The sequence below is a fragment of the Paenibacillus pabuli genome (genome assembly GCF_039831995.1).
GTDB classification, from domain to species: Bacteria; Bacillota; Bacilli; order Paenibacillales; family Paenibacillaceae; genus Paenibacillus; species Paenibacillus pabuli_C.
In genome coordinates this window covers 633,865-691,535 of sequence record NZ_JBDOIO010000004.1, presented here as the reverse complement: position 1 = coordinate 691,535, position 57,671 = coordinate 633,865, and the positions used below count along the sequence as shown (strand labels likewise).

At 48.3% G+C, this 57,671-nt stretch carries 54 protein-coding genes (1 of these 54 running past the window's edge); 10 read left to right on the top strand and 44 right to left on the bottom strand.

The window, feature by feature from the left end:
• Positions 1-107: 107 nt before the first annotated feature.
• The 11 genes from ABGV42_RS22710 to ABGV42_RS22660 form a co-directional block, all read right to left on the bottom strand.
• Positions 108-350, bottom strand: a complete 243-nt coding sequence (locus ABGV42_RS22710; protein WP_347383793.1) for a DUF3977 family protein — start codon at positions 348-350, stop codon at positions 108-110.
• A gap of 29 nt (positions 351-379) precedes the next feature.
• Complete coding sequence (locus tag ABGV42_RS22705) at positions 380-787, bottom strand: NUDIX hydrolase (RefSeq protein ID WP_347383792.1); 408 nt, start codon at positions 785-787, stop codon at positions 380-382.
• 17 nt (positions 788-804) lie between these two features.
• Positions 805-1,746: a GNAT family N-acetyltransferase gene (locus ABGV42_RS22700; protein ID WP_347383791.1), complete on the bottom strand. Its 942-nt coding sequence runs from the start codon at positions 1,744-1,746 to the stop codon at positions 805-807.
• A gap of 19 nt (positions 1,747-1,765) precedes the next feature.
• Entirely contained in the window at positions 1,766-2,245 is a 480-nt protein-coding gene (locus ABGV42_RS22695) for a GNAT family N-acetyltransferase (RefSeq protein WP_347383790.1), read from the bottom strand.
• 12 nt (positions 2,246-2,257) lie between these two features.
• A complete protein-coding gene (locus ABGV42_RS22690) occupies positions 2,258-2,743 on the bottom strand; it encodes a DinB family protein (protein ID WP_347383789.1) in 486 nt (161 codons plus the stop codon).
• A gap of 53 nt (positions 2,744-2,796) precedes the next feature.
• Complete coding sequence (locus ABGV42_RS22685) at positions 2,797-3,126, bottom strand: low molecular weight protein tyrosine phosphatase family protein (RefSeq protein ID WP_347384464.1); 330 nt, start codon at positions 3,124-3,126, stop codon at positions 2,797-2,799.
• Between the two features lie 166 nt (positions 3,127-3,292).
• Entirely contained in the window at positions 3,293-3,736 is a 444-nt protein-coding gene (locus tag ABGV42_RS22680; RefSeq protein ID WP_347383788.1) for a GNAT family N-acetyltransferase, read from the bottom strand.
• A 60-nt stretch (positions 3,737-3,796) separates the two neighbouring features.
• Complete coding sequence (locus ABGV42_RS22675; RefSeq protein ID WP_347384463.1) at positions 3,797-4,225, bottom strand: GNAT family N-acetyltransferase; 429 nt, start codon at positions 4,223-4,225, stop codon at positions 3,797-3,799.
• Positions 4,226-4,388: 163 nt separating this feature from the next.
• Positions 4,389-5,612 carry an amidohydrolase family protein gene (locus tag ABGV42_RS22670; RefSeq protein WP_347383787.1) on the bottom strand — a complete coding sequence of 408 codons (1,224 nt, stop codon included), beginning with the start codon at positions 5,610-5,612 and terminating at the stop codon, positions 4,389-4,391.
• Between the two features lie 381 nt (positions 5,613-5,993).
• Complete coding sequence (locus tag ABGV42_RS22665) at positions 5,994-6,548, bottom strand: methylated-DNA--[protein]-cysteine S-methyltransferase (protein WP_347383786.1); 555 nt, start codon at positions 6,546-6,548, stop codon at positions 5,994-5,996.
• Positions 6,549-6,613: 65 nt separating this feature from the next.
• The gene (locus tag ABGV42_RS22660; protein ID WP_347383785.1) at positions 6,614-7,318 is read right to left on the bottom strand and encodes a DNA alkylation repair protein; all 705 of its coding nucleotides are present in this window, start codon (positions 7,316-7,318) and stop codon (positions 6,614-6,616) included.
• Positions 7,319-7,510: 192 nt separating this feature from the next.
• Between ABGV42_RS22660 and mgtE the strand changes: the two genes are divergently transcribed.
• Positions 7,511-8,887 carry a magnesium transporter gene (gene mgtE, locus ABGV42_RS22655; RefSeq protein ID WP_347383784.1) on the top strand — a complete coding sequence of 459 codons (1,377 nt, stop codon included), beginning with the start codon at positions 7,511-7,513 and terminating at the stop codon, positions 8,885-8,887.
• Positions 8,888-9,006: 119 nt separating this feature from the next.
• Here the strand turns inward: mgtE and mmsB are convergent, their stop codons facing one another.
• The 6 genes from mmsB to ABGV42_RS22625 form a co-directional block, all read right to left on the bottom strand.
• Positions 9,007-10,170 (bottom strand): multiple monosaccharide ABC transporter permease, encoded by a 1,164-nt coding sequence (gene mmsB / locus ABGV42_RS22650; RefSeq protein ID WP_095359718.1) that lies wholly within the window; start codon positions 10,168-10,170, stop codon positions 9,007-9,009.
• Positions 10,154-11,704 (bottom strand): multiple monosaccharide ABC transporter ATP-binding protein, encoded by a 1,551-nt coding sequence (mmsA, locus tag ABGV42_RS22645; RefSeq protein ID WP_347383783.1) that lies wholly within the window; start codon positions 11,702-11,704, stop codon positions 10,154-10,156. Before mmsA ends, mmsB begins: the two co-directional genes overlap by 17 nt.
• Positions 11,705-11,725: 21 nt before the next feature.
• A complete protein-coding gene (gene chvE, locus ABGV42_RS22640) occupies positions 11,726-12,811 on the bottom strand; it encodes a multiple monosaccharide ABC transporter substrate-binding protein (RefSeq protein ID WP_347383782.1) in 1,086 nt (361 codons plus the stop codon).
• Positions 12,812-13,108: 297 nt separating this feature from the next.
• Positions 13,109-14,428: a response regulator transcription factor gene (locus tag ABGV42_RS22635; RefSeq protein WP_431523669.1), complete on the bottom strand. Its 1,320-nt coding sequence runs from the start codon at positions 14,426-14,428 to the stop codon at positions 13,109-13,111.
• Positions 14,425-16,317 (bottom strand): cache domain-containing sensor histidine kinase, encoded by a 1,893-nt coding sequence (locus tag ABGV42_RS22630; protein ID WP_347383781.1) that lies wholly within the window; start codon positions 16,315-16,317, stop codon positions 14,425-14,427. The genes ABGV42_RS22635 and ABGV42_RS22630 overlap by 4 nt, the downstream gene beginning before the upstream one ends.
• 52 nt (positions 16,318-16,369) lie before the next feature.
• Complete coding sequence (locus tag ABGV42_RS22625; protein WP_347383780.1) at positions 16,370-17,377, bottom strand: substrate-binding domain-containing protein; 1,008 nt, start codon at positions 17,375-17,377, stop codon at positions 16,370-16,372.
• A gap of 208 nt (positions 17,378-17,585) precedes the next feature.
• Here ABGV42_RS22625 and ABGV42_RS22620 point away from each other — a divergent pair, with 208 nt between their 5' ends.
• From ABGV42_RS22620 to ABGV42_RS22610, 3 genes are all read left to right on the top strand, one after another.
• A complete protein-coding gene (locus tag ABGV42_RS22620) occupies positions 17,586-18,167 on the top strand; it encodes a LysE family translocator (RefSeq protein WP_347383779.1) in 582 nt (193 codons plus the stop codon).
• Between the two features lie 18 nt (positions 18,168-18,185).
• Positions 18,186-18,962 carry an AraC family transcriptional regulator gene (locus tag ABGV42_RS22615; protein WP_347383778.1) on the top strand — a complete coding sequence of 259 codons (777 nt, stop codon included), beginning with the start codon at positions 18,186-18,188 and terminating at the stop codon, positions 18,960-18,962.
• 114 nt (positions 18,963-19,076) lie between these two features.
• Positions 19,077-19,745, top strand: a complete 669-nt coding sequence (locus ABGV42_RS22610) for a phosphatase PAP2 family protein (RefSeq protein ID WP_347383777.1) — start codon at positions 19,077-19,079, stop codon at positions 19,743-19,745.
• 70 nt (positions 19,746-19,815) lie between these two features.
• Here ABGV42_RS22610 and ABGV42_RS22605 read toward each other — a convergent pair whose 3' ends face one another.
• The 4 genes from ABGV42_RS22605 to ABGV42_RS22590 form a co-directional block, all read right to left on the bottom strand.
• Positions 19,816-20,928, bottom strand: coding sequence for a Ger(x)C family spore germination protein (locus ABGV42_RS22605; protein ID WP_347383776.1), 1,113 nt, complete (start codon positions 20,926-20,928; stop codon positions 19,816-19,818).
• Between the two features lie 4 nt (positions 20,929-20,932).
• Positions 20,933-22,432 (bottom strand): spore germination protein, encoded by a 1,500-nt coding sequence (locus ABGV42_RS22600; protein ID WP_347383775.1) that lies wholly within the window; start codon positions 22,430-22,432, stop codon positions 20,933-20,935.
• Positions 22,429-23,571 carry a GerAB/ArcD/ProY family transporter gene (locus ABGV42_RS22595; protein ID WP_347383774.1) on the bottom strand — a complete coding sequence of 381 codons (1,143 nt, stop codon included), beginning with the start codon at positions 23,569-23,571 and terminating at the stop codon, positions 22,429-22,431. The genes ABGV42_RS22600 and ABGV42_RS22595 overlap by 4 nt, the downstream gene beginning before the upstream one ends.
• A 189-nt stretch (positions 23,572-23,760) precedes the next feature.
• On the bottom strand, positions 23,761-25,194 hold the full coding sequence (locus tag ABGV42_RS22590; RefSeq protein WP_347383773.1) for a glycoside hydrolase family 1 protein: 1,434 nt from the start codon (positions 25,192-25,194) through the stop codon (positions 23,761-23,763).
• Between the two features lie 90 nt (positions 25,195-25,284).
• Between ABGV42_RS22590 and ABGV42_RS22585 the strand changes: the two genes are divergently transcribed.
• From ABGV42_RS22585 to ABGV42_RS22575, 3 genes are all read left to right on the top strand, one after another.
• Positions 25,285-26,229 (top strand): helix-turn-helix transcriptional regulator, encoded by a 945-nt coding sequence (locus ABGV42_RS22585; RefSeq protein WP_347383772.1) that lies wholly within the window; start codon positions 25,285-25,287, stop codon positions 26,227-26,229.
• A gap of 73 nt (positions 26,230-26,302) precedes the next feature.
• Positions 26,303-27,118, top strand: a complete 816-nt coding sequence (locus ABGV42_RS22580; protein WP_347383771.1) for a class I SAM-dependent methyltransferase — start codon at positions 26,303-26,305, stop codon at positions 27,116-27,118.
• A 62-nt stretch (positions 27,119-27,180) separates the two neighbouring features.
• A complete protein-coding gene (locus ABGV42_RS22575; protein WP_347383770.1) occupies positions 27,181-27,810 on the top strand; it encodes an SMI1/KNR4 family protein in 630 nt (209 codons plus the stop codon).
• A gap of 62 nt (positions 27,811-27,872) precedes the next feature.
• On the opposite strand, the gene ABGV42_RS22570 is transcribed toward ABGV42_RS22575, so the two are convergent.
• From ABGV42_RS22570 to ABGV42_RS22560, 3 genes are all read right to left on the bottom strand, one after another.
• The gene (locus tag ABGV42_RS22570) at positions 27,873-28,667 is read right to left on the bottom strand and encodes a hypothetical protein (protein WP_347383769.1); all 795 of its coding nucleotides are present in this window, start codon (positions 28,665-28,667) and stop codon (positions 27,873-27,875) included.
• 91 nt (positions 28,668-28,758) lie between these two features.
• Positions 28,759-29,175, bottom strand: a complete 417-nt coding sequence (locus ABGV42_RS22565; RefSeq protein ID WP_347383768.1) for a hypothetical protein — start codon at positions 29,173-29,175, stop codon at positions 28,759-28,761.
• A 278-nt stretch (positions 29,176-29,453) separates the two neighbouring features.
• On the bottom strand, positions 29,454-30,734 hold the full coding sequence (locus ABGV42_RS22560; RefSeq protein ID WP_347383767.1) for an XRE family transcriptional regulator: 1,281 nt from the start codon (positions 30,732-30,734) through the stop codon (positions 29,454-29,456).
• 200 nt (positions 30,735-30,934) lie between these two features.
• On the opposite strand from ABGV42_RS22560, the gene fabV reads away from it, so the two are divergent.
• On the top strand, positions 30,935-32,125 hold the full coding sequence (fabV, locus tag ABGV42_RS22555; protein ID WP_347383766.1) for an enoyl-ACP reductase FabV: 1,191 nt from the start codon (positions 30,935-30,937) through the stop codon (positions 32,123-32,125).
• A gap of 159 nt (positions 32,126-32,284) precedes the next feature.
• Here the strand turns inward: fabV and ABGV42_RS22550 are convergent, their stop codons facing one another.
• The 3 genes from ABGV42_RS22550 to ABGV42_RS22540 all read right to left on the bottom strand — a co-directional run bounded on the left by ABGV42_RS22550 (position 32,285) and on the right by ABGV42_RS22540 (position 34,619).
• Positions 32,285-33,532, bottom strand: a complete 1,248-nt coding sequence (locus ABGV42_RS22550) for a DNA glycosylase AlkZ-like family protein (RefSeq protein ID WP_347383765.1) — start codon at positions 33,530-33,532, stop codon at positions 32,285-32,287.
• 121 nt (positions 33,533-33,653) lie between these two features.
• Positions 33,654-33,887, bottom strand: a complete 234-nt coding sequence (locus tag ABGV42_RS22545) for a hypothetical protein (RefSeq protein WP_347383764.1) — start codon at positions 33,885-33,887, stop codon at positions 33,654-33,656.
• A gap of 135 nt (positions 33,888-34,022) precedes the next feature.
• Complete coding sequence (locus ABGV42_RS22540; protein ID WP_347383763.1) at positions 34,023-34,619, bottom strand: restriction endonuclease; 597 nt, start codon at positions 34,617-34,619, stop codon at positions 34,023-34,025.
• Between the two features lie 258 nt (positions 34,620-34,877).
• Here ABGV42_RS22540 and ABGV42_RS22535 point away from each other — a divergent pair, with 258 nt between their 5' ends.
• On the top strand, positions 34,878-36,149 hold the full coding sequence (locus ABGV42_RS22535; protein ID WP_347383762.1) for a hypothetical protein: 1,272 nt from the start codon (positions 34,878-34,880) through the stop codon (positions 36,147-36,149).
• Between the two features lie 81 nt (positions 36,150-36,230).
• On the opposite strand, the gene msrA is transcribed toward ABGV42_RS22535, so the two are convergent.
• The 6 genes from msrA to ABGV42_RS22505 all read right to left on the bottom strand — a co-directional run bounded on the left by msrA (position 36,231) and on the right by ABGV42_RS22505 (position 42,235).
• Positions 36,231-36,746, bottom strand: coding sequence for a peptide-methionine (S)-S-oxide reductase MsrA (gene msrA, locus ABGV42_RS22530; protein WP_347383761.1), 516 nt, complete (start codon positions 36,744-36,746; stop codon positions 36,231-36,233).
• 203 nt (positions 36,747-36,949) lie between these two features.
• Positions 36,950-37,207, bottom strand: a complete 258-nt coding sequence (locus ABGV42_RS22525) for a GlsB/YeaQ/YmgE family stress response membrane protein (protein WP_347383760.1) — start codon at positions 37,205-37,207, stop codon at positions 36,950-36,952.
• Positions 37,208-37,489: 282 nt separating this feature from the next.
• Positions 37,490-38,797, bottom strand: a complete 1,308-nt coding sequence (locus ABGV42_RS22520; RefSeq protein WP_347383759.1) for an AAA family ATPase — start codon at positions 38,795-38,797, stop codon at positions 37,490-37,492.
• Complete coding sequence (locus ABGV42_RS22515; RefSeq protein WP_347383758.1) at positions 38,797-40,260, bottom strand: RtcB family protein; 1,464 nt, start codon at positions 40,258-40,260, stop codon at positions 38,797-38,799. The genes ABGV42_RS22520 and ABGV42_RS22515 overlap by 1 nt, the downstream gene beginning before the upstream one ends.
• A gap of 547 nt (positions 40,261-40,807) precedes the next feature.
• On the bottom strand, positions 40,808-41,626 hold the full coding sequence (locus tag ABGV42_RS22510) for a TerC family protein (protein WP_347383757.1): 819 nt from the start codon (positions 41,624-41,626) through the stop codon (positions 40,808-40,810).
• A gap of 294 nt (positions 41,627-41,920) precedes the next feature.
• Positions 41,921-42,235: a DUF3817 domain-containing protein gene (locus tag ABGV42_RS22505; RefSeq protein ID WP_170948165.1), complete on the bottom strand. Its 315-nt coding sequence runs from the start codon at positions 42,233-42,235 to the stop codon at positions 41,921-41,923.
• Between the two features lie 231 nt (positions 42,236-42,466).
• Between ABGV42_RS22505 and ABGV42_RS22500 the strand changes: the two genes are divergently transcribed.
• The gene (locus ABGV42_RS22500; RefSeq protein ID WP_347383756.1) at positions 42,467-43,561 is read left to right on the top strand and encodes a glycosyltransferase family 4 protein; all 1,095 of its coding nucleotides are present in this window, start codon (positions 42,467-42,469) and stop codon (positions 43,559-43,561) included.
• 53 nt (positions 43,562-43,614) lie between these two features.
• Here ABGV42_RS22500 and ABGV42_RS22495 read toward each other — a convergent pair whose 3' ends face one another.
• The 11 genes from ABGV42_RS22495 to ABGV42_RS22445 form a co-directional block, all read right to left on the bottom strand.
• Positions 43,615-43,977 (bottom strand): DNA-binding protein, encoded by a 363-nt coding sequence (locus ABGV42_RS22495; RefSeq protein WP_347383755.1) that lies wholly within the window; start codon positions 43,975-43,977, stop codon positions 43,615-43,617.
• A 56-nt stretch (positions 43,978-44,033) separates the two neighbouring features.
• Positions 44,034-44,999, bottom strand: a complete 966-nt coding sequence (locus ABGV42_RS22490; protein ID WP_347383754.1) for a helix-turn-helix transcriptional regulator — start codon at positions 44,997-44,999, stop codon at positions 44,034-44,036.
• 276 nt (positions 45,000-45,275) lie between these two features.
• The gene (locus ABGV42_RS22485; protein ID WP_347383753.1) at positions 45,276-45,797 is read right to left on the bottom strand and encodes a hypothetical protein; all 522 of its coding nucleotides are present in this window, start codon (positions 45,795-45,797) and stop codon (positions 45,276-45,278) included.
• 176 nt (positions 45,798-45,973) lie between these two features.
• Entirely contained in the window at positions 45,974-46,609 is a 636-nt protein-coding gene (locus ABGV42_RS22480; protein ID WP_347383752.1) for a 50S ribosomal protein L25, read from the bottom strand.
• Between the two features lie 285 nt (positions 46,610-46,894).
• On the bottom strand, positions 46,895-49,771 hold the full coding sequence (pulA, locus tag ABGV42_RS22475; protein ID WP_347383751.1) for a type I pullulanase: 2,877 nt from the start codon (positions 49,769-49,771) through the stop codon (positions 46,895-46,897).
• Between the two features lie 292 nt (positions 49,772-50,063).
• The gene (gene pulA / locus ABGV42_RS22470; protein WP_347383750.1) at positions 50,064-52,124 is read right to left on the bottom strand and encodes a type I pullulanase; all 2,061 of its coding nucleotides are present in this window, start codon (positions 52,122-52,124) and stop codon (positions 50,064-50,066) included.
• A 173-nt stretch (positions 52,125-52,297) separates the two neighbouring features.
• Positions 52,298-53,809 carry an extracellular solute-binding protein gene (locus tag ABGV42_RS22465; RefSeq protein WP_347383749.1) on the bottom strand — a complete coding sequence of 504 codons (1,512 nt, stop codon included), beginning with the start codon at positions 53,807-53,809 and terminating at the stop codon, positions 52,298-52,300.
• Between the two features lie 94 nt (positions 53,810-53,903).
• Positions 53,904-55,007 (bottom strand): glycoside hydrolase family 88/105 protein, encoded by a 1,104-nt coding sequence (locus ABGV42_RS22460; protein WP_347383748.1) that lies wholly within the window; start codon positions 55,005-55,007, stop codon positions 53,904-53,906.
• A 22-nt stretch (positions 55,008-55,029) separates the two neighbouring features.
• The gene (locus ABGV42_RS22455; RefSeq protein WP_347383747.1) at positions 55,030-56,529 is read right to left on the bottom strand and encodes an extracellular solute-binding protein; all 1,500 of its coding nucleotides are present in this window, start codon (positions 56,527-56,529) and stop codon (positions 55,030-55,032) included.
• Between the two features lie 77 nt (positions 56,530-56,606).
• Positions 56,607-57,479: a carbohydrate ABC transporter permease gene (locus ABGV42_RS22450; RefSeq protein ID WP_095289558.1), complete on the bottom strand. Its 873-nt coding sequence runs from the start codon at positions 57,477-57,479 to the stop codon at positions 56,607-56,609.
• 44 nt (positions 57,480-57,523) lie between these two features.
• Positions 57,524-57,671: the final stretch of an ABC transporter permease gene (locus ABGV42_RS22445; RefSeq protein WP_347383746.1), read on the bottom strand. It continues 806 nt past the right edge of the window; only the last 148 of its 954 coding nucleotides appear in the window; its start codon lies off the right edge, out of view; it ends in the stop codon at positions 57,524-57,526.

Here is a 57,671-nt window from a genome sequence, read left to right as displayed (position 1 = left end):
TACGATCTGGTCCATTATATAATTCACAGCATCTTCGAAATGATCTGCAATTGCGTTGTTATGGCCCATGCCCATTTATCAGATTTAGGCTTCCTGTGCAGGGTTTTTCAATTAATATCCAAAAAACCTAGAATGATTTTTACTTTCTTCTCATTTTTATTCACGAATTTAATCCCCTCTTTTGTATCTATAATCAGTACCTTTTTTCCAATCCATACTCTAATGTACACTGATCTAAGACTGAAAGGTTTTGTAAATCCTTTCACTTCAATTTCCGTCCCGTCTTCGTGTTCGAACTCCGTTCTGATGAACCAACGGTTTCCATATCCGATCTCTCTGAACTTTTTCATAGCATGCTCCTTTTCCAAAGCCTCTCATCTTAAAATTCAATATAAAAAGGCTGCATTTCAGGGCTTAAACAATATTCGATTCGCTGTCTGAAATTCTTCCACGTGACTAACGTTAAAGCTTCCTCCACCGGGAAATACTTGGTCTCTAAGCTTTCGTTTGATATGGTCAATTGACCTCCGATTGGCTTTGCCAGAAATAACGTATTAACAATGGATTCCTCCACATTTTGAAATACGCAGCAGAACCGGGTGATCTCGATATCAATCTCCGCCTCTTCCTTCGTCTCCCTTATGGCTGCAATGTGTAATGATTCCCCGACCTCTACCTGTCCGCCTGGCATATCCCATCCTCTTCTGGGACCTTTAATAAGTAATATCTCATTCTGATCATTGATCACAATTGCAGCTGCAGAAACAATATGTTTAGGTGGGTTCATCTTTACAAGACCTCTCTCTAATTTGATTCCGCAGGAATAATCATTTGTTGTACTTCTTGTACTCCTGGAACAAACCCGAGGTTATAATAAACGGATTCCGCATCGTTGCCTTCCATGACATACAACCGTAGGATTGGGTATTTCCCTTTGAGGATTGTCAAGGCTCTCTGCAGCATGCGTGTAGCAATCCCTCTTCCTCTGTGCGATGGGATAACACCAATACTGTATACGGCTGCCTCCGTGTCCTGTAAACAAAGCCGGCAATTGGCGACAAGCTCTCCCGTGTTTTGGTCATACACAAGCGTAGACGCTTCCGTGAGGATCTCATTGGACAGAGCGGGATCTTCATCAGGTATGAACTGTTCATACGAAGACTGATTTCTTCTTAATGCTTCAAAACCACCCACAAAGCTTGCGAAGTCGCAATGAGCTATTTCACTTTCGTTTGTAAATCGCTTGGTACCAGTTTCATCTTCGGTAATTTGAGGACTCTTGATGATTAGATCCGGGTCCCAAGTCACGTCGAATGGTTCAGTGGGACGCTGCATCCAGCGGCATCTGAACTCCACCGGCCAAAATCCGGCTTTTGCAAATAAATGAACCTGGTCCGGAAGAATTTCAAAGGCTTTAATAGGCTGAGTTCGATCAGACCAGCTGACTAATATCTTTTTCAGAAGCTTCAGTACCTCAAAAAAATGATTGAACGGCGGAATGAAAAATAAATGATAAATATTATTGGGTGCCATCCTTACCCCACCAATTTTCGATTCTCCCTGGTAAATCCAATACGCATTATTTCGGTTAGTACTGAAACGTTCTTCTCTGAAAAATCCAATAAAGCGCATATTGTAATAGACCGAGCAAAATATTCCCCACTCTTCGGGGTCAGCCTTACGAATAGAATATTCGCTGGATAAATCATACATTTCTATGTTTTCAGCCCAATCAGCTACCTGCATACGTCATACCTCCCCTATATTATGCTTCAAATTCTTGTATCCTTCTTCCATCTTGCACTCGATCTGAGAAGTTTCCTTGCGTGTACTCGTGTATAACCTTATTCCAAAATTGCTGTGCGGGCACGTTACTTTCGAGCTGACAAACTTCCCACTGTCCCTTATGCGTATCAAATATTTGTTTAGCTACCGCCTTGCCTATGCCTGCTTTTCTGTATTTCTTCATAATAAAAAACTCCGCAATCGAGAAGTAATTTCGCTCCTCTGATTCGATGATTCTGACTAACACAAAACCGATATAATTATCCTCTTGTTTAATAACATATGGAAATCTTTGATCCACTTCGATCCAATAGTCTTCCAAATAAGGACAGGGCTTAAATAGACCATCATCTTCTACATCACAATGGACAAATTCAGAGAAATCATAAATATAAAACTGCATCAGGTTTTGTATGACATCCTTATATTCTTTAGACGCTTGAATGAATTCGTAATTCATTTTGTTACCCCTTTATTTCAGCTGTGAGTTTAGTTTCTTAAAGCTATCAATCTGTTTCTTATGATGCTTATCATGTGAGATGAATGCCCTTACATACTTTTTAATACTAAACTTCTTCTTGTCTCCATCCTTGTACTCACGTGTGTATTCTTCTTCTCGAAGTCCAGTAATAGCATGAATAATGTTCATTCTCTTTTCTACAAATTCTTCGAGAATGGCCTTTTTGGATGTTGTCTTTGAGTATTCGATCGCATTCGCGTTAAATTCATCAAAATTCAGATGCCTTACGGTTAACGGTTCGTCTTGTTTGATTTTATAGATAGCTTCATTATAGAAATATTGATCCCACAGCATCATATGCGTGATAACGTCTTTCAAAGTCCATTTGCCTTCAGCTATTGGCGTATTCCATACCTGCTCAGATAGATTGTCTAACTCGATCACATAAGAAGTAAACGACTTAAATTCCTCAATCATTTCATCCGTAGTTTTAGCCATAGTCACATCGCTCCTAAAAATGAATTTTACTTCTCTACAATGAATTCATTACGCTATTCAGGAACTTCCAGATACTCTGACACTCTCGATTTCAAAATTTCTATTAAATCTTCATCCATAAACCTATAATCATCGGGTATATCCAAGTTGATAAGTGTTTTATTTTCCAATGTGTTTGTAAACTTCTCTCTAAGTCTTCTGATATGTTTTTTCTCCATTACAAAAATCATATCTGACCATCCGATATGTCCTTCAGTAACTTTAACTCTTGCACCTTGCTCGGTTCCTGCTGATCTCACTTCATATCCATTGTACCCATCAAAGATATTCTCAGCAGTTAAACTACGCCATTTATTTCGACTACAAATAAAAAGTAATTTAATGTCTTGTCACCTTTTTCTTATTCTTTGATTGTGTTGTCTTTGGTTCTTCAGAATGATATGTTATTTACTCAGCCATGCCAAGAGTACCCGGAATAGCGCCCTCATCGTTTTCCCATATTATTAATAACGCTTATTCACTCGTAATAGTTATTACATTCCCAAAAATCTACAGCTTTTTCTTCAGAAAGTACTGAACTATTCCCTCTGGATATTCATCAATGACTCCAAACACTTCATAGCCCATCTTCTGATAGAATTCTGGAGCCTGATAAGAAAACGTACTCGTATGAGCAAGTTTGCAACCCATACTGGAGGCTATGCTTTCCGCTTGTAAGATGAGAGACTTCCCATTCCCGTGATTTCTATATTCCTCGTCGATCCAAAAGTTATCAATATACAAGGTATCGCAGTATGTAGCACAGAAGATTCCACCTATGGCTTTGCCGTTCTTATCCCGCAAAAATAGATTAATGTTTTCTCCTGGCTTCTTTAATAACCCATTCGTCTCTCTTACATTGTAGTTATACAGATGTTCACAAATGGCTTTGTAGTCTTCCTCATGGTCTTCATATACGATCTGCAATTCAACATCTTGCTTTGGGCTATTCATCGAGCTATAACCTCATTTCGTTGGATTGGACTTCTTTGCTCACTTACACGGATCCTTCATCTACAGATATTTCTTAAATGCTTTGCTTGATTCTCCATCGTATCCTAATTTTTCATAAAAATGATGTGCCTCGCTTCTGGCTGCTCCACTGGTTAGAAACACTTTTACACAATTTTTCTGTATGCAAAGTTGTTCGATATACTTCATCAGTTCTGAACCATATCCCTTGCTCTGGACATGCTCTGTAACAATGACGCGTTCGACCACTCCAAACGGTCTATTTTCCACCAAGGCATCCAGACAAATATGTAAGTGCGCTGTACCAATGACCTTTTGATCCATTTCACACACGAGCAAGAAACTGTTGGGGTTATTTTTGATCTCCTCAATCCGTTCTCCCAACACATTTGTATCCAAGTTGTTCGGCAATAATTCTCTATACAACGATTCAATAGCCTGAGCATCTCTTGGCTCTGCTTCCCTGATCATCACGTTCACGCTCCTTATCTCCCACTTGGAAAACTAAATCCATCATAACCCAAATCATGGTATATGCGAATAAATTATTCCTCTCCCCTTAGAGTTGTATCTTCTTTTAACATCACAAAAAAACCACGGTTTCCCGCGGCTTCACATGATTTCTGCACTTCCCTTATACAGTTCCACTCACCATTTGTCCCTTGTACCATACCGCCTGCCGGGCAGATTTACGGGCAACGGCTTCCGCCGAGCAGCTTGCCTGAACCAGTACAAAGCTCGCCGCATCGCCTACTTTAGGCCAGACTTGATTCCCTTCCGAATCCAGCGGTGTAACTCCACCCGTGATGAATCCAAGAGACTGGGACAACGAACGTTCATCATTGTATCCATACAATTCGGCGAAGCGCCCTGCTTTCTCCAGTTGATCCCCACTGCCAAAAGGTGACCAATGATCGGTCAGGCTGTCTGTGGCCAGCTTCACGTTGACCCCCACGCGCTGCAGCATCGGAAGGGGCATAACCATTTTGCCGATGGGTACCGTTGAAGCCACGCTCATGCCGAGAGAGGCCATACGCTTCGCCATATCCTCCGCCTCCTGCTGCTCCGCTTGAGCGAACCAAAATGCATGACTCACCGTGACCTTCCCTTGAAGTCCTGCCTCTTCCGTCAGGTCAGCGAGTCGCTGCAGCGTTTGCTTGCCCGGCTCATTGCGATCATGCAGATGGATATCGATCCCCGCCTGATGCTGCACAGCCAGATCTACCATGGCATGCAGCGATTTCTCAATATGCTCGTCCACCGTATGAGGATCAAGTCCACCCACAATTGTAGCCCCTTCTTGCATGGCTTGGCGCATTAACTCCACCGAATTGGAGCGAAGCAGCCCATGCTGCGGAAATGCCACAATCTCCGAGGAGATTTTGTCTGAAAAGGATTCCAGTGCCTGTCTGGTCGCCTCAAGCCGTTTCAACCCGCTGACGGGCTCAATGTTGCAATGGCTTCGCACATGGGTAGACCCATACCCCTGAATCAGATTCAGGATACTCTCCGCTTGACGTTTCGCATCAGGCAGCAACTTGGGCAGCAGCACCTTTTCTTCTTCAATCCGTTCGAAAATGCTGGATATGCGCCTTACGGCTTGCCAAGGTCCATCGTAATACGTTTTATCCAGGTGAATATGTGCTTCTTCGAACGAAGGCAGCAGCAGCTGTCCCTTACCATCATATTGAGGCAGATCCGTCTGAAGCTCAGTGCCCTCATCCTTAATATCGGTGATCATTCCGTCCTCCACCCGGAGATGAGCCCTTTTCGTCTGAGTTCCCGTTACCTGTCCCTCTTCCATAATATACCCCCGCTCCAACGTTACGTTAGTCAACCAATACGCCTGATTTAACATGTCATCCCTCTTTCCACGAAGTGTGCCGTGCATGGTATCGATCATCTGTGCTCTATGGTACCATAGGGGTGAACGAGGCAAAAATATGTAAAACGTTGGTCTTCCATACGAGGATCGTTTGGATCTGACTAGCGGAAAGGTGTGCACTCAACATGAGCAAATGGCTTCATATCCTTGTAAGTGCAATTGCAATCACGCTTTTCATGATGCTGTATTATACGGTAACAGGGACGTCCCTTTCAGAAGTGCATTGGGGTTCGTACACGGTGATCCTCCTACTTATTCTAGTTTTTCCACAGACGCTCGGAACGATAATCAGAGAACGCAAAAACAGGCACAACTAAGTGCCTGCACCTTATCCATCGACAAAACCACCGCTCTTCAAAAATGAAACCGCTCATGCCCGCCATCCGTCACGCCTTCAATCCGCTCTAAGTCTAGCAGTCTGCGCTTCAACTCCAGACCTCCACGAAATCCGGTCAGCTTGCGGTTGGCACCGATGATGCGGTGACATGGCAGCAGAAGTGGAATGGGATTGGCTCCATTCGCTGCCCCAACCGCACGAACCGCGGTAGGTCTGCCAATTGCAGCCGCAATATCGCCATATGTGCGAACTTCACCATAAGGGACACGTCCCAGCTCTTTCCACACCTGCTGCTGGAACGTTGTCCCGATCAGATCAAGCGGAATTTCATCCGTATAACGGATCTGCTCCCCTGCAAAATAAGATTGCAGCCAATCCACCATGCCTGTTCGCTGTAAGGCCTCCTCATCTTCTACCAGCTCCACTCCTGGCGCAATCCGGTTCATCCAGCTGCTCCAGTCCTCCAACGTTTCATTCGGCATGACAATACGGCATATGCCCTGTTCCGTAGCGATCAACACCCACGGACTTCCGTCCAGCTCCAAGGTCGCCCACATGATCTTTTTTCGCATGTGTCCACTGTCCTCCCCATTGAGTATTTCATTTCGTTTCTTTCTATATAAAGAAGACTCCTCTGCTAAACACGAACAGATCTCTTCGTTTTCCGTTTCATGCTGCGAATCATCTGCTTGGTCTCCGGATCAACGCGATAGGACTCCGTTATTTTCTGCAGAGCTTTATTGTAGGTAAAATCATCCAACGTATTGTTCTTCAAATAACGCATCGTCACTTCCGGCTGTTTCACATAGGCCATGGATATTGCCCAGGCTACCGCCATTTTCACATAGTACGCTTCATGCTTAATCTGATCTAATGAGACTAGAACACGGTCGATATAGGTCTCGTCCAGATAAAAGTTCAACAGCATGACCACGCCAAAACGTATCTCGTATTCCTGATCCGATTTCAGATAAGGCTGCAGGAAATTCCACACGGATTCCGCATGTCCCCTCGTATATTTCAATCCGGCGCAGAAGCTGTCACATATCGACCAGTTATCGATCTTGGGGACAAATGCGGCGACATGCTCCAGCCATTCATCCAGATCAGTCTGGACATGACCAATAACCATCGCTTGCAGCATCACTTCTTCGAAGTATTCATCGTCTGCCGTTTCCAGATACGCACGCCAGTCCCCTGCAGCGAGCTTTTTCGCCATCTTTCGTATCGCAGGCAATCGAACTCCCATCAGATTTGTAATATTGGGAATCAATGCAGCCGAGAATTTTTGGTACTCTGGTTCGGCCAGACTGAGCAGCTGTGTTCTGATCTCTGTTTCCACTAGTGCAAGCCCTCCTCATCAGTTACTTGTACATCCAGTATATCTCCGCAGCGCCCATTTGTAAGCCCGGTACGAATGGTTGAGCAAGATTTCAATAGCCACCTACATGGCCTCACTCATCGAATTCGCTGTTTACCTCCCTTTCATTGCGTTTAAAAATACGGAGCCCCGCCTCTAGAAAGGAGTCTGGATATGAACAAAAACGGACCTCAGCCCTCTAAAGACGTTTCAATCGAAGAAATCACAGAACTGCTGGTTCAATATGTACAAGCCCAAGACCTCCCCGAATTTTATAAAGCGATAAAAGAACTGCATCCCTACGATCTTACTCTCGTCTACAAAAGGTTTCCCGAACAGGAAACGAAGCGATTTCTGCTCCTGTTCAAGCCGGATGTTCTCGCCGATATGGCTGAGTCACTCCCGCTTCACGAACAGGTTAAACTGTTCGAACAGCTTGGGCCGGAACGTACGCTGGAGGTCATGCAGCAGATGGACAAGAGTGATCTGATCCGGTTCATGCATGATTTGCCTGCCAAGCGCAGGGAACAGCTGTTATCGAACATGCATCTCGACCATTCGGCCATTATCCGTTCCGTACTGAACTATCCGCCCGAGACAGCTGGCCGGATCATGACCGACCGTTACCGTACTCTTCTGGCCCATGAGACCGCGAAGGAAGCGATAAGGGAGTCCCAGGGCACTCCGCCTATTCCCGCAACGAGCTATCTGTACGTTACGGATGATGAAGGCAAACTCGTTGGAGTCGTCAGTCACCGATCCCTGCTTCAAGCGGGTGACAAGACTCGGGTAGAGGAGCTGATGACGAAGCGCGTCATTTATGCGACCGTGGACATGGACCAGGAAGAAGCTGCTCAGCTGCTGCAGCGTTATGAATTTATCGCCTTACCCGTCGTCGATGAGAATCACAGACTGTGTGGCGTAATTCAGATGGATGATGTCATTGATATCATCATGCATGAAGCCAGTGAAGACCTTGCCAAAATGGGTGGTGGCGGCAAGGATATTGATTTTGATACCAAACCGCTCGTGGCGGTCAAGCGCAGGCTCCCCTGGCTCATCCTGTTGCTATTCATCGGACTCATCTCAGGCAGCATCGTGGACTTCTTCGAGGATACACTGAATCAGGTAGTCGCACTCGCATTTTTCATGCCCATGATCGCCGGTATGACCGGGAACACGGGAACGCAGTCCCTGGCTGTCGTCGTACGCGGTCTCATTGGGCGCAAGCTCGACAAGTCCACCGTACTGGCGTTGATTGGCCGGGAAATCAAGGTGGGTACCCTAATTGGACTCGTATGTGGTGTGATGATTACAATCATCGCCTATTTCTGGCAGGGGGACTGGCTTCTGGGCGCAATTATCGGCGTGTCCCTCTTCTTCACCCTCGTTATCGGTACATTGACAGGTACATGTATCCCTCTATTGCTAAGTCGCTTCAAGGTTGATCCCGCGGTTGCTTCCGGACCCTTGATCACCACACTGAACGATATATTGTCACTATTCATTTACTTCGGCATCGCAACCCGCTTCCTGGGCGCATTGATGTGAATAGCTGCGCCTCACAGATCGAAACGGATCGGCTATAAACGAAAAACAGACCTGCTATGAGTGATAGCGGGTCTGTTTCTGCGTTTACATATCAGCACAAGAATGTGTTTTCTACCGTTCTATGCTGATCTTTTGTTTTTGTTATAGATATCGAAGGCGACGGCAAGCAGAAGCACCAAACCCTTGATTCCCTGCTGCCAGTCAATGCCCAGTCCAATGAGGGACATCCCGTTATTCAGTACCCCCATAACCAAACCGCCGATGATCGCTCCAAACACGGTTCCAATGCCTCCTGAAGCTGAAGCTCCGCCGATAAAGCAGGCAGCAATGGCATCCAGTTCGAAGTTGGTACCCGCTCTTGGGGTAGCCGCATTCAGACGAGCAGCGAAGATCAGACCAGATACGGCGGCGAGCACGCCCATGTTTACAAATACCCAGAATGTCACTTTTTTCGTTTTGACTCCGGACAGTCCTGCGGCCTTCTCATTTCCGCCAAGTGCATAGACATGACGCCCCATTACAGTACGGTTCATGACGAAGGAGTAAACAACGATCAGTACAAACAGCAGGATCAAGATATTCGGAATACCGGCGTAACTCGCGAGTACGAAGGTGAACAGGTTTGTCACCGCAGCCACCACAATCAGCTTGAGCAGGAAAAGTCCCTGGGACACCACCGCGAATCCGTATTTCCGCTGGGAGCGGCGTTCCCGCAGTTCATTCACGATATACCAGATCGTAAGCGCGATACCTACAAGAATCGAGATGAGACCGAAACCTGAGAATTGAATATCAGGCAGGAACCCGGAGCTAATCTTTTGGAACCCTCCCGGAAAAGGAGAAATCGACTGGCCCTCCAGCACAATCATCGTCAAGCCGCGGAAGAGCAGCATGCCCGCGAGGGTTACGATAAAGGCAGGAATCCGCACATATGCGATCCAGAAGCCCTGCCATGCCCCGATTAATGCCCCGACCAGCAAAGAGGCGATTACCGCCAGCCAGGCCGGAAGCTGCCAGTCGACCATCATGATGGCCGCTACCGCACCAACAAAGGCTGCAACCGATCCGACCGACAGATCAATATGCCCGGTAATGATGACCAGTACCATCCCGATGGCGAGCACCAGGATATAGCTGTTCTGCAGGATCAAATTCGTAATATTGATCGGCTTCAGCAAGAGCCCGCCAGTCAGCACCTCGAACAAGATCATAATGACAACCAGTGCGATAATCATGCCGTATTGGCGTATATTGTTTTTGAACAGTTTAGTTAGCATTTCCATGCTTCTCGCCTCCAGACTTCGTCATATATCTCATCAACGTTTCCTGCGTTGCTTCCTCTCGGCTAACTTCTCCCGTGATACGCCCGGCATTCATGACATAGATCCGGTCACACAGGCCAAGAACCTCGGGAAGCTCGGATGAGATCACCAGCACGCCCTTGCCCTCAGCAGCAAGCCGGTGAATAATCGTATAGATTTCGAATTTGGCACCCACATCGATTCCACGGGTCGGTTCATCCAGAATGAGAATATCCGGTCCGGCAAAGATCCATTTGCTCAGCACCACTTTCTGCTGATTACCACCGCTCAGGTTGCCGGTTTTCTGCAAAATGCTCGGTGCCTTGATATTCATGCTTTTCTTCATCTCTTCAGCAACCAGCACTTCTTCACGCTCGTTCACAACGGCGTTCTTGGTCAGCTTGCCCAGACCCGTTAGTGAGATATTGCGTTTGATATCGTCCATAAGAATAAGCCCGTATTCCTTCCGATCCTCCGTCACGTAGGCAAAACCGTTCTGAATCGCCTCCGTGACGCTGTTGTTCTGAATCGGTTTGCCATCCTTGATCAGCTGGCCCGATATGTTGCGTCCGTAGGATTTGCCGAACATGCTCATGGCCAGTTCCGTACGCCCCGCACCCATCAGACCCGCTATGCCAACGATCTCACCACGCCGGATGTTCATGTTGACCCGGTCCAGCACCTTGCGATCAGCATGATGCTCGTGATAGACGGTCCAGTCCTTTACTTCCAATATGACTTTCCCGATATCTGCATGGCGTTCCGGGTAACGGCTTGTTAGATCACGGCCAACCATTCCGCTGATAATCCGATCCTCGGTGACGTTATCCTTTCTCATGTCCAGCGTCTCGATCGTCTTGCCGTCCCGCAAGATCGTGACGGAGTCCGATACCTTGGACACCTCATTCAGCTTGTGGGAGATCAGGATACACGCGATTCCCTGCTTCTTGAACTCCAGCATTAATTGGAGCAGGTTCTCACTATCATCCTCATTCAGCGCTGCCGTCGGTTCATCCAGGATGAGCAAACGAACCTTTTTGGAGAGTGCTTTTGCAATTTCAACCAGCTGCTGCTTCCCTACACCGATGTTGGATACAAGGGTGTTCGGATTTTCGCTCAGGCCCACTTTGGAGAGCAATTCACGTGTGCCGACCAATGTTTCTTTCCAGTCAATGATGCCTTTGCTGGCACGCTCGTTGCCCAGGTAGATGTTCTCGGCAATGGATAGGTAAGGGATCAGTGCGAGCTCCTGATGGATAATGACGATTCCCAGATCCTCGCTCTGCTTGATGCTTTTGAACTCGCATGTTTTCCCTTGGAACAAAATATCCCCTTCGTACGTTCCATGTGGATATACACCGCTAAGCACTTTCATCAGTGTGGATTTACCTGCACCGTTCTCACCGCACAGGGAATGAATTTCACCTTCCCGGATCTTGAGATTGACGTTTTCCAGTGCTTTGACGCCAGGAAAGGTTTTGGTGATGCCCTTCATTTCCAATATGATTCCGGTCATGGGACTTGCTCCTTTCCATTATTATTTCAGTCCGATTTCTTCTTTGGTGTAATAATTGGTGCCGACAATGTCCTTCTCCACATTGGTCCGGTCCACGGAGATCGGATCCAGCAAATAGGCCGGTATGATCTTAATCCCGTTGTTATATGATTTTTCGTCATTCACTTCTGCTTGTTTCCCTTGTAAAATGCTATTGGCCATCTCTACCGTCTGCTCCGCGAGCTTGCGTGTATCCTTGAATACCGTCTGTGTCTGCTCTCCGGCAACAATGGATTTAATGGAGGCCAGCTCCGCGTCCTGCCCAGTAATAACAGGCAGAGGTTTACTCTCTGATCCGTATCCGACACCTTTCAGCGACGAGATGATGCCGATGCTGATTCCGTCGTACGGGGACAACACTGCATCCAGGTTATCTCCGGAGTAATAGGCACTTAGCAAGTTATCCATCCTCGACTGGGCGAGTGCTCCATCCCAGCGCAAGGTCGCAATCTGTGCCATTGTGGTTTGGTTGCTCCGTACCACAAGCTTGCCGGAATCAATATAGGGTTTCAGTACAGACATTGCACCGTCGAAGAAGAAATACGCATTGTTGTCATCGGGTGAGCCGCCAAACAGCTCGATGTTGAATGGTCCTTTGCCTTCCTTGAGGCCAAGCTTCTGCTCAATGTAGGAAGCCTGCAGCACCCCAACCTTGAAGTTGTCGAACGTCGCATAATACGTGAGATAGGGTGTGTTCCGGATCAGGCGGTCGTATGATATAACTTGAATGCCCTCATCGTGAGCCTTCTTGATTACATCCGTCAGCGTATTTCCATCCACGGATGCAATCACCATCACATCCACTCCCTTGGTGATCATGTTCTCAATCTGTGAAATCTGATTTTCGACCACGTCCTCAGCGTACTGCAGATCCGTCTTATACCCCTGTTCCTGAAACAGGCGGACCATGTTCTCTCCGTCGCCGACCCAGCGCTCGGAGGATTTGGTTGGCATAGAAATGCCGACATAACCTTTTTCCTTGCTGCCTGCTCCGCTCTCAGCCAGATTGCAGGCCGATAACATCAGGGTCATCACCAGAAGCCAGATCATCGCTGCTCCTTTTTTCATATCAAGTTCCCCTTTCCTCAAACCATGCGCATCTGAATGAATCACAAGATAACGCTTACAATGTTGAAATGAACTTCTATTGCCTTCTGTTTTTGCCTGATCCAATCGTAGCATTGTGAGGTTTGAACGGTCTTTGCAGCTTTTAAACCTTTTTTATAAAAATTTAACTTTTGTATAATCAGGAGGAGTGCAGCATCCTTTGACTTGAATCCCGTTCATCACTGGATAAAAAAAAGAGCTGATCCGCTTCTCTGAAAGAAGCAGAGCAACTCCGTGGTATTGGTCATACTAATGATGCTACACCCGGTCTTCGGAGGCATTCTGCCCTGTGCCCCCATCCTTCCGATACTGTGCGGGTGAAATGCCCATCACTTTCTTGAACGCCGTGCTGAAATAGTGCTGGGTATCGTAACCGACCCGTTCTGCAATGCTGTGGATAGGCAGTGCCGTTGAATCCAGCAGCTGTACTGCTTTGCGGATGCGGGCATGTGTGACCAGGGTTACGAATGTATCGTTTAACTCTTTCTTGAGCACCCGGCTGAGATATACCGAGGAGACTTGCAGACGCGAAGCGAGCGATTCCAGTGTCAATTCCCGTTCCGCGTATCCTTCATGAATGATCTGCCGAGCTCTGCGCACCAGCGGAGATAAGCGGGCTTCCCCATAGATAAGCTCACGGCATAACCGGTAAGCACTCGGGACTTCCTCCAATGCACCTGTATTCTGCTCCACATGAGCATGAACAGCAATATTCAGACAGGTACTAATTTGCTGTTCAATGGTGCAATCCAGTTCTTCCGGAGCTGTCTGCCATAGACAGAAGCCAATTAATCCATTCGGGTCCCGGAACAGGACATGGGGAAGATCTCCCAGCAGCTCACCGATAATATTTTCTACGGCAAAAAGAAACAATTGACGATCATTCTCCCGCATAAGGGACTGGCGTGCTTCGGCCGCAGGCCAGCGGACGACCCCGATCTGCACAGGCGGATCCGATGGCAGGCGCAGGAACGCAAGCTGCTCCGTCAGATCTTTTCCTTCCGCTCGTCCTTCCAGCCACTCTAGACAAAAACGCTGCCGCAGCAGCGGAATATTGCGTTCGATCTGGTCGGCAGCCTGCTTGACGTAGGCCGTACGTCTGCGTTCTTCATCCATCCGCTGTTTCAGGCGCATAAGTGCAGTGTGCAGCCGCTCTGCATCTACCGGCTTAAGAATGTAATCCTCCACGCCAAGCCGCACAGCCTCTTGGGCATAAGCGAACTCATCATGCCCGGAGATGATGAGGCAGCGGCAATCCGGACACTCGTCCTGAAGGCGACGGATCAGATCAATGCCGTTCAGAAATGGCATGTTCATATCCACTAGAATGATATCAATACCAAACTGGACAGCCAGCTCCAGTGCTTCCTCTCCGTCCTCCGCTTCACAGGCAACCTCCATGCCAAGCGCTTCCCAGTCAATGGCATCCCGAATGCCTTCGCGAATAATCGGTTCATCATCTGCGATCAGCACTTGGTAACGCCGGGCCGACTGCAATGTCTGGGCTGCAGCCACTGATGCTGCTGTACTCTCCGTCTCTGGTTCTGTCCAAGCTGCTCGGATCATTGCTTCCTTCATTGACTATCCCGCCTTCCTTCAGTATCGAATTGCAACGCTTGTGGAAGTTCTTTCATCAACGGCTGAGTGATGGTCACACAAGTCCCTTCACCTTCACGACTATTCAAACTGATCCCATATTCTTCTCCAAAAGAAAGCCGAAGGCGTGCCTGTACATTCAGCATGCCATAGCTTTTGCCGCCCTGACCGGCTTCCTGTGTTTCCATGCTTTCCAGGGGCGTACCGAGCAGTTGCGCCATCTCGTGCAGCCGCTCGCTGGACATCCCGGCGCCATCATCCTGTACCGTCAGATACAGCTTATGATCTTGTACTTTGGCTTCAATTCGAATGGTACCCGGACCTCGTCTGCCCTTAATCCCGTGATAAATGGCATTTTCCACAATAGGCTGCAGCACCAGCTTAAGCACGAAGAGCTCCTTCAGCTCCTCCGGAATCACCAACTCACATTGAAGTCGGTTCCGATACCGGGTCTGCTGAATTTGCAGATAACTGGATATATGTTCCACCTCGGATTGCAAGGGAATGAAATCATTGCCTTTGCTGAGCCCGATACGAAACAGTCTGGACAGAGCACCTACCATCTCGGATACATCGTCCACACCTTTCCTCTGTGCCATCCAATGGATCGTATCCAGGGTGTTATATAAAAAATGAGGTTTAATATGCTCCTGCAGGCTTCGCATTTCAGCATCCCGTTTTTGCCGCTCCCGTAATTCGTTAAGGGACATGAGCTGCCTGATCTGTGCCAGCATTCGGTTAAAACTTCTGCCCAGCATGCCGATTTCATCAGCCCGGTCGCTCCAGCGGCCGGATCTGAGATTTCCCGTTTCCGCCCTGCGCATATAAGACATTAACCGGAAAATCGGTTGAGCAATGGAACTGGAGAACCGAAGGGAAGCGCTCAGACCAAAGAGACAGACCATGAACACAAAACTGACGACGTAAAACTGAATCTGGCGGACTTCAGCTATCGATTCCCTTGCCGGGAATACCCCTACAGTTCTCCATCCTGTGAACGAGGAAGACTGGTACATGAACAACAATTCCTTCCCATCCGCTTCTGCGTTAAATATTCCGCTATCTCCGGATGGGAACCACGCTGATGGAATCTGCTCAACAAGTGGATTGTCCGGCATATAGACACTTCGCCCTTCTGCATCGGTCACCATCACATATCCGGATTTCCCCAGCGTCACATCCCTGGCGGCCTGAGATACGGTACGCAGTTTCAGGTCAATCATAATGACACCGAGCACGCGTCCTGATGTTTCATCCGTAATGGAACGTGCAACAGACACAATTTCACTATCCTTATACCGAACATGTGTCGTGATGTTACGCTGTCTCGGTTGACCCAGAACCGTAAAAATGCCGGCATTCCGGGATGCACCTTGGTACCATTCCTCCTGAACCAGGCTCAGATTGGTTTTCGGGTACATCTCGTTGCTAATGTAATCTCCGTTTCCATTCACGAGGACAATTCCTGCTATCTCCGGATACAATGTCGTGAATCCCTGCAAAAACTGCTTGATCCCATACAGTTGATCCTGATCTGTGGACTGGTTCGAATCGCCACTGGATACGGCTGCTCCTGTATGACCGTCAAACTCCGTTTTTCCTTCCATGAACGCACGGATATCCGGGTCAAACGCAATCAGATAGGTCATGTTTTGCAAATTCTCCATCTTGCTGTCAAGTGCTTCATTGACTTTACCGATCAGCTGCATCGTGTGTCCCTCAACCTGTCTTTCAACAATCCGTTCCACAGTCCAGTTCACCAGCAGTCCGAGTCCCACTGAAGGAACAATCGCAAAGAGCAGAAAGAGCAGCATCAGCTGATAGCGAAGCGGCATATTACGCAAGCGCAGACTCTGTAATCCGCTCTTCATCCGGAAGCGGATTCTCTTCCAACTGAGAGGCATATGTGACCGATGATCCGTTTTATTTGGCATAATAATCATCTACATTCGAGCGTGTCACGACAGAAATTCCGGTATCCACCCTTACCGGCAGCGGTGCATTTTCATCGGAAGAAGACGGTGCAGGTACGGTCAGTTGGTGATGCAAATGAAACAGGTATTGAAGGGACCAATATCCCATGTTCCAGGTTCCCTGTGCGATGGTTGCAGAGATTGTGCCGCTCTTGATCATATCCAGCGTAGCTTTATTGGTATCAAAGGATATGATTTGGAGCGGATGACCTGCATCCGCATTCTGAACCGCTTCACCGACACCCGCTGCCCCAGTCGCTTCGGTGACAAAAATACCGCCGAGCTCTGGATATGCCTTCATCATTCGGAGGGCTTCATCTCTTGATTTCATAGCATCTCCGTGTCCATCCGCGACTTCAACGACCTTCATGGAAGGGTATCGGTCACGAATCGTATCGCGGAACCCTTCGGTTCGTTCTTCATGATTTTGCTGTCCCGGCATGGTCAGAACGGCGACTTCTCCCCCCCGGCCCAGAAGCTCGGCCATTTTGTCCGCAGCAGTCACCCCAGCTTGGTAATTGTCCGTACCGAGAAAAGAATAAGCCCTGCTGTCCGGTGCATCCGCATCAAACAAAACCACCGGAATGCCTGCATCCAATGCTTTGTTAATCACAGGAATAAGCGATTGCGGGTCAATGGCGGAGATGGCGATGCCTGCCGGTTTCCGTGCAATAGCTTGCTCAATGATCGTGGTTTGTTCCTTCGGGTCATATCGGGTAGCTCCCCGATACTCCACGGTTACTCCAAGCGCATCCCCTGCATCCTCGAAGCCTTTGAGCACACTTTTCCAATATTCCAAGCCGGACTGAAATGTGATCATGATGTATGTTTCACCAATATCTCCACGCAGTCCCTTTGCCTCCCAAGAGCCATTCGCTTCGCTTGAGTATTCATACCTGAGTACATACAGTGCAAAAGCAGAGATAAGCAAAATGTAGACCAGCAATGTCTTTTTCATATTCGTTTTCACATCCTTGAGGTCTGTCCACTTGTGTTCCGCTTAAATTGTAAACGCAAATACGCAAAAAAGAAACCGCTTTCCTCTCCGACCAAATTATCTTCATACTTTCGATCTCAGGTTGTGCTGCTGCAATAATGTACTATCGGTTCAACCATCCCCGCAGTATGATCATGAAACCACAACCAGGGGGAGGCACTATGAAACTATGAACCTTACATCTTTTTTGATTTATTGCATTGTGGTTACCTTTACACCAGGACCCAGCAATATTGTCATTTTATCTTCCGTCCAGCACGCGGGTGCACGCAAAACCATGCATTATGTGTGGGGAGCCACCATGGCATTTGGTATGCTGCTTGCCGCATCCGCTTTCCTCAATCATCTTCTGGCCGGCATCTTGCCCAGTCTTCTGCATGTGATGCAGATTGTTGGCAGCCTGTATATGCTGTACCTCGCCTATCAGATCTACAAGATGGGATCTTCCGCGGAGGCACCGAAGCAAGCGACCGGATTTGTGAGCGGTTTAATCATGCAGTTTGTGAATCCGAAAGTGATTCTGTTCACGTTCACCGTCATCCCCAGCTATGTACTGCCTTATTACGATTCCTCGCTGTCCACGGTGCTATTCGTCTTTCTCATTACTTTGATTGGATTTTTGGCCTTTACGAGCTGGGTTGTTTTCGGCTCTGTGTTCAGGAAGTTTTTGCATGATCATCAAAAAGCTTTTAGTATCGTGATGGCTCTCTTTTTGGTATACTCAGCCATTATGGTATCGGGACTCATCTAGATTGGAGGGGTGCAAGGAGTGGAGCTGTTTAATTATAAGAAATCGTCCGATGTTCTGGCCCTTTCAGCCAGTTTTACGGATTTTACGTATAAGAAGCACTGTCATGAGGAATATGCGGTTGGCGTGACGCTGCGCGGTATCCAGCAGTATCATCTGGATGGTCATTATCAGGCTTCCCACCAGAACGGGGTCATGCTGTTTAATCGGGAGCAGTCCCATGATGGCAGTTCTTACGACAAGGCCGGAATCGACTACGTCATGTTGTATCTGAAGCCGGAGGTGGTAGAAGACATTCTGGGGAAAAAGGAATTGCGTTTCTCCACTCCCATCGTCTATGATCCCGGATTGGCACGAAGTATTCTCATGCTGAACCATGCCGTACAGAACGGGCAGAATGAAGCCAAATGCAGTGAACTGGTCTTCAGCCTTGTACACCTGCTGTCCCAGTCGGAGATCGATAGCCACATTTCCGGACCTCGCGACGGGCTTGTCCGCAAGGCTAAGGAAATGATGTTCAGCCGGTTTGATGATGTGCTGAAACTGGACGACCTTTGTACCGAATTCAACATGTCCAAGTTCCAGTTTATCCGTGAATTCAAGTCACAGGCAGGCATATCCCCCTACCAGTTTTTCCTGAACTGTAAGGTTGAACATGCCCGGCAGGCCATCGAGAAGCATAAGGATATTTACTCCGCGGTAGCCGAATACGGCTTCGTCGATCTGACGCATCTGAACAGGCATTTTAAGCGTGTCTTCGGCGTTACCGCGTATGAATATATGCTTCAACTGAACTGAGTCGCTATTATTTTTACTCAAGCAATATTTAATGTAAGATTATAGCATAATATCAATATCGTATGGCTGGCGGCCCAACATATGAAATTCAGACATCCTGGAGGAACATGACATTTGATACAGCAAGGGAAAAAGGCCTTCTCTATCCCGCTGCTCCTTGCAGCATTGAGCCTTACCGTATTTGCACTGATTGCCTTATCCATCAGTGACAACCAGATCCACCGGTTTGATAATAACCTGATTGGATGGATACAAGGAATGGAAGCTCCCGGAGTGACCAAGTGGATGCAGGTGTTCACCTGGATTGGAAGCGGATGGCCTGTGATCATCATAACGATCATCTCCATGATGGTATTATATCTTTTCCTGGGACACCGACGGGAACTTCTGTTTTTGGCAGCAGTCATTGCTGGTTCCACCTTGCTGAACACCCTGTTGAAACTTGCATTTCAGCGTGCGAGACCAACCATTCACCGCATTATAGAAGCGAGCGGATACAGCTTCCCGAGCGGACACTCGATGGCCGCATTCAGCCTATATGGCGGGCTGGCCTTTCTGATCTGGAAGCATATCCCCACAGCGACAGGACGGGTGATCATGATCATCTTGAGTTCAGCATTTATTTTGACCATTGGCATGAGCCGGGTTTATCTGGGTGTACACTATCCCAGTGATATTGCCGGAGGCTACTTTCTGAGCGGAAGCTGGCTGGCGATTTGCATTTGGTTTTTCCAGCGTTATTTGGAGCGGATGTCCCTACTTCATTCCAAACCTCTGACGTAGAACATGATGATTAGCACATGTGAAAGACCCGCCATCTTCAGATCTGAGGTTAGAGCGGGTTTTCCTGTTTCTATTCCTGAATGCCATCCTGAATAAGAGTCAGTTCCACGTGGGCCCGAATGTCCATGGAGCCATATTCCTTGTAGAACGTTTCATTGTTCCAGTGGTGGGTGCGACTTCTTACATACTCTCCAAACCCGAACGGATCCACATTTTCTCTCTGACACTTGCGGATCAGTTGATTGATTTTAGATTCCATATGCCTTTTCATCTCTGCTTCCAGTTCCTTTATCTCCTGACCGGATAACAGAAAATCATTCCGCGAAGCTTTAATCACGGAAGCACGGATGTGAATCTTCGAATCCAAAGTTGCTGCTGGCGTGTCTGGAACCATCTGATGCTTCACGGAAGAAGATAAAATTTTAATTAGGGCATCATTGTCTGTGGTATTAACCGCTTGTTTTTTTGCCTCCCCCACCTGATCCGTCTGTGCAAGAAACTTACCATTCTTGGCATCCTCCGTAAGCAGCTTCAAACAAAGCCCCTCTTCATCGCTCAGCTGAAGTACAGCCTTTTCCCCTTTGAAAACCACGAGTCCATCCAGCATAATTTTATCCTGATCGTTCAAACGAAGCCGAGGGAGATAGATATCCTGTCCTTTGCTGAAATATTGGAACAACGTCTGATGCAGACTGAAGTGAGGCAGATTCGCGAAGTTGCCGTTTTGCTCGATTAATTTCATCAGATACAGCGGATCATGAGCGGGAATGGATGCCTTAATGATATCCAGTGCCTTTCCTTCCGCTACGGCAAACTGCATACGCCTGGACACTCGGGTATTATGGGCTAACACACGCAGAATATCGTCTACACCGTGTTTCGCATATGCCTCGCCCAGAACCATCATTCTTAATTGACCATATTCAATAGGCTCTTTCGCCTGCATATTCATTCTTGGCATGACATCGAAACTGTTGCTTGAATCAATCTCCAGCAGTTCGACATCACTTTTGTCCTTCTCCGTGTACTCACCGATGAGCACACTGTTGTGAATTTGATTATCTTTCAGATCGTATGCGGAAGTTAGCACGAGACTGATCTCATTCACAATGCTCGTATCCTGGCAGGAGCTGAGCAGCAGCATCGCCATTACGGCCAGTATCCCTTTGGATCGATGTGTCATCCTCTCACTCCTCATCCAGTTGATTCGTTTGATGAATCCTGCCTGGCTTGTAACGGATGAAGGAGAGCGGCCTTAAATAGCTGGGCCTCTTGTCCGTCTGCTCATAGGAAGCACGAATCAGGCTGTCTTTCAGATCCCTGAACTGCATTGGATAAAAAGGCGCCATATAAGGCGACCCCAGCGATTTTAATCGAGATAGATGGACGAGGAGGAAGCAAAGTCCGATCGCGATTCCGAATGCGCCCCAGATGGCAGCCAGTATAATGATCGGAAATCGCAGAAAACGAATGGCATTGGACATTTTATAGATCGGTGTCACAAACGAAGCGAGCGCAGACAAGGATACGATGATGATCAGTACGTTGCTCGTAAGTGCGGCCTCCACGGCGGCCTGCCCAAGAATGATCCCGCCGACAATACCCAGCGTCTGTCCGATCCGATTAGGCAGCCTGGCTCCTGCTTCACGCAGGAATTCAATCGTCGTTTCCAGGAATATGGCTTCCACGAAAGGGGGGAATGGTACATTTTGCCTGGACGAGATCAATTTGCCAAGCAGCTCCTTGGGTATGACTTCATAGTGAAAGGTCATCAATGCCACATAGAGGGCAGAAGCGAACAGCGAGAAAATGACTCCGAAAATGCGAATAAGGCGAAAAAAAGAACCGAGCGCCCACGGCAGATAATAATCTTCCGGCGAGACAAAAAAGTCAAATAACGTGGATGGCCCTGTAATAAAACTTGGCGAGCCTTCGCTGATGACGGCAACCTGCCCGGTAATCAGGGCATAGATGACTCTGTCCCTTCGTTCCGTCGTCGTAAACAAGGGGAACGGAGTAAGTGAGTTATCTGCGATCAGTTGATCCAACTGTGACGTATCCAAGACAGCATCAAAATCGATTCCCTTCAGTCTGTCCTCCATCCGGCTGACGTTCTGGGGATGAGCAATACCATCCATATACAGAATGGCCACTTGGGATTGGGACAAGGAACCCAGTGTCATTTCCTTGATGATCAGATTGGGTGTCCGCAGCTGTGTACGGACCAGATGCAGGTTAACCGGCAATGCCTCGACAAATCCAACCTTGGGTCCAATGACACTAAATTCATTTTCCGTGTCGTTATCACTTCTCACCCCTTCCTTGCCTGGCATGGGAACAAGGATGACCTCATGGATCTGACCACACTGCCGGATAAGCAGGCTGCCTTGAAGAAGGGATTGGACCATTTCCTCGTCTTGATCGGTAACTTTCGTTTCCTCTATGGGGATATGCGAGAGCACATCATGCAGATTCACTTCTTCGCTTGAAGGTACGCGTTCCTGCAAGGAGTGGATGGCTACTTCGAGAAGATGGTTGTCCACGAGCGTTTTATAGTAGCAAACTTCAAAGGCCAGTCCAGATACGGTCATCGTACTCATTACAAAATCATCGGAACGACGACATGGATCGAGCGGGTCATGAGGTGTATTTGACTTATGTTGGTTATCATTTACAGATGAATTCATGTCTCTTCTCCTTTGGCCTGGTCCGACGTATCCTGAGGTCCGGCAGAATCGCCCATATTCTTGCGGACCAGGGAGATGATAAATAGAAGCGGGACATATAACAGAATCAATATTTCGCCCGTTCTGGTGTATAGCTCGGTAACCATATCAATATCCACGGTGTCTTTAACAACGAACAACAGTACAGCAAAAAGAACGATAGCGAGTTTCAGTCCAAGACTGGGTTTGATCGATCTTTCCAGTTTCAAACAATGACATGCTGCCCAAAGGCCTAATGTGATAATGGACAGAACTTTTAGCAGCCAAAAAGATAACACCAGATACTCCATCCGCTGGATCAAAGGCATCTCAATAATGCTGATGAGGCTCAGGGTTGGCCACAAATGTTCCTTCATCTGTCCATGATTGAAGTACATAAAGGAATAAATAAAGAAAACCAGATACACGATAGTTGCAGTAGCCAAGGCAAGATAAGCCCATTTGAGCGAGCGCCCTGGCGTCTTGATGTACGGATAAACGACCAGCAGAGTGCCACAGCCGATAAATTCATGAAGCATATCCCGCGTGGACAACCACAGGGATGTGACATTATGATCCAACACGGGAAGAAGATTTCGTGGATGAAGATAGGAAGTGACCAAGAATGTCTGGGGGAAGACAAACACAAGGATGAAGAGGGTGCCCCAGAGGCACATTCCGGTGACCGACTGAATTCCGCCAGAGACACAGTAATAGACAAGCAGCAGGACCACGATGCCCAGCAGCCCGTTATTTTGCGTTGGAAGAATCCACAGCTGGATGATATGAATATAGGAGCGATATGCCACAAAAGCACCCAGCAGAAAATATAAAATAAAGATCCAATTCAGGACTGAACCCGCAATTCGCCCCCAATACCGCTGATTGATATGAACTAGTGAGGATTGACCGGGGGATTGGCGAGATAGCAGCACAAACATCATTTTAAGGATGATGGAGATCAGGACAGCCGCGGCCAAAATGCTGATCCAGCCATCTTTCTCGGCGCCGCGCAGCATTTTATATTGAAAATTCATCAACCCCACGCCAACCAAACTCACATAGAGCACAAAATACAGATGGATGGGTGACATGCTGTAGCGATTCCCGGAAGTGTTCACAGAGCTCTCCCCTTTTCTGAACGAATCATATGAATCTGCAAAAAGAATCACGTCTAGCGTTTACCTGCACTTTTGTTCAGTCACTTGAGTTAAGTATGTAAAAAATTCAACATTTTATTCAAAAGCAAATACCCGCCTATTCCCTCAGAGGGAACAAGCGGGTACAATATCTCTGTTTACAGCATTCAACTATAGTTCTTCGCCATTGGATTCAATGACTTTTTTGTACCAGTGGAAGCTCTTCTTCGGCGTTCTGCTCAGGTCGCCATTTCCATCATTATCCTTGTTGACATGAATGAAGCCATAACGCTTCTTCATCTCTCCGGTCGATGCACTGACCAGGTCAATACATCCCCACATCGTGTAAGCTATGAGCTCCACTCCATCCGCTACGGCTTCTTTCATTTGCTCAATGTGACCTCTCAAATAATCAATGCGATAGTCATCCTGAATGGTGCCATCTTCTTCTACTACATCGACGGCACCCAGACCATTCTCAACGACCATTAATGGCACCTGATAGCGATCATAGAGATGATTCAGCGTGTAACGCAATCCTTTCGGATCAATTTGCCAGCCCCAGTCGGAAGCTTCTAGGTATGGATTTTTGATCCCGCCCAGCAGGTTACCTTCGGCTCTCTCCAAGGACTCGTCTGCACTTTCCACCAAGGACATATAATAGCTGAAGGAGTAGAAGTCCACACAGCCCTCACGCAGGGTTTGCTCATCTTCCGGCTGCATTTCGATCTGAATGCCCTGCTCTGCGAAGAAACGTTTGGCAAAACCAGGGTATGCCCCTCTGACTTGCACGTCCCCACAGATCATATTGGAGATCTGATCCTTCTTCTGCGCAAGCAATATGTCGTCCGGATTACACGTGTTCGGATAGGTTGTCATGAACGCGACCATACAGCCGATTTGGAAATCGGGGTTAATCTCATGTCCAAGCTTGACGGCCTTCGCACTCGCCACGAATTGATGATGCAATGCCTGGAAGCGAGTCTGCGGATCGTCGATGCCGTCCGTCAACGTTTCTTTCCCTTCAAATAAAATACCTGCCGCCATATATGCACCCATCGGCATGGTCAGACAGTTGATCTCGTTGAATGTCAGCCAATATTTCACCTGATCCTTATAGCGGTTGAACAGGGTTGTACAATAACGGAGGTAACAATCGATCACTTCACGTGAAGCCCATCCGTTGTATTTTTGCGTCAGACCAAAAGGTGTCTCATAGTGAGAAATGGTTACCAGCGGTTCGATGTTATATTTCTTCAGTTCGGCAAAGACGTTATCATAGAACTGCAATCCCTCTTCGTTTGGCTCCAGATCGTAACCGTTCGGATAGATCCGGGACCAGTTGATGGACATGCGGAACATTTTGAAGCCCATCTCTGCCATCATGGCAATATCTTCTTTGTAATGTCCGTAAAAGTCTACGGCCTCATGGCTCGGGTAATACGTGCCCTCTTCAAGCACTGGCGTAATCCGCCGCGGAGTCGTATGGGTTCCGCCTGTCATCATATCGGATGTGCTCGGGCCTTTGCCGCCCTGGTTCCATCCACCTTCGAATTGATTGGCAGCCGTTGCGCCGCCCCAGTAAAATCCATCTTTCATTTTCATGACAAGTCCTCCTATGAATGAGCTGTTTAACACTGTAATACCAGTGTAGCATCCATACCCTGACACCTATTGTCATGGTATAATCATGGCATGGAAAATAACCGATTATTCCGAATGCTGCTGCTGTTGCTCGAAAAGAAGAAAACCACCGCGCCTGAACTCGCCCGCTTGTTTGAAATCTCGGTACGCACGGTCTACCGTGACATTGACCGACTGAGCGCAGCGGGAATTCCCGTCTACACGACCACGGGCAAGCACGGTGGCATCCATCTGATGGACAACTATGTCATGGACAAGTCCCTGCTGTCTGAAGAAGATCAGAACGAAATTTTGCTTGGCCTGTACAGTATCAGCGCCATTCCACACCTGAACAGTGCCCATATGCTGAAACGGCTAACGGCCTTGTTCGATCACAAACTGGACTGGATTGAATTCGATTTCTCGCCGTGGGGCAATATCCCAATGCAGGAAAGAGAAATGTTCAACCTGGTGAAGCAGGCGATACTGACCAAGCAAAGGATGACATTTAACTATATCGACTCTGACGGTGAACCAAGCGTGGAGACCATTGCACCCGTCAAACTCATTTTTAAAAACAGTACATGGTATATCGAAGGACAGGTCGAAAGCATGCCGCATCCTACCGAGAAAAAGACATTTAAGATGAAACGGATCTCCGAGCTCCGTTTGCTGCCCAGGCTGCAAGAGCATGGTTCAGCTTCTTCTACAGCCGATGTGGAAAAGACGTCTGTGAACGCTCCCTTATCTCTGGATCTCTTATTTTCAAGTTCCATTGCTTATCGGGCGCTTGATTTCTTCGAACCTTCCCGGATCAACAAACAGCCCGATGGTCGGCTTCGCGTGACGATGGAAATTCATGAAGGAGAGCGGCTGTATTCGTTTCTGATGTCATTTGGCGCTGAACTGACAGTTCTCGAACCTCCACATGTCAGACATGAACTGCTCCGCCGATATCAAAACGCAGTCAAACACGTGCAAGAATTCAATCCTGACGGCTTCAAGCCCAATGAATGATATAATGGAATCGCCAAGAACTTGAATTCATCAATTCATTGCAAGTCGCCCATTTTGTAGAGGAGGTTTATCCATGCAAGACATCAGACGCAACAATGTGGAACGTTTCAAAGGCTTCAGTACGTTATACGACCAGAATCGCCCGGCTGCACCAACAGAAGTTGTGGAAATTCTGAACACCTATCTCGGCACCAAACCAAGATTGGTTGCAGATGTGGGCTGCGGCACCGGATTATCCTCATGGATCTGGCTGAATGAAGCTGAACGTATTATTGGCGTAGAACCTAGCGATGACATGCGAGCAGTGGCGGAGGCCAAATGGGAGGCTGCGGGCAAACCGGATCATCTGCGATTTGTATCAGGCTTATCTCATGAACTGGGGCTGCCAGACGGCAGTGTGGATATTGTAACCTGCTCCCAATCGTTCCACTGGATGGAGCCTGAGTCCACACTGCGTGAATACGCACGTGTGCTGCGACCAGGAGGCATATTTGCCGCCTATGATTGTGACTGGCCGCCTGTCCTTGATTGGCAGCTGGAGCAGGCTTATCAACAGTTGATATACGAAGCAGATCATCAAGCCTCCAGTTTGGAAACCCCAGAAAATCAGGCACATAAATGGAGCAAGGACGGGCATCTGCAGCAGATAAGCCAATCGGGCCTGTTCCGCTATGTCCGTGAGATCGTATTCCATCACCATGAGACGTTTGATGCGGATCGTTATGTTAATCTGGCTCTCAGCCAAGGCGGCTTGCAGACCGCGCTGAAGCTTGGAGCGAACGAACTATTAACGGCTGCGGATGAATTCAGATCGCTCGCTACCCGGATATTTGACGGTCAATCGAGAACAGTTCTTTTTTCTTACCGCATGCGCCTGGGTATTATCTAATCATTTCATCATTCCAATCATATAGATCCATCCCGGAAGAAAGGCAGTGAATGGCTTTGAATATGTCAAACATCTTGCTACAAGATCGGGCTTTCATTGAACAATGCTTGGATAACTATTTCAATTCCCCTCACCTGGACATCTTGATGTCCCATCCAGCCAAAACAGAGGACGAGGATTACGGCGTGCCTATGGATATGCAGGATGGTACAGTAGATGACGAAGGCTGGGTTCGCTGGAGAATGCTGGCTTCCACGGTGACGGAGGATGAGATTCGTGAGCTGGAACAGTCCTGTGGATTGCCCGTTCCCGTCCCGCCGCTATATCGTGCATATCTGAGCACAAGATATGTCATGAATGTCTATCTGCGTTTCGATGATTTTGTCATAGGTCTGCCGGATTTACCCTCCGATCGTCCATTACGTCGCTTACAGGATTTATGGGTAGCCTGGAAACCACTAATCGCCGAAGGGTACATTCCACTCGCTACATACGAAGATGACGCCGGACCGGTATGCTGGGACATTCGCAAACCCGATGGTGACCATGATTATGCTGTCGTATGGTTCGATCATGAGCTGCTGGTGCATGATGAATTGCCTAGTCGCGAACAGCTTGAAGGCTGGGCTGTACCTCTATTCCCATCATTCCGGGATATGCTCAGCCCACTCGCGTCCAGCCACGATTCATAACTTATAGCTATTCAAAAAAGACGGTTCCTCCTCTACGGAGAGAACCGTCTTAGACGTATGGATCAAGATGAGAAAAGATGGCTTAACTGCTCTTCCTGCACATTTAATGCAAGTACCAGCTTGGATGGATCCTGCTTGGAATAGATGACGTTAATGATGTGACCCTGCTGAACCTGGGACAGGGCCGCAGGCAGAATTTCCTTTTGCGTTGTCACTTGAAACGTCTCACCGTTCGATGGGGTCACACTGAGTGTTAACTGAAGCTTGATCTTGCCTGTTCCCGAATTCCCCAGCGGGGTGACATCGAGAATCTTGGCCATTGCCTTCTCACCCGTACGTGCAATATCCATCATATCTGGAGAAACGCCCTCCTGGATCATCTTCTCGTTAAGCAGTTCCTGCAGGTCCGCTTGCGATAACTGTCCCTTCAGATCAATCCCCACCTTACGCTCATCCTTTTCCGAAACGATCAGCGGAACAAAACTTCCTGGCTGAAACTGTGCCAGCGCTGTAAGTGGGACGACCGTCTTCAATTCAGTGTCATATTTCTCCCGGCCTTTGCGCGATACAGTCAAGCTGAGCCGCACTTCTGGCTGTTCATTAATATACGTGCCTGTCTGCTGAACCCTTCGAATGACGCCCACAGCAGGAAGCCCTGACTTCACCCGACCCACGCCGAAGATGTTACTTAGAATGGTTGGAATGAAAATTAGCCCAAAGCCTGCAAAGATCGCCGGTTTATACCACCAGGCCTGCATGATAATAAAGGGATCATTCCAGAGCTGCTGTGCCAGAAACGGCGAAAATCCAACCCCAAATACGGTCAACACACCAATCATTCTCAATATCCCTGTCATATCCCCCACTCCTTATCTCTATATTTCCTTGTTATAGGAATCTACTCTAAACGAATCTCTAATGGTAATGCCTTATTCTCAGGGTGAACACTTAACCCGCCAGCAATCCCATATAAATAAGTTCCGAAGGATTCGCAGGATTCTGACCTAATCCGATCCGGTCTCCCACCCGGGGAATCTGCATTTTGGACACAAGCGTTTCCAGCGTTCGCTGATACTGCCTGCCATTCGTCTCGGTTACATCCAGTACGAGTACCACAATGGGATCAAAGTTGATCAGTTTGCCTGTATCAGTAATCGTGACCACCGTAGCTGTCGCGGTTAAAGGAAGTGATCCATTCGCTGCCAGTTGTGCCTGCTTCGCCGAATCCAGACTCTGATGGATTGCTTCCCGGTGCTGCTTGGGTACGAAGCCTTTCATCATCAGGCCGGTAAGTCCTTTGTTCAACATTCGATCTGCTTTTGCAATGGCGTCTTCCTGTTTATTCTTTTTGCTAAACCATCCCATCCGAAACACCTCATTTGTTTGTTTTTTTGTTATATATTAATTATAAACAGGAGGGCTTCGCCTTGAATATGCTTCTGACTGCATACAAAATAAACGCCAAATCCGTAAATTCAATCGCGATATGAAGGCTGATTTTTATGTTTATATCATTTAATTAGCAAAAAAAGAGCCGAGTATCGGCCCTTTAATTGGTCTCGGAATCTTTTGTTTTGTAGAAAATGGACCACCGCTGAACAAAAAATGTGATCCAAGCATGCATTTCAAGCCGATTTAATCCCTTATTTTTTGCGCAGCAGATAAACCAGCTTCTTATAATACATCGCTGCCTCTTTATACCTGCGCTGATCCTCGGATACCACCGCGAGTCCCTCATATAACGGCTCCAGTCTCATTGCATGCTGTGTCGATTCGAAATAGGGGAGGCATGCGAGGGCCCGTTCCATAAACGCTTCACGATTCCCATGTGCTAGGGCCAGATGACTCTGATAAAACGTTCCACTCATCTGTTGATCCTCTGTTATTGCACATATCAGCAGTTGATCCACACTTTGCGCAAGCATGCCCCAATGTTTGCGGCCCAGTGCCACCTCACAGCGATACACACAGATGAGCGGCTTCATCGCCTGCTGTGTTTCTCCCGGTTCCTGCTTTAGCAGCGTCTCAAATCGCTCAATCTCGGTCTGAGCTTTGTCTAACTCACCCGTCATGGTCAGCATGACAATTCGATTGTTTGCAATTGCAGTAACGAGATCTCCCTGATTTCCGGCGTACACCAGGTTGGCTTCCGCCATCGTCAGAGCCGAGAGGGCTTCCTGCACGAGCCCCATGGCGAAGCAGTAACCACTATAAGCGACGTATAAACCAGATAAACGGTGGAATAGCCGCTGATCATACACATGTCGCATCGTCAGCTCAAAGACCTGTTTGGCCTCTTCATATTGTTTCACCTGAATATAGGCTTCCATTTTGATATTTTGTACCGACAGCCAAAATTCACTTCCAAGAAGAGCCAGCTCACTCAGCTGGGTTGCGTGAGTCAATACGTCGACATAGGCAAGCTTGGAACGATAATACTGCACTTTATAATACAAGAGTGCTTTCGCCAGCGGGCGAGGCAGATCGACATCATCCGGACGACCGTACTTCTCCAAATAAAAATTCAGATAGGATGTATGTATGTACTCATGCGCCGCTGCGTCGTTCAATTGCTGATAATACACAGCTTTCATCAGAGCCGTCGTCAGTTCAACCGTCAGCGCATCATCCCGGTCTTCCAGTGCATGCACGGTGTCTTCCGGTATGACCGAAGCCGGAATGGACAGCTCTGTAAAAATCGCCTCTGCCCGCTCCAGCGTCTCCTCACTCTGATCGGCTGCGTGCAGCAGGTAAGATCGCTTGACTGCCAGGCGTGAAGCAATGGCTTCCGCCAAATCCTCGGGAAGCGGATAACGATCCGCCAGTATATTCGCAAAATGGGCCTGTGTCACCAGCCCCTCAACAAGGTCCTTGCGGGAAATCTGCTTTCTTTTGCTCAGAAATTCAATCCGTTCCTTCAGCATGGGCTTGTATTCCTTTCGTTACATTCCTATACATACTATGAACTATCATCGCAAAATCAGGGAATCAATGCCACCCTTTTGACGAATTCAGATGAAACGGTTTCCGTTTCGGTGACAATTGTTTTACAATAAGGATGTATGTACTGGAGAATATGGACTTAATACGGACACATGAGTTGATAATGAAAGGATGCAAATGAATGATTATTAAACCAAGAACGCGTGGTTTTATTTGTACGACTTCCCATCCTGTAGGTTGTGCCGCACAGGTGCAGGAACAGATTGAATACGTGAAATCCCAACCGGCGCTGAAAGGGCCACGTAATGTGCTCGTTATCGGTGCTTCTACCGGATACGGACTCGCATCACGTATTGTCTCCGCGTTTGGCGCAGGAGCGAATACCATCGGTATTTACCGCCCAAGCAGCTCCACGGACAAGCGTACCGCTTCGGCAGGCTGGTACAACTCTGCTGCATTTGAGAAGGCCGCGGAAGAAGCCGGCCTGAAATCGTTCAGCATCACCGGGGATGCATTTGCAAACGAAACGAGAGAAAAAGCGGTTGAGCTGATCCGCAGCGAATTCGGCCAAGTTGACCTTGTGGTCTACAGCGTGGCGTCCGCACGGCGTACCGATCCGAACACCGGAGAAGTTTCCAACTCCGTGCTGAAGCCGATTGGACAATCGTACACGAACAAAACGGTCAATTTCCACACGGGCGAAATCACTTCCGTTACCCTTGAGCCTGCAACCGAAGAAGAGATTCGCCAGACGGTAACGGTAATGGGTGGCGAAGACTGGGAACTGTGGATGGATGCACTGCAGCAAGGCGGCGTGCTGACTGACGATGCAACGACGATCGCCTTCTCCTATATTGGTCCCGAACTGACGCAGGCCATCTACCGTGAAGGCTCCATTGGCCAGGCCAAGGATCATCTGGAGGCGACGGCGCACAAGCTGAATGATCGCCTGAGCGCGACAGGTGGACGTGCCTATGTGACTGTAGCGAAAGCTCTTGTCACGCAGTCCAGTTCCGCCATTCCTGTTGTGCCGCTGTACATCTCTGCCTTGTACAAAGTCATGAAGGAAAAAGGACTGCATGAAGGCTGCATAGAGCAATTGCAGCGACTGTTCGCTGATCGCCTGTATGCCGGAGGAGACGTTCCAACAGACGAACAAGGACGCATCCGGATTGACGATTGGGAGATGAGAGAGGATGTACAGGACGAAGTGGCGAAGCTCTGGAATGAGCTGACCACAGACAACATCTACGATCTGTCAGATCTAGAAGGGTATCGTCGTGAGTTCTTCCAGCTGTTTGGTTTTGAAACGGATGGCGTGGATTATGAAGCAGACGTGGATCCCAATGTTGAAGTGCCGCATCTGCGCTAATCGCTATTCTGAGATAACGCAACGCGGGTACGTACATCAAACGGAAATGATATAAACGTAAAGGAGAGCCTGGGGCTCTCCTTTTGTTATGTTCAGAATTATAGAGTGAATGATTTATCTTTTTCCAAAAGCCTCATATCCCCTTCATGCATCAGAGGATCAGAGGGACTTCAATCCTTTTTTTAGAGCTGCCGGTACCGTCTCTTCCACCTTGATGGACTTCGCTCCATGCATCGTTGCGAAGAAGGTGAGTCCATCCCGAAAATCGGACATCCATTCTTCCACGGGGGGAGCACTCTCCTCCATGGATAACAAACGGACCGTGAGTGTTCCCGTTTTACGATCCAGTCTGGGATCCATCCGTCCGATCAGCCGATCCCCGTGAAGAATGGGCATGGCGTAATAGCCATACGTCCGTTTCGCTTCTGGCGTATAGATCTCCCACTTATAATGAAAATCAAACAAATCCACAATCCGTTCCCTTCTCCAGAGCAGGTTATCCAATGGGGGTAAGAAACGGACCGGACCTGATGCCTCATAATGTGTCTCGTCCTGCTGCATTCTCAGCAGCAGTTCTTCATCCTCTGTCCGGATGTAGTAGGGTGTCACGACCCCCTCAATCTCCAGCGGGATCATTCGTCCATCGGCCACACGTGCAGCCATTTGCGCACGCCGCTCAGCTGCGGACCATTTAAGCCATCCGAGTCTGGCATCACGGGTATCCACTACCCGATAAGCATGAATGTATTTATCCAAAAGTGCTTGCTGTTGTATATGCGCCTCCTGTTCGACACTAAGGCCAGGCCTCTGTTGATACAGATCCGGTTCAATGATCTGGAAGTATCGTTCATTGCCCTGCCTTGCAACGACCCGGATGGCGGCCGTATCCAGCAGCAGGTTCAGTGCAAGACTTGTATCCTTGGTCTTCGGTGCATCCGGACGATCCCAATAACCACTGACTCGTTCAACCGCACGAAATGCTTTGGAGGGTAGCGGTCCTTCCTCTGCAAGACGCTGCAGGACATGCTGTACGGTTATCTCCAGACCCTGCAGGGATGGATTAAGCCGTTCCCTTAATCTTGCACGCACAGGTTCGAAGTACGCGTAGTCCTCCATCGGGATGACACATGCGGCATTGGCAAAATACTCGAATACCTTGTGCTCACGAAGCAATGTATGTAAATATGCAGGATCGTACCCCGGATCACGTGCACCCAGTACTAAATGCTGATTGCCGGTCACTGCTGCGACCGGATCGATCTGCACGCAGCCTAACGTACGAATCAGACGCATAACCTGATCCGGCCCGGACGATCCCGATTCTGCTGGCCAGCGTTCCAGCAGCAATTGTGTATGCAGCAAAAAACGCCGAACTGCAGTCTTTGTCATTCGCAGAGGTGTAGTCATTGTGGCTCATTCTTCCCTTCTAACAGGATTCACAGTACGTATTTTACAGTTTTTCCTATACATTCATTTTATCAGTCTTTAATGAAGCAATCCAACCATAAGGGTATATTGGTAAGATTATTTATGTACCCATGCCCACGAGTATCCCCTGAACAAAATAAAAAGAAGCACCACCATCCTGGATGATCCGCTTCTTGTGTTTGACCTTTTGCAGTTTTTCTTGTTTGGTTGGCATGAGTCGAACATGTTGGGATAATGCACCATAATTTTCGTTTACTCTTCGGCTCTGTTCGGGACAATATTGTCCTGAGCGCTCTGCTCTGCGTAATGCTTTTTGTGTTTGGGTACGTGCCATAACGTCTATACACTCTCCTTTGGTTGAATACACTCAATATATCATGTGCAGACATGCAAGTGAAGGTGAACCCTACCTAATTTCATCGAAAAAAGGCCCAACGGGGCCTCACTAATGCACTTATAATTTTCATCCCTAGCGTGTAGTTCGTTTTCGCCTCGATTGCCAGGTTTCCACCGGCTCCTGATCATCTTCTTCTATGAGTTCCATGGCTTCTTCCACTCTTCTCGACTTGAACAGGACAATCAGATCCATCAGATCTTCCCGGTCCAGCAGCTTCACACCGTTGACCGCAGCCAGCGTCCGGCAGGCTTCTGTGTATCTTGCTGAAGTCAAGACGATCGAGCGGTCTGCTTCATAATAACGCATCGAGGTGTAAATCTCCTGCACGGCACTCAGACCAACCGGATGATTCGCTCCATAACGTTTGGCCTGAATCACATTCCGTCTGCCCAAGCGGTCCGTAAACACAAGATCCGCTCCGAAGTCCCGGCTGCTGGTCGTCTTATGAACTTCTTCGTATCCGAGCTGTTGAAACAAATGAAAGAGATACAACTCAAACTCCGAACCATCTTCCATTTTATCGATGTCCTTGATTGAGATCTTGCGAGGGTTGGCTTCACTGCGTATACGCTGTCCCCGCCGGATGAATCGCCGAATTACCCAGACCAGCAGCAGCAATACAGCGATCGAACCAATGACCCAAGGGGTTAAGTTTTCATTCCAATTCATGTCTGTTCTCCTTGTACATTCCTCTGTCTGAATCGTGCCTATGTTAGAATTAACCATGATTACCGCACTTAATATAACAAACTTCTACCCGGTTCGGAAGAAGATGAATTCCCTGTAACCGTTACACTTCATCAAACATAGATAATAGGATACATCACGGATAAAAGGTTACAGTCTCTCAGGTTGAATTCAAACTGGCTTAAATGGTAGAATTCAACAATCGGTTCTATTTTGAACCGCAGAAAGGTGGTTTATAACTTGCTTACATTTAACAAACGCAATACCAAAACATGGGCAGCCCTGCTACTCAGCGGCGTGCTCCTCTTCAGTATGAATACAACGGGTTATGCTGCGGTACAGAGTGAGCCGCTTCCCAAACCTGCTTGGACTTCACCTTCACTGATGCAATCCCAAGTCAATACGGAAAAAGACGTCCTGGTCAAGGAGATCAACGCTGTCCCTGCCAAAAACTTGGTATACGTGCACTCCTCCCAGCCTGTGACCAAGACAAGCAGCGCTACGACGCTGGCCTGGCAGCTCGATACACTTCAGGCACTGGATGCGACAACCGGCAAAGTGAAATGGAATTATATCTTCCATGAAAAAAGCGGACCGTATACAACCTACTCCGATTCGATATACACCAGTTACGGCACTGCCTATGTATATATGGAATATTCGGATGGAACCAAGAAAGTATACTCATTTAATACATCCGGCAAAACGAATTGGGTTAGAACGGTAAACGCTCCATCCGATCTGTATCTACTTGATGACGAAACATTGCTAATCGCTTCCAGTCAAGGTGCTCAGTCCAATGGTTCGGTTAGAACAGCTATTTCGCTCTATGACAAGAAGGGCAAGCTGATTACCGAGAAGACAATTAATGGTACTGTGCTCCAAGCAGGCAGTGACCGCATTGTGGTAGATGCCAGCAAACGAATCAAAGTCGGCAGCTACTGGCAGCCTGCAGCGAATCCTAAAGTGGAGATTTATGATCGTTCGCTCACCCGCCTGTCCTTCTATCAATTCCCGAGCAATGCGAACACGCAGGGTGACGGTGGCGGTGAGTCACTCGCTATACTGAACGATGGATCGGTCATCATGCGTGCCAACTTTGAAAACACGGGCAACAAACTGATGGGCTTCGGAACAGATGGCAAGCTCGCTTGGGGACGCAGCATTCCAGGCAATGCTTTCATTCAGACAGCAGGCGACGGATATACCCTGTTTACAGGTTCCAAGCTGGAACTGTACAACATGAAAGGCAAAGTCACCGAGCGTACGTTCAAGGATCAACAGCCTGTGCTGATGCAAGTCGAGCGGACACAGGATGGACACTATCAACTTGATTTTGCCAAAACGGGTTATATTGTGGATCCGGAAACGCTGGAGGACGTGAATGTTTACACAACCAGTGCTTCGGTTCCTTCCATTGAACGTCCTTCAACGTATGTCAATCATGTCCTTTATACCATTCAAAATGATACATTATCCAAATATCTGCTTCAGTCCAAGACCGTAAAATAATTAGTTATTCTTGAGCAAAGAAGCCGGGTCGGTTCCAAAAGGGAATCTGCCCGGCTTCTTTACTGTACGGTCTGCCATACCTTATTTCCAGTTCTCTTCAATAAACTCATCCCGTCCGGATAGGGCGCGGTCTTCCTTGTAATGCTTCTCATTCTTCTTATGGTAATCCTGATGATAATCCTCAGCCGGGTAGAACACAACCGCATCACGGATCTCGGTCACAATGGGTTGGTTGAACCGTCCGCTTGCTGCCAGCTCCTGCTTGGACTGCTCCGCCAGTTCACGCTGACGTTCATTGTGTACAAAGATCGCTGTACGATACTGGGTTCCGCGATCCTGAAACTGCCCTCCGTCGTCGGTTGGGTCAATCTGCGGCCAGTAAAGCTCCAGCAGCCGTTCATAGGGAAACAGCTCCGGATCGAATGTGATTTCAACCACTTCTACGTGCCCGGTCTCCCCTGTTTTGACCTGCTCATATGTCGGATGTTCAACGTGACCGCCTGTATACCCGGATACTATTCCGTGAATGCCTGGCTGCTCTTCAAATGGTGTAACCATACACCAGAAACATCCCCCGGCAAATGTCGCTTTTTCCATTGTCTCTCTCCTTCATGCATCCATCTATTATGAGGAAACCTTTTGCTTGTTATCCAACAAAGATTTCGTTACGAACCGTTGCCTATATATATTAAAACAAAAAGAGGTTGATGGAAAGCCATCCGAATGGCTCTTCATCAACCTCTTCATTATAAACGGGAAACATCATTCATTTCCCATGGATTCGTAGTGCAATAACTTCGTTACCCGCGACTACGACCCATTGAACGGAAGATCAAGCTTACGATTGCTACAAGTACGATGGCACCAATTAATGCCGGTACGATGTAGAATCCGCCCATTTCAGGACCCATTTCTCCGAAGATCACGCCGCCTAACCATCCACCGATGAAACCAGCGATAATGTTACCGATGACTCCGCCTGGGATGTCACGACCAACAATCATACCTGCCAACCATCCAATAATACCACCGATAATTAATGACCATAACCAACCCATACTATTCACCTCAATTAAAAGTTTTTGTTGTTGTCTGTCTACTATTAACCGCTACAGAAGCATTTAAACAACTGAATTAAAAATTGTTGTATATTACCTTTTGTTCATATGCCTCAGATCCGCATGACAAGCCCGTCGCAGCAGGGAAAAATTCATTTTTCCTTTCCGTTCGGCCTTCAAAAGCTTCACGGTTTAATTGTACCTCCCGAAAGTCATTGTATGTGGGAGCAGACAACCGTAGTATATCCAATTGAGATGTATAATATTTGGTGGTGAATAGGATTAATAAAAGCCGGCTCGTCCTTTTCCTGGCTGAGTCAGCCAGTTATGCTTATGGCTCTTATCCAGCTCTCCCCGCATGGACTGAATAACTTGTACAATGTCCGTCCGGCCATTTTGATGCCATTCCAATGCAGCACTGACATATAGCTCACCGAGCTGTGCAAGGGAGAATGTATCCGTGAGCCGAGCAGCTTCATGCGTTCCTTCTTCGCCGGCAAAGACCTGAAATCCCCGCTGCTGCAAGTATTGCAATCGCAGTGCTTCATCCGGCAGCGGAATTTCATAGGCACGATCAAACCGTCCGGCACGGTTCATGAGACCTGGATCTATTTTCTCCGGATAATTCGTTGTGCCAATCAGGAAAATGCCTTCTTTGGATGTGGCTCCATCCAGTGTATTGAGGAAGAAGGAGCGCACTTCGTCCGGCATCGAATCGATATCCTCAATGATCAGCACCATTGGAGCCAGGCGTTTAGCCGCCTCGAACACTTCCCGAACGGATTCACTGTTGGTATATTCGGTAATTTGCCAGTATGCAGCTGGACCGGGAATGCTGCCGGCAATCGATTTGACCAAGGTTGTTTTCCCGTTGCCCGGGTGACCATACAGCAGAATTCCCCTTTTGTACGGAATGTCATATTCCCGGTAGAAGGAGCGATCCGCTTCGAAGAACTGATCCAGCGAGCGGAAAATATCCTGCTTGATCTGGGGTGAAAGAACCACATCGTCTCTTCCCACCGAGCGGGTGATGGATTCTACATGGCGTTCACTGCCATTGCGGGCATCGGTATATACCGTGACCTTTTTCATATTTTGCTGACGTTCCCGTTCGCGTACACTGCCCAGAAACTGCTTCAGCTCCTCCTCACCTACCGCGAACACAAAGTCCTCATTGTAGATGCCATTATCCCGGAAAAAGGGAATACGGACGAGGGCTACGCCCCATTTGGGATACGCAAACACGTTGTTGCGAATGGAATAATGCACACCGTATGTAGGCACATCACCATCATCTTCATAATGCAGTGTACGCAGCTCCAGATCCTCGAAAATCCGGGCAACCAGTTCCACGTCGTTACTGTCGTTCAACAAATCTTCTTTCAAAAGCTCCCAGTATTCATTGTTCGGATCATCACTGGCAAACAGTTCATAACGAACCCCGTACCTGCTGCTTAATGCTTCGATAATGCCCCGAATCAGGCGTGCATAAGTGGCATAACCCTGGATTCGAATCTGGTCGTCCTGTATTTGATCATATGCATAGATGGCCTGGATATGTGTTGCTTCTTTTTCCTTCTGTACTGTCATTATTTAGCTCCTTTCACGGCTGCAAGCGGTTTGCATTTGGCTACAACTTGAGCCAGGCCTGCACCGGTAACACTATCAATAATTTCATCGACATTCTTATATGCCTGTGGCGACTCATCAATAATCGATTCGAGTGAACGCTGATTCACCACTATCTCATCTTCGGTACCTACGCCAAGTGCGGATGCAAAATCCTCTACCGAAACCAGGCGCTTGGTTGCTGTACGCGAACGAATGCGTCCTGCACCGTGGCAGATCGAATAATAGTTATCTTCGCCCTGCGGCTGACCTACCATGATATACGAGGCCGTCCCCATGGATCCTGGAATCAGCGCGGGATGGCCTGTAGCCATATAAGGTTTCGGATTATCCAGGTGGCCTGCAGGCAGTGCACGCGTCGCTCCTTTGCGATGGACAAATACGCTACCTTCTTTTGCATGAGACTCTTCCCAGGCATAATTGTGCATCAGATCATATAGCGTACGGAATTCACATTTGGGTCCGAATACGTCCCGGAATGCCTCCCGAATAGCGTAGGCGATCAGATGGCGGTTGGCCACAGCATAATTCAATGCGGAATACATCATGTTCACGTAATGACGCCCTTCGGCATGTTCCAACGGAGCAAAAACCAGTCTTGGATCAGATGTACCAAGCCCGTTTCGCTGCATCACTTTGGCAATCGCTGCGGAGCTGGTCTGACTCACATGTCCGCCCCAGGCACGGGAACCTGAATGAATCATGACGACAATCTGGCCATCATACAGTCCCCAGGCTTCAGCGATCTCACGATTTTCCTCTGCGATCTCAATGGACTGGATTTCTGCAAAATGATTGCCCCCGCCCAAAGTGCCCAGCTGACGATGCGCACGATGCCATGTCATATCCGGAACCAGATTCAGTCCTTCCTCATCGTAGGCAAATTTGCTGCTTTCCACATGGGTAAAGGATGTTGATTTTTTCGGTGTATAGCTGTCCGGAATATATTTTTTGGGCAGACCGTGCAAGCCTTTGCGAACAATGTGTTCAAGTCTGATATCCGAGAAGTGCCCCCGCTGACTGGCCTCCATCGGCAGCACCTTCTCAATGGCCTTAACCAGCTTGCGGCGCAATTTTACGTCCTTCAGATCGTTCTTGTGCAGGTTGGTCATATGCACCCGCATACCGCAGCCGATATCACTGCCAACAATGGATGGAGACACGTAACCCGTCTTCGCGTCCCATACGGCCGTAGTACCGATGCAGGTTCCCACACCCACATGAACGTCAGGGGTATAACTCATATAGGAAATGCCGGGGATTTGCAGATTGTTGTTGGCCATTTCAAACACTTTGTAGTCCAGTGAGGAAAACAATTGCTGTGCAGCGTATACCGTCAAATCCCCCGCTGGCAATTTTACTTCATGCCGATAGCCTCCAGGGAATTCGTTTTGACTTGTAAATAAATTCAATTCTGTATTCATAAAGGGTGATTTTTCCTTCCTGTTCTTATCCTTTTAGTTATTTTTCAAAATAAGGGATTTTTGTATCGTATAATTCATATCCGCTTCAGTCGATACAACAAAAAAAAGAAGTCATGGACTGATCGCCCATGACTTCTTCATGACAATAACAGAGAACAGGACGGCATGAAGATGCCACACGTCTGTTCTCCATCGCTATATAAGCCGAGATTGACATATCCATGCCTGCATAATGAACAGTGAAAAGATATGCCGATTCTCCTATGTCGCCCGTAAGAGGCCAAAGAGACGATGAGCTGGATATGCAGTTGTATCTATGTGACTTGGGTTCTGTGTCAATCTAACATCATAACCAACCATCATGTCTTTCGGCCTCCCTTCGTAAATGATAAGTCTTATATTAATCGGACTCGTTTCGATATGTCAACCCTTTTCTTGGAAAATAAACAGTCCTGCATGTATATGCATATACTAAAAAATCAGGGGTCTGTTTCATTACAGCCCCTGATTTTTACGAAACATATGTGGTTTGTTTTAGCTTGTGGAATTAATTTTCCGCTTGTTTTTCCAACTCTTCAATCGGATTTTCATCCTCTTTGGCTGGTACTTTGGAAGACAGGAACCAACCGCATACCGCAATGGTGATCAATACGATATAGAATCCGAATTTCCAAATTTTATTTTCCGGGAAATGTTCATCCAGAACACCGAGAGAAGGATGCGCCAGCGTAATAACTGCAAGCTTAACCCCTACCCAACCTACGATAACGAAGGCTGCCACTTCAAGCCCTGGACGGGAATGAAGCAATTTAACGAAGAACGAAGCTGCAAAACGCATAATGACGAGACCAATAAATCCTCCCAGGAAGATGACGATAAACTGTCCACCATCGAGCCCGCCAATGGGAGGCAATCCACTTGGTGGCAGCGCCACAGCCAGTGCTACAGCTGCGAGAATAGAATCGACTGCAAAAGCGATATCCGCTACTTCGACCTTGAAAACAGTCATCCAGAAACCGGATTGTTTCTTGGCTTTTTTCGGTGCATCATCGGCTGCTTCGTCTGTCTTGTTTCGACTGCCCATAACTTTCTTGGCAATGTGGTTAATCGAGATGTAGAGAAGATACAACGCTCCGATCGCCTGAACCTGCCAAACATCGACGAGGAACGAGATCAGGAACAAGGAACCTAACCTGAAGATAAAAGCCCCGAGCAAACCGTAGAACAACGCCTTTTTGCGTTTCTCATCCGGTAAATGCTTCACCATAATCGCAAGCACCAAAGCATTATCTGCTGCCAGCAATCCTTCCAGGACTACTAGGACGATTAGTACCCAACCATACTCCAATAATAATGACAAATCCAAATTTGACTCCTCCTTAGTATCCTTATGATGTACAAAAAAAGGACCTTTACCATCGCTGGTAAAGATCCTTTTATATCCATAAAAAGAGACCTTTACCCAGCGTGAAAACTTGGTAAAGGTCTCGCTAACAACAAATTGCTGCCAATAAAGCCGGGGATATAATCCCGAATTGACGACTTTACTGTGAAAGCTACTCCCCTTTAACATCAGGAATATACAGTTTTAGTTGGTGCATTTCTTACGGTTCAAATAACCTGTTCTCATCATATTCACAACGCTACACAAAGTCAAGCTTTATTTGACGGTACCTTGACCCTGATCCATTTTGCGAAAAACGAAAAAATCATAGACAAAATTCCCCAGCGGGATAAACGATATAAAAAATAAAGCGATTGGACGGCGTAAACGCCACTTTTGCGTCGTATACAGACTAACCATAAACAACATATACATCAAAAACAGAAAACCGTACAGATTGCCAAACCATGTGACCGATTGAGGCAGGATCCCTGCATTTTTCAAGGGAAATGCAACAAACAGCAATAATACATATGAAAGTCCCTGCAGCCACAGCAGCAATCGGAAGCGGCCCAGTGTTGAATGTAACATCATCTTCCTCCTGTTTCTATCCACGTAACGAATCATTTGCAACCTGTTCATTATATCACAAATACGTATTTCATCGGTACTTGCACAAATATACTCTTCTTCCAGTACGAAGTCTCGTTCGCAAGCACGCTAATCATTTCTTATCTTCCCGAGGCGCCAAATGCCTTGTAGAAGCATAAGATGTGACGGACGAAGATTCGTTACGAGTATCGGACAAGGAGGAGCCGCCCAATGAAAATAGCGATGGTCGCACCGGAGAAACTACCTGTGCCTGGAAACGGTTCAGTTGAAATAAGCATTCTGGGCATCGCTCGCGAACTTGCACTACGTCATGAAGTCACCATTATCAGCCGCGAAATGCCCGGTCTTCCGGCCAAAGAGCAGCTCGAAGGCATTACGATCCGCCGTGTTTCATCCAGCAGTCCCGATCGATATATTCAGGCCGTCATCCGGCTTATAAAGGACAGCTCATTCGATCTGATTCAAGTGGATAACAGGCCTCGCTGCCTGGCCCGAATCAAACGAAGCCTGCCTGATATCCCAGCGATTCTGTTCCTTCACTCTCTGACCTTCGCTCAGCCTGGACCCGCAAGATTAGCGTTGTTACGACAAGCCGATTGCATCGCCGTCAACAGTTTGTCGCTCCGGGAAAGATTGGGACGCAGGTTCCCTTCGGTGAAACATCTGATGAATGTCATCCCTCTGGGCGCCGATCTGACCCGCTTCGTTCCAGCGCTAAGCGATGGAAAACACTCCACGCCATCAGAGCGTTCACAACCCTTTTCTGTGCTGTATGTAGGCAGACTGATTCCAGGCAAAGGTGTGGACATTCTGATTCGCGCAGTAGGACTTGTGCAACAGAAGGTTGATGTACAGCTGATTATTGCGGGCAAGGGGCCGAAAGTCTATGTCCGCAAGCTGCGTGTACTTGCCCGAAAACTGAAGATACGTTCATCTTTTCTCGGACAAATTGCCCATGAGCAGATACACCACTTGTACCGGGCCGCTGATTGCCTGGTCTGCCCTTCTCAAATGCACGAAGCCTTCGGACTGGTTAACGTTGAAGCCATGGCTTCCGGCCTGCCTGTCATCGCTTCAGACAATGGGGGGATTCGTGAAATTATCGAATCAGGCAGCAGTGGTTACTTGGTCTCTCCTTATGACAAACCTCAGCCCTTTGCTGCTTGTCTTCTTAAGCTTGCTCGGGATCCGATGCTAGCCGAATCCCTTGGTAAGGCTGGGCGGGCCATTGCCGTGAACCAGTTTGGCTGGTCCCGAACTGCCATGCATCTGGAAGCAGCTTATACAAGACTTATCCGCCAATAAGTATAATTGGCCAGAAGGACTAACGAAGCTGCCCAATTGCTTTTAGGGACCGGTTATGCTTTTTCCCGCGATTGCCAGCTTGTAATCCACGACTCCATTTGGGGGACAGGGACATGTACCATTTCAATCAGCTCAACAATAACCATATCTTTCATGGCAAACCGGACCTTCGCACAGGTCTGCTGATGAAAAACATCATAAAATCCCGAGCCTGCCCAGCACCCGTGTGGAACAACTACTGGGTCGTTCACGATATATCCCACTGTGCCTATTGGAGGAATAACAACCTTGATCGCCTGACGATCTGTACGATTATTGGGATCCTTAACCAAAAATACGGTATCATCTACATTTAACGCCTGGATACCATGATAATGCTCCATTCGGTCCATGGCGGCAAATAACTTACTTTTCATAACATGTTCTTCTCCTTTTCCTTATTTTGAAGTTTCGAGTTAAAATATCAAACCAATTATTCATCTACCTCATAGTGCTCCAACCATTGAGTCAGTTGTTTGCGAATCTCTGTTCGAAACTCACGGGGCTCAAGAACCTCCGCTTGAGGGCCAAATTGATATAACCACATCAGGAACTCACGACTGCTGTTTAATGTGACTTCGAATAACAATCCGCCATCCGGCAGATCCGTCATTCGCGGACGAACAAACATTTCTTCTTCTTTTATGTACGGTGCCATTTTTTCAGTAAATCTCACCTTGAAATGAATATGTTCGTCCCCTCGATCAACAGACCACGTATTTTTCATATACTGCGCTATGTTGAAATCCGCTTTGTCAAAGTGGGTACCTGTCTGATTCACGTCCAGAAATCGGCTTATGCGAAACAATCGCACCTTCTGCACCAGATGGCAATACCCCACGAGATAAAAGCGCTGATCGCGTGGAATAAGATAATAGGGATCAATTTCGCGGACCGTAATATCATTTTTGGTCAGTGTACGATACCGGGTACGTATGGTTTCCTGATTAAGAATGGCTTCAATAATCGGGATAAGCAGATTGGGGTCTTTACCTTCCTCCCGGTATGCAGGCGTTCCCATCCGAATGATACCTGCAATGTTTTCCACGATATCGCTGTTTCTGGATTTCAACTTGGCATGCACCGACATCACCTTGTCAAAAGCTGCATCGAATTCAGCTGGCAATTGGGAAGTATCCAGGACAGACGGAAGCATGGAGAAGACCATGGCCTCCTGCTCCGTGAAATCGAGTGGATACAAGGCGAAATTCCCAATAAACCGATAACCCTTGCCGTAGCCTTCGTTCATGATAGGGGCAACCCTGTCCAAAATCCGGAGATCGCGATAGATCGTGCGTACAGTTGTATCACATTTCGCAGCCAACTCCTTGGCTGAGATTCCGGGATTCGCTTGTATAGCCTGAAGTATACGCAGCAGACGAATTAATTTCTCTGTCATGTAGTTTCTCCCCTTCGATATTTTATCGGCAAGGAAAACTAGTTCCTTTAGTACATCTATAAATCTTTAGTCCCATTCATCATTTCGCAATTTCACCAATTATGCATAGTTCAATTGCACTTTTTCTCCTTTATTAATATACATTTTTTGACTACCTTGCGTAAAATATTAGATACAAGTCCTTATACCTAAGCCTGAAAGCCTATTAACCAATTCTAATAAAACGACAAAAAAGCCCGTCTCTTGAGAAGAGACAGGGCTTTTGCGGATGATTAATTATACATGATGCAGCTGCACTAATTGTGTCAGAACGTTGACCAAGTGTTCACATAATTCCGGAATATCTCCCATTTGGTCTTCGTTCACAATCCGATCAAAATAGACATGGCTTGAAACGTTGTACAAGACAGGCTGCTCTCCGTACACAAAATGAATGTCCTGTTCCAAGCGCTGATCTGGCCAGCTCACTTGCATAATGGAGCGAATTGCCGGGCATAGCTTGTCAAGGTCAGGAGTCTCCTGGCTAAACCGAAGTTCTAGATGACATCCGGGCTGGCTGCCTGGGGTCTCAAGTATTTCGGCCGCCAGCGCTTCTAGAGAGCTGCGGAGTATAACTTCCCCTTTGACCTCAGTATGCTCCCTTAGAACGAACTGCAGCACGAACTCTCTGGACATACTCGCCATCTCCAAGCTGTCTTTCCGGTTCGATATATGAATGATCTCATCCAGATTATCGAGATCATACAGATGATTTTCCAAACCCACCTTGAGATTGTCATACACGGTTGGATCAAACATATGAACTTCCCTACTTTCCTATGAACTTATATTGACCTGTTTGCAGATATGATCCGCTTCGAATCTGTGTATCACTCACTTGTATGTATTATAACCATCACTACGATCGCAAAAAAAGCCCGGTCATCATGACCGGGCTTTGTCTAGGGTGAGGGAGCATGCCTCCCATGTCCCTTTTATTCGTCTGCTGCCTTCTCTTCCTCCACCGTAGCAGGTTCTGCCTCATCAGCAGAAGCTGTCGGCTCTTCCTCGGCTGCCTGTGGTGGCATAACAGATGCGATAATGGAATCGGGTGACGTTATAAGGGTCAACCCCTTATCCAGCTTAATATCTTCAGCCGTCAGGCGATCGCCAATTTCCAAACCACTGACATCCACCTCAATAGAAGTGGGCAGGTCAGCTGGAAGCCCTTCCACTTCCAATTCGGTTTCCTGTGTCTGGAACACACCGCCGGCTTTGGAACCGGCAGCCGTGCCTTGGAAATCGATCGGCACACTTACGCTGATCGGTTTATTTTTGGATATTTGCAAAAAGTCCACATGCAGCAGACGTCCGTTGCGCTCCTGCTGATCCTTAATCAACACAGGAACCGTTTTGCCCCCCTCCAGATTGAGGTTGAACATCTCGGAACGACCTGTACGAGCGACCTTGAGCATCTCTTTTTCATCCACATGTATGGAGGCCCCTTCAAATTCAGGACCGTAAACGACAGCCGGAACACGTCCGCCTTGTCTTAACAGGCGCAATGCTGCACCTTTCTTTTCAGTTCGTGGAGTTGCAGTAAGTTGAGCCATTTTTCCGTTGGATTTCATGATTGAACATCCTCCTTCAAGGGATCCCTACTTTGTATTGGTGTTGGGAAGCATTCGGCTTCTCTCATAGACCAAATAGGTCTTATTTTTCTATGGCCAAATCTAGGGCCATATCTCTATTTACCCCAATGAAAGTGCTTCTCAAACATTGGCTTGTACAATTTTTTGCGTTTCTGCATGCAAATCAAGGCTATATAGACCCAAAAAAGACAGCCGGAATAATCTTCCGACTGCCTGATGCTCCTAGGTTTATTCATAGCCCTACACGGGCCTATCCAAAAGGATTCAGGCACTGTTACGGTTATCCTCTTCATCGCTCTCGCGTATGACCTGCATTTGATCTGTACCGCTCTGCACAACAATCTGTACATCCCCATCTTCCGGCCCAATATCCACGTATCGGTCACCACAGGTATCTTTGGCCTGCCACTCATTCATCCGGATAATCAGTCCCAGATGATGCAAGCCTGGAGCTACACGAATTCGGGCCTCTGCAGCATGGCCCACCTGTTCAAGGGGTACCGCTCCATCTGCCATTCCTGTGCCCCACACCCAAACATCCCATCCCTCGTAATGTTGATCTTCCCGTTCATAACGAAGCGTAACCAGACGTGAGACATGCTTGTGGACTTTGATCGTCACCGTGGACTGAATACTGCCAGCCATGGCCGTAATCTGCGCGGTCCCTGGGGACAAGGCACGAACGATTCCGACTGAACTGACCGTTGCAATATCGGAATTGGAGGAATGCCACCGTATGGCGGTTCCTTGGAGCGGCTGCCCAAATTGATCCAGCACCAATGCACGGAAGCGACTGATTCGTGTCGTATACAGAACGGTTTCACCGACAAGCTCAATTCGTTCGGCATGACGATGATCTACCTGCAAGAGGCTCGTTGCATAGATAGGACCACAATGAACCGTTATCGTTGCCTCACCTGTCTCTTTCGCATGGATCGTTCCATCCGGTTCAATCTGAATCAGCTGCGGCTCTGAAGAACTCCAGAAGACTTCGCAATTCTCGACTACATTACCGAGACGGTCACGCACAATCGCCCGCAGGCCCGCCGTTTCACCCGGGCTATACACCTGCCGTGGAGCATTAATCTCGATCGTGGCCGGTTCCGTTCCGCCGGCATGCTCGATATCATACAGAACCATTAACGACCAGCGTTCTACAGGAACAATGCCGCTAACCTTCCCAATCGAGTCTGTACCTGCCTGATGGTCGTTAACGACCACATGCCATTCACCTTCCGGCAAATGAATCTGCTGCTGGTACGCTGTTGCATTATAAGCAACCATGATTCGATTCCAGGAATCCTGATTGGCCCCGTCCTGAAGCATGAATATGACGACATTACCGTCTGCACGTATAATACGAAGGTGATTCCGGATCTGGTCTGCGTTGATCATACGAAAGGCAGGATGGGTGCGACGCAGATGAATCAAACCACGGTAATAGTCAAAGACAGGTCTGAAACGGGACTTGTTGGCCCACGGGATGGCGTTAACCGCATCACCGCTGCGGTAACTGTTCTGATCTCCCGCTTTGGACCTCAGGATCTCATCTCCTGCATGCAGAAACGGAATGCCCTGAGAGGTAAGCAATATTCCGGTGGACAGCAAAGAGCGGCGAACCATCTCATGGTTAAGCACATCATCTGCATCCACATATCGATAGGGATCTGCTGCTTTTACCGCCGATTCCGCACTCCCGCCTTCCACAGGCTGCCCGTCTCTCCACGCCGGAAACCCCAATTCATGTCTGAGATTCATCGTTGTGGCGATTTTGTCCCACAGATTCAGGTTGTCATGGGCGGTGACATAATTGACGGTCTCCACAGGTGACGATGTAAAGTCATCGATAGCCCCGGCAATTCCCTTAAGAAGCTCATGCTCCATGCCGTCCGCTCCGGTTACATACCCTTTTCCGCTGCCATCACTGTCCCCTTTGATGGCACTGCGGTAATGATCATTGAATACGGCAAATCCCTGACCCCGCTGGGTACCTTTCAGGGTTTTGCGATCCAGCGGCGAGTCTCCGCCTGTCCACGGCTCCCCATAGATCAGCATGGCCGGATCAATCTGCTCACGCAGCTCACGGGTCAGTTCGTTCATCGTATCCGTGTCAATCAATCCCATGAGATCGAAGCGAAAACCATCCACATGATATTCCTCAGCCCAGTACAGGAGAGAGTCGATAATATATTTGCGCACCATTGGACGCTCCGTAGCCAGTTCATTGCCTACACCCGATCCATTACTCAGTGTGCCGTCTGCACGATAGCGGTAAAAATAACCAGGTACGATCTTGTTAAATGGACCTTCGTCGACACCATACGTATGATTGTAGACCACATCAAGCACAACGCGTATACCCTGGCGATGCAGGGACTGCACCAAGGCTTTGAACTCGCGAATTCGCACTGCCGGATCCCGAGGATCGGTAGCATAGGAGCCTTCCGGGACGTTATAGTGCTGCGGATCATAACCCCAGTTATAGGGTGCTCTGAACGTTGTGCCTTCTTCAGCGGATTCCAGTTCATTCACCGTCTGATAATCCGCCACAGGCAGAAGATGCACATGGGTAACCCCGAGTTCGGCAAGATGATCCACACCGATCCGATGCCCTGCCCTGTCAGTCAGACCGGAAGCCGTGAAGGCCAGGAATTTTCCTTTGTACGGAATGTCGGCATGGGGGTCGGAGGAGAAATCCCGCACATGCAGTTCATAAATGACGGCGTCCACCGGACGCTGAAAAACAGGCTTCACGTCCAGCTCCCAATCCGGCGGATGCGTTGTATCGAGATCGATAATGGCCGTCCGCTGCCCATTAGCCGACACGGCACGGGCATACGGATCCACGGCTACTTCTGTGCGCTGATCCTCGTGCGTAATACGATACATGTAATAATATCCTGCCCAATCCCCTGCCAGCTTCACGCTCCATATACCGTCTTCATCACGGGTCATGTCGCTTGCCTGCCCGCCATCATGTTCTGTTACCCATCCATTGGCATTGTAGCTGCCCTCATCTTCAAAAACCACTATAGAAACCTGCCGGGCCGTCGGGGCCCACAGCTTGAATGTACTGGAAGCACGAGTATATGTTAAGCCAAGATCGTTGCCTTCATAACGAAAAGATGTCCATTCCGGCATCGTTCCCACCGCCTTTATATCCATTGATTTCGTGTTGTCCCGATGGTACGGAGCGGGACGTCATTTGTCAACCCGGGGTTGTCTGTACTCAACATATCGGTTGAACAGAGGCGTTCATGAAGTCATTCACTGGATATTTGTCAAACCCTTGCAGCAATCGCTTTCAAAATACAGCATATGTAAACAAGCGCCGCAGATTGACAGCATTTGTACCTGTCCTGATGAAAAAAACAAAATAAAGCACCCTTTTCTCCGCAGCGGGAAAGGGTGCTTTACTACAGCAGGCAAAAATTTAATTATTGGCATACATAATCATCAGGGATACAGCCGGTATGGTGACCTCCCCTTCCTTCACAGTACGCAGCGGTTCGACACCTGCTTGTCCCTGCTCTACAACGACATTCCACATTCCGGAAGGTACAGGAATCGTCCGGCTTTCATTTGCTGCATTATAAATCACGATAATCCGCCTCCAGGAATCTCCGGCAGCCGCACCTGACAGCTCATAAGCAAGCAGGCTTTTGTCTTTTTCTATCAAGCGTACATGTTTGTCAATATCGTCCTGGGTTCTGAACCTGAAGGCCGAATGTTCACGTCGAAGGCGAATCAGTCCACGATAATAATCAAACACCGACTTGAACTGCTGTTTTTGTTCCCAACGAATCGCATTGACAGCATCCCCACTCTCGTGACTGTTGGCATCGCCGTATTTGCTGCGCAAGAATTCATCCCCGGCCGCCAGCAGGGGAATTCCCTGGGAAGTCAACACAATGCCATTTGCAAGCAAGCAGCGCCGAACCGTTTCATTCTCCAACACATGATTGGGATCAATCTGCATATACGGATTCGCATCCTCTACTGCCCGTTCTACACTGTCATATCCCCGAACGTGTCCCTCATCATCATAGGAGATAAACCCAAGCTGCTTTTCTAGCCCTTGCGTATGCGCAACCTTGTCCCACAGATTCAGATTATCGTGAACCGTTACGTAATTCACCGTCTCGGATGGACTGGCCGTAAAATCGGTAATGGCTCCCCTTACACCCGTCCAGATATCCTCTTCCTTTCCCTCCGCACCTGTAGCGAACCCTTTCTCCGCTCCATCACTATCCCCTTTGATTGCACCGCGAAAATTATCGTTGAATACAGCGAGTCCGGCTCTATTCTGGTCTCCCTTGAGGGTCATTCGCTCCCCTAGAGGTGATTCCATTGCCGCCCACGGCTCACCATACAGAAGGATGGACGGAGACACGTGTTCATGCAGCTCTGCAGCAAGTTCCCTCATGGTCGTTGTGTCAATCAACCCCATCAAGTCAAACCGGAACCCGTCGATATGGTATTCCTCTGCCCAGTAACGTACCGATTCAATAATAAACTTGCGCACCATGGGACGTTCAGTGGCTACCTCATTGCCGGTCCCGGATCCGTTGCTGTATGTGCCATCCTCATTCTGGCGGTAGTAATATCCGGGTACCAGCTTCTCAAACGAACTGTCGGCCGTATTAAACGTATGATTATACACCACATCCATAACCACCCCGATCCCTTTCTGATGAAGTGCCAGCACCAAAGCCTTTAGCTCCCGTATGCGTGTGCCGGGCTCATCTGCACGTGTGGCATAAGAGCCTTCCGGGACGTTGTAATGGAGAGGATCATACCCCCAGTTATAGCTGGAATCCTCGGAACCTCCGAAAGCACTGTCTCCAGCCTTGGATTCGTCCACGGTGGCAAAATCAAACACGGGCAGCAGGTGAACATGGGTAACGCCAAGCTCGGCCAAATGATCAATCCCCAGAGTATTGCCCTCGGAATCGCGCAGTCCTGTTTCAGTAAAAGCCAAATACTTGCCTTTGTTCATCATGCCGGATGAAGAGTGAATCGAAAAATCCCGCACATGCAGCTCATATAATACGGCATCCACCGGACTTCTCAGCTCTGGACGAACATCCTGACTCCATCCTTCGGGATCCGTCTGTTCCAGCCGGATGATGACACCCATTTCACCATTCATGGTAACTGCCCTTGCATAAGGATCCACTGCTGTCTCCTGTCGGCCACCTTCGAAGGTGGCCCGGTACATATACCGGTAACCGTTCCATTCTCCATCCAGCTTCAAAGACCAGATGCCCTGCTGCAGTCTAAGCATGGGTACTTCTTTTGTCGCGAATCGTTGTCCTTCTTGTATCCCTGCAAGCTCCGCAGTGGATGCCGTGTAGAGTAGCACGTCCATCCGGACAGCATCTGGAGCCCATACTTTGAATTGGCAGGATTGAGAGCCGATCGTGACGCCCAAGTCTCTTCCTTGATATGTATCATTACCGTATAATTCGTGCTTGTCATGTTCTTCAATCATGATGTTCTTTCCCCTCTCGGTGATATAAATGGATGTGAAAAGAATGCTCCTTTCTCTTTATACCCTTTCAGCTGCCCTACCATAATCATGCAAAAGAAAAAGAAGCGATGCTTCACGTCCGTTGACATAAAACACAGCTTCTATTGGGGCACACGTATTCACCCTATCTTTCGTTATTTCCCGTTCAGTTCGGCGTAGGATGCCTCCAGCTCAGAGATCAGCTGATCTCCTCCGGCTTTTCGCCAGTTAGCTACTTCCCGCTCCCAGCCTGCGTCGTCAATCTTGCCCATAATGTACTTGGTCTGTGCATCCCAGATCATCTGATCCAGCTCCTGACCCCGCTCGGTGTAGATGGCCGATGACAGTGTCAGTGCAGGATTAGAAATGGCATACTGTTCATTCTCGCGGGCCATCTTGGTGCCCTTCATGCCAATCGGAACATCAATTAATTCAGCAACGTTGTACCCTTCAACACTTAACAAATTGTCGCGATACGGCTTCACCTCGCGCTGATAAGCGTCAAAGTCCTTCAGTTCGGTTTTACCGTCAGCCGTCTTGGTGTAGTGCACATCGAGCAGCCCTCGCAGCTGCAGTGTACTCAGTTCCTCATCCATCAGCTGATCAAGGAATGTGAGCACTTTTTTCAATTGCTCTTCATCCTGCACCGCTGCCTTCGGGATCACCAGCATGCCATAGTTCCCCGGCTCCCCGGCGATGCGTATACCCTCCGTTCCCTGGAACGGAGCAACATCGATTACTCCATCCGGAGCGTTAGGCGTAAGCCGCTGCTGGGATGACTTGCCGTTCTGTGCCACGCCGTTCAGCTTCATGCCAATCAGGCCAGAGTCCATTTTTTTGTCCGCATCCGAAGGATCGAGAGCAGGGAAATCACTGTTGATCAGCCCTTCGCTGAACAGTCGCTTGAACAGCTTCATGGTGTCCACATATTCAGTGGTCAGGAATTCCGGCGTTAATTTGCCCGCATCATCTACACCCCACTTGTTCACACCCCCAATACTCACGGCTATCCGGGTCAGCGGAGAAGATACGCCTTCGTTATACTTCTTGAAGAGCAGCGCACCATACGTATCTTCCTTACCATTCCCGTCCGGATCATCCTTGCGCATGGAACGCATCACTTCATACCAGTCATCCAGCGTCTTGGGCACTTCCAGCTTCAACTTGTCGAACCAATCCTTGCGGTACACGATGGCCGTTCGTCCGATATCGCGGAAATTGGGAATGCCGTAGATTTTGCCTTCGATCTTGATATTGTTAAAATACGCCTCGGATTGGGCCGACAGGTTTTTATAATCCTTCAGGTAGGGTCCCAGTTCCCAAAACAGTCCTGTTTTGGCTGCATTAAATGTGGTCGGTACGTAATTCACGCGCATGATCGTAGGCATCTCTCCCGAAGCAACCATGACGTTCACCTTATCATCAAAAGCCGACTGCGGGATCCACTGAACATTGACATCCGTATTCGTATACTCCTCAATTTTTTGCTCCACCCCATTTTCCTTGGCGGGCACATCGCCTACCTGCATCAAAGAGATGGAAATGGGAAACTTGCCTTCCCCGGCGGCTGGAGCTTTTTCTCCTCCACAACCTGCAAGCAGTCCAGCGGACATTGCACCAATGACAACGAATCCGCTTATACGGGACACCCGACCTTTTGGACTCATGAACCATCTCTCCTTTTGCATTATCGTTATTTTCAGCATTAGGCCAATCAAATGAATGCGCTACCATATATCTATCTGAAGAAAGGAACCCGCGTTAAGCCAGTTCCATCTCCACACCTGCCAGAATAAACGGGGCAACCGATTTCGGATCATTGATTCGGATGGACTCGGTTACATAATATTCGTACGATCCGTCACGATACGGACTTCCCCCGAGACCTGCACCGCCATTGCACTGGGTCAAGGACAGTACACCTTCACGGTCCGTTTGCAGCAAGTGCTGCAGCAGACCCTGGTATCCTTTTTCCGCGACCTCCTTGAACTTGCCGCTCAGATAACCTTTGCGTACACCCTTGGCCAGCGCATATACAAACATGGATGTACCCGACGCTTCCAGATAATTCCGCTCACGACCCGGCTGATCCAGCAGATGGGGCCACAGCCCTGTCTGTTGATCCTGTACATGTACAAGTGCGTTGGCCACGCGCTCGAATATGCCGACAATCTGTCCGCGCTGTTCATGATCTTTCGGCAGATGATCCAGTGTATCCACCACGGCCATCACGTACCAACCCATGGCCCGGCTCCAGACATGGGGAGAACAGCCGGTTTCGCCCGAGCTCCAGCGCTGCTCCTTGCTCTCATCCCAGGCATGGTACAGCAAGCCGCTGCGCGGTTCACGTGTATGCTTCTCCACCAGCAGCAGCTGCAGAGCCGCTCGTTCAAACCACTTCTCTTCGCCTGTTACTGCCCCATATTGCGTGAGAAACGGAGTCGCCATATACAATCCATCCAGCCACATTTGAAAAGGATAAATCTTCTTGTGCCAGAAACCGCCTTCGCTCGTGCGTGGCTGTCCCTTGAGCTGAACCATAAGCAGCTCTGCGGCCTTGCGGTATTTCGCTTCACCTGTCTTCTCCATCAGGAAGAACAAGGATTTTCCCTGATTAATCTGGTCCAAATTGTACTCTTCCACGTTGTATGTGCGAATCGTGCCATCTTCCTGAATGAAGTGATCCATCAGCTCCCGAAGGTAATCGTAATACTTGGTTTCCCCTGTACGATGATACAGTTCTTCCAGCGCCTTCAGCAGGCAGCCGTTCTCATAATGCCAAGTGGGATACAGCTGATGATTGCGGTAACTTTCCATGAACTGATCGGCCATTCGTACCGGTGTGAACTGCAATGTTTCCTTCATCGATACCCTCCGCGTCGCTCACTTATTGAGCCTGTTTTTTATAGTCTTCGGCATATTCCTCACGAATCTTGGTTCCACCTGCATTGGCCCAGTTCTCAATCTCCTGTTTCCAGCCATTTTCATCAATCTTACCCATGATATATTTCGTTTGCGCATCGGCAATCATCTGATCGAGATCAGCCCCGCGATCACCATAGGTTGGTGAGTATAACGTGAGCGCAGGGTTCGGAACGGCATGTTCGGCCAGCTCTTTGGCAAGCTCGGTTCCTTTTACCCCCAGTTCGGTATCCTTCAATTTCGGCACATTGTAACCTTCAACATAGGGCAGATTGTCGCGATATGGCTTCACCTCACGCTGGAAAGCATCGAAGTCGCTCATTTCCACTTCATCTTCGCCCACTTTGGTGTAATGTTTGTCTTCTATTCCGCGCATGAGCAATGTTGCCATCTCCGGTTCCATCAACTTATCCAGAAAGCTCAGCAGACTTTTCAGCTCCTCTTCGGATTTCACTGTCGCTTTAGGGAAGGCCAATATTCCGGAGTTGCCTGTCTGGCCTGCAACACGATCGCCGTTCGGTCCAAGCAAACCTGCAATGTCCACAACCCCATCCGGGTCATTCTTGGAGAGACGCTCCTGCTGGCTCTTACCGTTCTGCGCCACGCCGACACGCATGCCGACAACGCCGGAGTCGTACTTTTTCTCCGCTTCGGTGGAGTCAAACACAGCAAAGTCCTGATTCAGCAGCTTCTCGTCATACAACCGTTTCAGCAGGTCCAGCACCTGCATGTATTCCGGTGTCATAAATTCCGGAGTGAAACTGCCGTCATCCTCAACCTTCCACTTGTTCGGTGCACCAAAACTCACACCAAGACGTGTCGTGAAGGAATATTGATCTTCGTTATATTTTTTGAACAGCATCAGACCGAACGTATTATCCTGCCCATCTCCATCCGGATCGGAAGTCGCCAGGGTTTTGATCGTTTCATACCATTCATCCGGTGTGGTTGGTACCTTGAGATTCAGCTTATCGAACCAGTCTTTACGGTAAATAACCGTCGCCCGGGCAATATCGGAGAACACCGGTACACCATAGATTTTTCCATCTACCTTGATATTGTTGAAGAAGCGCTCGTTCTGGGCGGACAAATTTTTGTAATCCTTGAGCAGGGGACCAATCTCCCAAAACACATCGTTGCGCATTGCACTTGTAACTGTCGGGTTGTACTGTACTTTAACGATCTTCGGCATATCGCTGGAAGCGATCATGACGTTAATTTTGTCATTGTACGCCGAAGCGGGAATCCACTGGATATCCAGCTTGGTGTTGGTAAAGGCTTCGATCTTTTGCTGAACCTCATTGCCCTTGCTCGGCACATCACCCACCTGTGCAATCGCAATGGATATGTTCTGTATGCCGCCCTCGGCAGCCTGACCCTCGTCTGATCCGCATCCAGCCAGCAGCCCCGTCACCAGAGCCAGTGTGCTCAGGACAGCCAGAGTTTTCTTTTTTGTTCCTCTCATCAAAGGAAAACCTCCCCTTTTATACATTGCTGATCAAGCATTGTTGCATCCTGCGTCTTTCAACTCAAGCGCCAACCTCAACCTTTTACTGACCCCAGCATCACTCCTTTGGCAAAGTGCTTTTGCAGGAATGGGTATACAAGCATGATTGGAATTGTTGAGAACACAATAACAGCCATACGAATGGTCAGCGGCTGAATCTCCGTCTCTTCAATACTCGTGTCCCCAATCCGGCTCTGTGCCAGAATGACAATCTCACGAAGCCACACTTGAACCGGCCACTTCTCACTGTCATTGATGTAGATGACGGCATTGAAGAAGCTGTTCCAGTGAGCGACTGCATAGAACAGGGAGAATGTAGCCATCGCCGGCATCGACAAAGGCAATACAATACGGAACAGAACGCCGACATCGTTACAGCCGTCAATTTTGGCGGCATCCTCCAGTTCATCCGGAATAGCTTGAAAAAAGTTCTTGAGTACAATCAGGTTGAACGCACTGATGGCGGTGGGCAGCATCAGAGACCATAACGTATCAGTCAGATGCAGCGATTTGACCACGAAATAGGTTGGAATCATGCCTCCGCTGAACAGCATGGTGAACAATACGCCGAGCAGAATCGGCTGCCGTCCACGCAAGTATCTTCTGGATAGCGGATACGCCATCAGCGACGTGAACAGCAGGTTAATCAATGTACCAACCACGGTAATGTAGATCGAGACCCCGAGACTTCGAATCAGTGTATCTGTTGAGAAAATGTAGCGATAGGCCGCCAGGGAAAATTCTTTTGGAAAAAGGATGAATCCTCCCTTCGCCACTTCATGCGGGCTGGTAAACGAGACAGCCAGAATGTAGATAAACGGAATAACGGTCACGATTCCAATCAACAGCAGCAGACCATGATTGACGATATCGAAGATTCGGTTGCCCCACGTTTTATCCTGTTGCATCTTAATGTTCACTCCTGTCTGGTGAAGACGCCTGCTTTCTTATATCAGTAGACGCCTTCCTCCCCGAATTTTTTGGCCAGTTTGTTGGCACCCAGTACAAGCGCCAGCCCAACAACCGACTTGAACAAACCGACAGCAGCACTGTAGCTGTACTGTGCCTGCGTCAGACCTTTGGTATATACATAGGTATCA

Excerpts from the sequence above, each read along its gene's own strand:
- ABGV42_RS22585 (WP_347383772.1), top strand. The coding sequence starts at position 25,285 with ATGGAAAATAACCGATTATTCCGAATGCTGCTGCTGTTGCTCGAAAAG.
- ABGV42_RS22625 (WP_347383780.1), bottom strand. The coding sequence starts at position 17,377 with ATGAAAAAGACATTGCTGGTCTACATTTTGCTTATCTCTGCTTTTGCA.
- chvE (WP_347383782.1), bottom strand. The coding sequence starts at position 12,811 with ATGAAAAAAGGAGCAGCGATGATCTGGCTTCTGGTGATGACCCTGATG.
- ABGV42_RS22520 (WP_347383759.1), bottom strand. The coding sequence starts at position 38,797 with ATGACAGTACAGAAGGAAAAAGAAGCAACACATATCCAGGCCATCTAT.
- ABGV42_RS22605 (WP_347383776.1), bottom strand. The coding sequence starts at position 20,928 with ATGACACATCGATCCAAAGGGATACTGGCCGTAATGGCGATGCTGCTG.
- fabV (WP_347383766.1), top strand. The coding sequence starts at position 30,935 with ATGATTATTAAACCAAGAACGCGTGGTTTTATTTGTACGACTTCCCAT.
- ABGV42_RS22560 (WP_347383767.1), bottom strand. The coding sequence starts at position 30,734 with ATGCTGAAGGAACGGATTGAATTTCTGAGCAAAAGAAAGCAGATTTCC.
- ABGV42_RS22700 (WP_347383791.1), bottom strand. The coding sequence starts at position 1,746 with ATGCAGGTAGCTGATTGGGCTGAAAACATAGAAATGTATGATTTATCC.
- ABGV42_RS22580 (WP_347383771.1), top strand. The coding sequence starts at position 26,303 with ATGCAAGACATCAGACGCAACAATGTGGAACGTTTCAAAGGCTTCAGT.
- ABGV42_RS22500 (WP_347383756.1), top strand. The coding sequence starts at position 42,467 with ATGAAAATAGCGATGGTCGCACCGGAGAAACTACCTGTGCCTGGAAAC.
- ABGV42_RS22665 (WP_347383786.1), bottom strand. The coding sequence starts at position 6,548 with ATGCGAAAAAAGATCATGTGGGCGACCTTGGAGCTGGACGGAAGTCCG.
- ABGV42_RS22670 (WP_347383787.1), bottom strand. The coding sequence starts at position 5,612 with ATGTTAAATCAGGCGTATTGGTTGACTAACGTAACGTTGGAGCGGGGG.
- mmsA (WP_347383783.1), bottom strand. The coding sequence starts at position 11,704 with ATGACCGGAATCATATTGGAAATGAAGGGCATCACCAAAACCTTTCCT.
- pulA (WP_347383750.1), bottom strand. The coding sequence starts at position 52,124 with ATGATTGAAGAACATGACAAGCACGAATTATACGGTAATGATACATAT.
- ABGV42_RS22455 (WP_347383747.1), bottom strand. The coding sequence starts at position 56,529 with ATGAGAGGAACAAAAAAGAAAACTCTGGCTGTCCTGAGCACACTGGCT.
- ABGV42_RS22635 (WP_431523669.1), bottom strand. The coding sequence starts at position 14,428 with ATGAAGGAAGCAATGATCCGAGCAGCTTGGACAGAACCAGAGACGGAG.
- ABGV42_RS22695 (WP_347383790.1), bottom strand. The coding sequence starts at position 2,245 with ATGAATTACGAATTCATTCAAGCGTCTAAAGAATATAAGGATGTCATA.
- ABGV42_RS22460 (WP_347383748.1), bottom strand. The coding sequence starts at position 55,007 with ATGAAGGAAACATTGCAGTTCACACCGGTACGAATGGCCGATCAGTTC.
- ABGV42_RS22680 (WP_347383788.1), bottom strand. The coding sequence starts at position 3,736 with ATGAATAGCCCAAAGCAAGATGTTGAATTGCAGATCGTATATGAAGAC.
- ABGV42_RS22705 (WP_347383792.1), bottom strand. The coding sequence starts at position 787 with ATGAACCCACCTAAACATATTGTTTCTGCAGCTGCAATTGTGATCAAT.
- ABGV42_RS22565 (WP_347383768.1), bottom strand. The coding sequence starts at position 29,175 with ATGGGATGGTTTAGCAAAAAGAATAAACAGGAAGACGCCATTGCAAAA.
- ABGV42_RS22525 (WP_347383760.1), bottom strand. The coding sequence starts at position 37,207 with ATGGGTTGGTTATGGTCATTAATTATCGGTGGTATTATTGGATGGTTG.
- msrA (WP_347383761.1), bottom strand. The coding sequence starts at position 36,746 with ATGGAAAAAGCGACATTTGCCGGGGGATGTTTCTGGTGTATGGTTACA.
- ABGV42_RS22630 (WP_347383781.1), bottom strand. The coding sequence starts at position 16,317 with ATGAAGAGCGGATTACAGAGTCTGCGCTTGCGTAATATGCCGCTTCGC.
- ABGV42_RS22515 (WP_347383758.1), bottom strand. The coding sequence starts at position 40,260 with ATGAATACAGAATTGAATTTATTTACAAGTCAAAACGAATTCCCTGGA.
- mmsB (WP_095359718.1), bottom strand. The coding sequence starts at position 10,170 with ATGGAAATGCTAACTAAACTGTTCAAAAACAATATACGCCAATACGGC.
- ABGV42_RS22690 (WP_347383789.1), bottom strand. The coding sequence starts at position 2,743 with ATGGCTAAAACTACGGATGAAATGATTGAGGAATTTAAGTCGTTTACT.
- pulA (WP_347383751.1), bottom strand. The coding sequence starts at position 49,771 with ATGCCGGAATGGACATCTTTTCGTTATGAAGGCAACGATCTTGGCTTA.
- ABGV42_RS22570 (WP_347383769.1), bottom strand. The coding sequence starts at position 28,667 with ATGACAGGGATATTGAGAATGATTGGTGTGTTGACCGTATTTGGGGTT.
- ABGV42_RS22620 (WP_347383779.1), top strand. The coding sequence starts at position 17,586 with ATGAACCTTACATCTTTTTTGATTTATTGCATTGTGGTTACCTTTACA.
- ABGV42_RS22450 (WP_095289558.1), bottom strand. The coding sequence starts at position 57,479 with ATGCAACAGGATAAAACGTGGGGCAACCGAATCTTCGATATCGTCAAT.
- ABGV42_RS22495 (WP_347383755.1), bottom strand. The coding sequence starts at position 43,977 with ATGAAAAGTAAGTTATTTGCCGCCATGGACCGAATGGAGCATTATCAT.
- ABGV42_RS22505 (WP_170948165.1), bottom strand. The coding sequence starts at position 42,235 with ATGTTACATTCAACACTGGGCCGCTTCCGATTGCTGCTGTGGCTGCAG.
- ABGV42_RS22490 (WP_347383754.1), bottom strand. The coding sequence starts at position 44,999 with ATGACAGAGAAATTAATTCGTCTGCTGCGTATACTTCAGGCTATACAA.
- ABGV42_RS22550 (WP_347383765.1), bottom strand. The coding sequence starts at position 33,532 with ATGACTACACCTCTGCGAATGACAAAGACTGCAGTTCGGCGTTTTTTG.
- ABGV42_RS22540 (WP_347383763.1), bottom strand. The coding sequence starts at position 34,619 with ATGAATTGGAATGAAAACTTAACCCCTTGGGTCATTGGTTCGATCGCT.
- ABGV42_RS22575 (WP_347383770.1), top strand. The coding sequence starts at position 27,181 with ATGTCAAACATCTTGCTACAAGATCGGGCTTTCATTGAACAATGCTTG.
- ABGV42_RS22675 (WP_347384463.1), bottom strand. The coding sequence starts at position 4,225 with ATGATCAGGGAAGCAGAGCCAAGAGATGCTCAGGCTATTGAATCGTTG.
- ABGV42_RS22590 (WP_347383773.1), bottom strand. The coding sequence starts at position 25,194 with ATGAAAATGAAAGATGGATTTTACTGGGGCGGCGCAACGGCTGCCAAT.
- ABGV42_RS22545 (WP_347383764.1), bottom strand. The coding sequence starts at position 33,887 with ATGGCACGTACCCAAACACAAAAAGCATTACGCAGAGCAGAGCGCTCA.
- ABGV42_RS22480 (WP_347383752.1), bottom strand. The coding sequence starts at position 46,609 with ATGAAATCCAACGGAAAAATGGCTCAACTTACTGCAACTCCACGAACT.
- mgtE (WP_347383784.1), top strand. The coding sequence starts at position 7,511 with ATGAACAAAAACGGACCTCAGCCCTCTAAAGACGTTTCAATCGAAGAA.
- ABGV42_RS22600 (WP_347383775.1), bottom strand. The coding sequence starts at position 22,432 with ATGAATTCATCTGTAAATGATAACCAACATAAGTCAAATACACCTCAT.
- ABGV42_RS22465 (WP_347383749.1), bottom strand. The coding sequence starts at position 53,809 with ATGAGTCCAAAAGGTCGGGTGTCCCGTATAAGCGGATTCGTTGTCATT.
- ABGV42_RS22710 (WP_347383793.1), bottom strand. The coding sequence starts at position 350 with ATGAAAAAGTTCAGAGAGATCGGATATGGAAACCGTTGGTTCATCAGA.
- ABGV42_RS22485 (WP_347383753.1), bottom strand. The coding sequence starts at position 45,797 with ATGTTTGATCCAACCGTGTATGACAATCTCAAGGTGGGTTTGGAAAAT.